At 42.6% G+C, this 57671-nt stretch carries 38 protein-coding genes and 1 riboswitch (2 of these 39 running past the window's edge); of the genes, 30 read left to right on the top strand and 8 right to left on the bottom strand.

The window, feature by feature from the left end; translation table 11 throughout:
* The 4 genes in view from AC1ECB_RS12935 to AC1ECB_RS12920 are tightly spaced (at most 19 nt apart) and all read right to left on the bottom strand, a layout consistent with a single transcriptional unit that may run on beyond the window.
* Positions 1–194, bottom strand: partial view of an ABC transporter ATP-binding protein gene (locus tag AC1ECB_RS12935; protein WP_485669073.1) — the 5' end (the start) only. It extends 586 nt beyond the left edge of the window; the window shows 194 of its 780 coding nt (coding positions 1–194); its start codon is at positions 192–194; the stop codon falls past the left edge of the window.
* The gene (locus tag AC1ECB_RS12930; protein ID WP_485669072.1) at positions 187–1128 is read right to left on the bottom strand and encodes an ABC transporter ATP-binding protein; all 942 of its coding nucleotides are present in this window, start codon (positions 1126–1128) and stop codon (positions 187–189) included. Before AC1ECB_RS12930 ends, AC1ECB_RS12935 begins: the two co-directional genes overlap by 8 nt.
* On the bottom strand, positions 1118–1969 hold the full coding sequence (locus AC1ECB_RS12925; RefSeq protein WP_485669071.1) for an ABC transporter permease: 852 nt from the start codon (positions 1967–1969) through the stop codon (positions 1118–1120). Before AC1ECB_RS12925 ends, AC1ECB_RS12930 begins: the two co-directional genes overlap by 11 nt.
* A 19-nt stretch (positions 1970–1988) precedes the next feature.
* The gene (locus AC1ECB_RS12920; protein ID WP_485669070.1) at positions 1989–2963 is read right to left on the bottom strand and encodes an ABC transporter permease; all 975 of its coding nucleotides are present in this window, start codon (positions 2961–2963) and stop codon (positions 1989–1991) included.
* A gap of 235 nt (positions 2964–3198) precedes the next feature.
* Here AC1ECB_RS12920 and AC1ECB_RS12915 point away from each other — a divergent pair, with 235 nt between their 5' ends.
* From AC1ECB_RS12915 to AC1ECB_RS12880, 8 genes are all read left to right on the top strand, one after another.
* Positions 3199–4011, top strand: coding sequence for a TrmB family transcriptional regulator (locus AC1ECB_RS12915; RefSeq protein WP_485669069.1), 813 nt, complete (start codon positions 3199–3201; stop codon positions 4009–4011).
* A gap of 140 nt (positions 4012–4151) precedes the next feature.
* On the top strand, positions 4152–5297 hold the full coding sequence (locus tag AC1ECB_RS12910; protein WP_485669068.1) for an FmdE family protein: 1146 nt from the start codon (positions 4152–4154) through the stop codon (positions 5295–5297).
* A 16-nt stretch (positions 5298–5313) separates the two neighbouring features.
* Positions 5314–5931, top strand: a complete 618-nt coding sequence (locus AC1ECB_RS12905; RefSeq protein ID WP_485669067.1) for a flavin reductase family protein — start codon at positions 5314–5316, stop codon at positions 5929–5931.
* Between the two features lie 85 nt (positions 5932–6016).
* A complete protein-coding gene (locus AC1ECB_RS12900) occupies positions 6017–8122 on the top strand; it encodes a TonB-dependent receptor (protein ID WP_485669066.1) in 2106 nt (701 codons plus the stop codon).
* Between the two features lie 407 nt (positions 8123–8529).
* Positions 8530–9474: a nickel ABC transporter permease gene (gene nikB, locus AC1ECB_RS12895; RefSeq protein ID WP_485669065.1), complete on the top strand. Its 945-nt coding sequence runs from the start codon at positions 8530–8532 to the stop codon at positions 9472–9474.
* Positions 9471–10322 (top strand): nickel transporter permease, encoded by an 852-nt coding sequence (nikC, locus tag AC1ECB_RS12890; protein WP_485669064.1) that lies wholly within the window; start codon positions 9471–9473, stop codon positions 10320–10322. Before nikB ends, nikC begins: the two co-directional genes overlap by 4 nt.
* A 155-nt stretch (positions 10323–10477) precedes the next feature.
* A complete protein-coding gene (locus AC1ECB_RS12885; protein ID WP_485669063.1) occupies positions 10478–11410 on the top strand; it encodes an ABC transporter ATP-binding protein in 933 nt (310 codons plus the stop codon).
* Positions 11331–12188: an ABC transporter ATP-binding protein gene (locus tag AC1ECB_RS12880; RefSeq protein ID WP_485669330.1), complete on the top strand. Its 858-nt coding sequence runs from the start codon at positions 11331–11333 to the stop codon at positions 12186–12188. Before AC1ECB_RS12885 ends, AC1ECB_RS12880 begins: the two co-directional genes overlap by 80 nt.
* A gap of 120 nt (positions 12189–12308) precedes the next feature.
* Here the strand turns inward: AC1ECB_RS12880 and AC1ECB_RS12875 are convergent, their stop codons facing one another.
* From AC1ECB_RS12875 to AC1ECB_RS12865, 3 genes are all read right to left on the bottom strand, one after another.
* Positions 12309–13049, bottom strand: coding sequence for an ATP-binding protein (locus tag AC1ECB_RS12875; protein WP_485666229.1), 741 nt, complete (start codon positions 13047–13049; stop codon positions 12309–12311).
* Positions 13036–14613 (bottom strand): IS21 family transposase, encoded by a 1578-nt coding sequence (gene istA, locus AC1ECB_RS12870; protein WP_485666406.1) that lies wholly within the window; start codon positions 14611–14613, stop codon positions 13036–13038. Before istA ends, AC1ECB_RS12875 begins: the two co-directional genes overlap by 14 nt.
* Before the next feature lie 185 nt (positions 14614–14798).
* Positions 14799–15887 (bottom strand): helix-turn-helix transcriptional regulator, encoded by a 1089-nt coding sequence (locus tag AC1ECB_RS12865; protein WP_485669062.1) that lies wholly within the window; start codon positions 15885–15887, stop codon positions 14799–14801.
* Between the two features lie 729 nt (positions 15888–16616).
* Between AC1ECB_RS12865 and AC1ECB_RS12860 the strand changes: the two genes are divergently transcribed.
* From AC1ECB_RS12860 to AC1ECB_RS12780, 17 genes are all read left to right on the top strand, one after another.
* Positions 16617–17240: a 4'-phosphopantetheinyl transferase superfamily protein gene (locus AC1ECB_RS12860; protein ID WP_485669061.1), complete on the top strand. Its 624-nt coding sequence runs from the start codon at positions 16617–16619 to the stop codon at positions 17238–17240.
* Between the two features lie 61 nt (positions 17241–17301).
* On the top strand, positions 17302–17910 hold the full coding sequence (epsC, locus tag AC1ECB_RS12855; protein ID WP_485669060.1) for a serine O-acetyltransferase EpsC: 609 nt from the start codon (positions 17302–17304) through the stop codon (positions 17908–17910).
* Positions 17911–17962: 52 nt separating this feature from the next.
* Positions 17963–27751 carry an amino acid adenylation domain-containing protein gene (locus tag AC1ECB_RS12850; protein ID WP_485669059.1) on the top strand — a complete coding sequence of 3263 codons (9789 nt, stop codon included), beginning with the start codon at positions 17963–17965 and terminating at the stop codon, positions 27749–27751.
* On the top strand, positions 27717–28457 hold the full coding sequence (locus AC1ECB_RS12845; protein ID WP_485669058.1) for a thioesterase II family protein: 741 nt from the start codon (positions 27717–27719) through the stop codon (positions 28455–28457). Before AC1ECB_RS12850 ends, AC1ECB_RS12845 begins: the two co-directional genes overlap by 35 nt.
* The gene (locus AC1ECB_RS12840; protein WP_485669057.1) at positions 28457–32659 is read left to right on the top strand and encodes an acyl-CoA dehydratase activase; all 4203 of its coding nucleotides are present in this window, start codon (positions 28457–28459) and stop codon (positions 32657–32659) included. Before AC1ECB_RS12845 ends, AC1ECB_RS12840 begins: the two co-directional genes overlap by 1 nt.
* Positions 32656–34386 carry an ABC transporter ATP-binding protein gene (locus AC1ECB_RS12835; protein WP_485669056.1) on the top strand — a complete coding sequence of 577 codons (1731 nt, stop codon included), beginning with the start codon at positions 32656–32658 and terminating at the stop codon, positions 34384–34386. The genes AC1ECB_RS12840 and AC1ECB_RS12835 overlap by 4 nt, the downstream gene beginning before the upstream one ends.
* On the top strand, positions 34383–36152 hold the full coding sequence (locus AC1ECB_RS12830) for an ABC transporter ATP-binding protein (protein ID WP_485669055.1): 1770 nt from the start codon (positions 34383–34385) through the stop codon (positions 36150–36152). The genes AC1ECB_RS12835 and AC1ECB_RS12830 overlap by 4 nt, the downstream gene beginning before the upstream one ends.
* 57 nt (positions 36153–36209) lie before the next feature.
* Positions 36210–36959: a class I SAM-dependent methyltransferase gene (locus tag AC1ECB_RS12825; RefSeq protein ID WP_485669054.1), complete on the top strand. Its 750-nt coding sequence runs from the start codon at positions 36210–36212 to the stop codon at positions 36957–36959.
* Positions 36960–37024: 65 nt separating this feature from the next.
* The gene (locus AC1ECB_RS12820; protein WP_485669053.1) at positions 37025–38956 is read left to right on the top strand and encodes a TonB-dependent receptor plug domain-containing protein; all 1932 of its coding nucleotides are present in this window, start codon (positions 37025–37027) and stop codon (positions 38954–38956) included.
* Positions 38957–39007: 51 nt separating this feature from the next.
* Complete coding sequence (locus AC1ECB_RS12815) at positions 39008–40945, top strand: TonB-dependent receptor plug domain-containing protein (protein ID WP_485669052.1); 1938 nt, start codon at positions 39008–39010, stop codon at positions 40943–40945.
* 219 nt (positions 40946–41164) lie between these two features.
* Positions 41165–42955: an ABC transporter ATP-binding protein gene (locus tag AC1ECB_RS12810; RefSeq protein ID WP_485669051.1), complete on the top strand. Its 1791-nt coding sequence runs from the start codon at positions 41165–41167 to the stop codon at positions 42953–42955.
* Positions 42948–44684: an ABC transporter ATP-binding protein gene (locus AC1ECB_RS12805; RefSeq protein WP_485669050.1), complete on the top strand. Its 1737-nt coding sequence runs from the start codon at positions 42948–42950 to the stop codon at positions 44682–44684. The genes AC1ECB_RS12810 and AC1ECB_RS12805 overlap by 8 nt, the downstream gene beginning before the upstream one ends.
* A gap of 245 nt (positions 44685–44929) precedes the next feature.
* Positions 44930–45064: a hypothetical protein gene (locus AC1ECB_RS12800; RefSeq protein ID WP_485669049.1), complete on the top strand. Its 135-nt coding sequence runs from the start codon at positions 44930–44932 to the stop codon at positions 45062–45064.
* A gap of 355 nt (positions 45065–45419) precedes the next feature.
* Positions 45420–45974 (top strand): methyltransferase family protein, encoded by a 555-nt coding sequence (locus tag AC1ECB_RS12795; protein WP_485669048.1) that lies wholly within the window; start codon positions 45420–45422, stop codon positions 45972–45974.
* 52 nt (positions 45975–46026) lie between these two features.
* Positions 46027–47955 (top strand): TonB-dependent receptor plug domain-containing protein, encoded by a 1929-nt coding sequence (locus AC1ECB_RS12790; protein WP_485669047.1) that lies wholly within the window; start codon positions 46027–46029, stop codon positions 47953–47955.
* 592 nt (positions 47956–48547) lie between these two features.
* Entirely contained in the window at positions 48548–50092 is a 1545-nt protein-coding gene (locus tag AC1ECB_RS12785; RefSeq protein WP_485669046.1) for an ABC transporter substrate-binding protein, read from the top strand.
* Positions 50050–50355, top strand: a complete 306-nt coding sequence (locus AC1ECB_RS12780) for a TonB-dependent receptor (RefSeq protein ID WP_485669045.1) — start codon at positions 50050–50052, stop codon at positions 50353–50355. The genes AC1ECB_RS12785 and AC1ECB_RS12780 overlap by 43 nt, the downstream gene beginning before the upstream one ends.
* A gap of 245 nt (positions 50356–50600) precedes the next feature.
* Here the strand turns inward: AC1ECB_RS12780 and AC1ECB_RS12775 are convergent, their stop codons facing one another.
* Positions 50601–51632 (bottom strand): helix-turn-helix transcriptional regulator, encoded by a 1032-nt coding sequence (locus AC1ECB_RS12775; RefSeq protein WP_485669044.1) that lies wholly within the window; start codon positions 51630–51632, stop codon positions 50601–50603.
* A 274-nt stretch (positions 51633–51906) separates the two neighbouring features.
* Positions 51907–52087, top strand: a riboswitch (cobalamin riboswitch).
* A 247-nt stretch (positions 52088–52334) separates the two neighbouring features.
* Here AC1ECB_RS12775 and AC1ECB_RS12770 point away from each other — a divergent pair.
* The 5 genes in view from AC1ECB_RS12770 to AC1ECB_RS12750 are tightly spaced (at most 53 nt apart) and all read left to right on the top strand, a layout consistent with a single transcriptional unit that may run on beyond the window.
* Complete coding sequence (locus AC1ECB_RS12770) at positions 52335–54281, top strand: TonB-dependent receptor plug domain-containing protein (protein ID WP_485669043.1); 1947 nt, start codon at positions 52335–52337, stop codon at positions 54279–54281.
* Between the two features lie 6 nt (positions 54282–54287).
* Entirely contained in the window at positions 54288–55229 is a 942-nt protein-coding gene (locus tag AC1ECB_RS12765) for an ABC transporter permease (RefSeq protein ID WP_485669042.1), read from the top strand.
* Positions 55229–56050 carry an ABC transporter permease gene (locus AC1ECB_RS12760; RefSeq protein ID WP_485669041.1) on the top strand — a complete coding sequence of 274 codons (822 nt, stop codon included), beginning with the start codon at positions 55229–55231 and terminating at the stop codon, positions 56048–56050. The genes AC1ECB_RS12765 and AC1ECB_RS12760 overlap by 1 nt, the downstream gene beginning before the upstream one ends.
* A gap of 16 nt (positions 56051–56066) precedes the next feature.
* Positions 56067–56867 (top strand): ABC transporter ATP-binding protein, encoded by an 801-nt coding sequence (locus tag AC1ECB_RS12755; RefSeq protein WP_485669040.1) that lies wholly within the window; start codon positions 56067–56069, stop codon positions 56865–56867.
* A gap of 53 nt (positions 56868–56920) precedes the next feature.
* On the top strand, positions 56921–57671 hold the 5' portion of the coding sequence (locus tag AC1ECB_RS12750) for an ABC transporter ATP-binding protein (RefSeq protein WP_485669039.1). Its footprint extends 35 nt past the window's final position; the window shows 751 of its 786 coding nt (coding positions 1–751); it begins with the start codon at positions 56921–56923; its stop codon lies beyond the right edge, outside the window.

Genomic DNA, 57671 nt, shown 5'->3' with positions numbered 1-57671 from the left:
ATCTGACCAGCCGTAGGCCGGATGAGGCCGGCAATTAGTCTAGCCACTATTGACTTACCGCTGCCGCTTGTTCCCATAATCCCCAGGGTTTTTCCCGGCTGCACCTGGAAGGAGACAGCTTGTACGGCATAAGTAGTTTTCTTTTTTAGTAAGCCTTGGGTAAAATGTTTGCTTAGCTGGATAACCTCAAGCATGCCAGCACCTCACAGCAGAGGTTACTCCGCATTTTTTAAGGGCGGGGTGTTTGGCTAGGCAAAGCAGACTTTGAGAGGCGTTTAACTTGCCATGAAGAACGCAGCGGTTAGCAAAACGGCAGCCAGCAGCCAGGTTGGTCATATTGGCTGGGAAACCGGGAATGGGAATAAGACCTTGTGATGGGTGGGCGGCTAATAACTGGCAGGTATAGGGATGCAAAGGTTTAGTTAATACATCTTCGGCCTGGCCTGTTTCCACGATCTCACCGGCATACATGACGATGAGATGCTGGCAAGTGGCTGCCACCTCAATGTCGTGGGTAATGATGAGCAGCGCACTGTTCTCAAATACTTGGTGCAGGAGCAGGACATTTTGATTGCGGGTGTCAAGGTCAAGGCCTTTTGTGGGTTCGTCAGCAATAACCAGCTTGGGTGTGCCAGCCATGGCGGCAGCCAGCAGCACTCGTTGCGCCATACCGCCAGATAACTGATGAGGATAGGAATGGTAGACTGTTTCAGGTTGGTCAAGTCCGGCAGCATGAAACAGTTCAAGAGTAGTATTGTAAATAATGCGTTTCCCTAAAGTAGAACTGACTCTTACCAGGGCTTCGCCCACCTGGAAGCCGGCTGTTAGTACCGGATTGAGACTGCCTAACGGATTTTGTGGAATGAGAGATAACTCTTTACCACGAATAGATTTTAATAGTTGTTCAGATAGCGGTGTGTTCTCCCAAGTGAGAATTCCACGTGATTGGGCATTATTTGGTAAGATACCGGCGATAGCCGTCGCCAATACTGACTTCCCACAGCCTGTTTCACCGATAATGGCTGTTTTCGTTTTTCCTTCAAGAGCAAGACTGACTTCATTTACCGCTTGCAGGACTGATGTGCCAACCGTAAAAGAGATGCGCATATGGTCAATACTAAGCAACATGGGCTGAATCCTCCGTTAATGTCTGCAACTTGTTGTCTCTGGATAGTTGCTCCAGATAAAAGCCCAGTAGTGTAAAGCCCAGTGTGGCAGCTGCAATACACAGGCCGGGCGGCAGATACCAGTGCCAAAGGTCATTGACAAAGCCGCCGCGATGAAAGGCATAATAAAGGATAGTACCCCAGCTTATCGTCAAAGGGTCGCCAAGCCCGAGAAAACTAAGTGCCGCCTCACTCAGCATAGCGTATGCCACAGCGAGAATGAACTTGGCGGCAATGACCTCAACCACGTTGGGTACAATATGCTTTAGGATTATTTGATATTCCGGAATGCCCAGCCCCTGCAAGGCTTCCACAAACGGCAGCTCTCTAAGCTGCAGCACCCGGGACTTAACTACTCGGGCTGTTGAACACCAGCCTAACAGGCCAATAATTGCGATGATATTGCCGAGGCTTGGCCCCAGATAAGCAGCTAAGGCAATCATGAGCGGCAGCATCGGAATAAGCAGGACAATATCAATGATACTGTTTAGCAAGTAAGCCAGACAACCCCGGCAGTAACCTGCCAGAATACCGATAGCTGCGCCTAAGCCGGCAGAAGCTATTGCAGCTGTGAGCCCAACAAGCAGGGAGACACGGCTGGCAAGGATTAGTTGAGTTAAAATATCATGACCGATATCATCACAGCCCAAAATATGGGCCGCTGAGGGTAGCGCAAAAGGCGTAAACCGCTCAGACTGTGAATAAGGTGCCAAGATGGGGGCCAGTAGCGCGACCAGTATCAGTGTCAATAACAGAAACAAGCCACAGTACGCCGGAGTCGACAAGTGGCGGTATGATGACATAGAAAAATCCTCCGTGATGTTAGTGTGAACGGGAAATGCGCGGGTCAGCAATACCGTAAGCTAAGTCAGCCAAGGTATTGGACAAAATCACGAATATAGTTAGGATCAGGAAACAGCCTTGCAGCAGTGGATAATCACGATAAATGGCAGCCTCGTAAATAACTGTGCCCATACCGCTGATGGAAAAAACAATCTCAACTACTAAGGCCCCTGATACTATAAAACCGATGTTCAAGGCAATGAGACTCAGCAATGGCAGACAAGCGTTGCGCAGTAGATGTACAGCAAGTATGCGGCAGGTGGATAGTCCTTTGGCTGTGGCGTAAGTAATATAGTCTTCATGCCGCTCTTTGGCGATACTATTGCGCATGATCAGCAGCTTGGAGGCGGTAGCGGACACTGTTAAGGCCAGTACCGGCAGTACTAAATGCCAGGCCGTATCCAGTAGGCAGGTGAAGGCTGAAATGCTGCTGCCTGAAGCCAGACCGCCAAGCGGAAAGAGCCGTAGTTCAAAGGCGAACACCTTGAGCAGCAGCATGGCAATGAGAAATTGTGGTAGTGAATACATGAAAAGCGAACTGCAGGTTATGGCACTATCAACTTTGGAGCCGGCTTTCCAACCGGCGATTGTACCGAAAATAATTGCCAATAACGACGAAAGCACTACCACGGGAATGAGCAAGGCCAGTGTCCACCCTAAGTGCTGTTTAATTGTTTGTGTGACAGGCTGGCGGTAATGATAAGAGTAGCCAAGTTCCCCCTGGGCTAACGCTTGCCAGTATGCCAAATATTGCTCAGAGAGAGGTTTGTCCAGACCATATTTGCTTCTTAGTTCAGCCAAATCGGACCCGGTTATAACCGCCGCATCCTGCCCCAGCAGCGTGACAACTGAATCGCCAGGCATTAGCCGGGGCAGAGCAAAATTGATAGTTAGAATAATAAATAACGTAATCAGCAGCCGGACAACTTTACCCCAAAATAAGTTACTATGCATGTTACACCACCATCAGAAATAAAAAAGGTATGAAACCAGCGGGAATCCCCCAGGTTTCATACCTTACTTTTAGAATCTTCATGATTCTTATATTCATATTAATGATACACTTTTTTGTAAAACTGTGTCAATGTTATAAGTGAAAAATATCAGAAACTCTTATCTTGCATAAATGAAAAAAGTAATATATTATATAAATATGGACTTACTACTTTGGTAGTAATGGATAGTGAGGGTGGTTACAATAAAAAAACAAAGTCCTTTTTCTGACGATGAAGTAATACATTGTTTTAATGAACTAGGATTGCCAAAATATGAGGGCAAAATTTATCTGGCAGTACTGCGCAATAACCTTAGTTATGGCAATGAGATCCAGAAAATATCGGGTGTTCCTGGCCCTAAAGTATATGAAACACTAAGCGCATTAATTGATAAAGGACTGATATATCCTTCCGGGGATAATCCTGTTCGGTATCAACCATTACCGCTGGAAGATTTCGTAAGTAATAATGTGAAAAAGTATAAAAAAATCAGTAATTATCTACTTGAACATAAAGACTCCATAAGTCAAAATAAATATCCTAATTGGCTTTGGCAGATTCAAGGTTATGAAAACCTTATGGACAAGGCCGGAGAATTAATAGATAAAGCGGAAAAAAGTATTATGATTAGTTTCTGGTACGATGATGGTGTTCATGTCCAGAAACAATTGGAAGCTGCAATCAAACGTGACGTAAAAATAATAAGTAATCAAATGAGTGAAAGAATAATATCGGTAGGACAAGTATTTACGCATGACCCGTCACAAATAGTGGAAAATCTGCACTCTTCCGAGTTTATCATGGTAGTTGACGATTTATATGGAATGTTTGCTTTTAAGAATCAGGACCAAAAAATTGAGGGTTATAATACTTCTAACCAAGGCATTATTAGAATACTAGATACTTATATACGACATGATATATACATTAATAGATTGATTTCAGATTTTAAAGAACCGGTATTAAGAAAATACGGCAGAGATTTAGAAGGACTGTTAAATTTATAAGATATTTGAAAATCGGCAAATCCGGATTTGTTGCTGAAGCAACAAAAGGTCATTATTCTTTTGGTTTATTGTTGAAACAATAAGCCAAAAGAAAGTGACCTTTTTTCTTTAGAATTAGGCAAGGAAAGGAGGTGAAGAAAATGATAATTAGAGCTATTTTGGTGACCATTTTTAGTATATCATTGCTAGTTGGTGTACCGCTGGTTACTATGGCCAGCCAGGTAAAGACAGAAAGTGACATGGCCCAAAAGCTAGCTATATTGGTGGATAAATCTGAGTTTAACTCGTTTCATGCTGTTGCTTTGCAGGCTGGTTATCAGGCATTGAACCAGCTTGGGCATCCTGATGCAAAAAATTTACTTGTAGTTACCAATGCCGGTTATGCGAAGGTTGATGACCAAATTTCGGCTCCCTGTCTGGATGCGCTTACGGCAGTTACCGGTTGCACTGTAGGAAAAGGCAATTTGTTGACTGTTCATTCTGCTAGCTTTACACCTCTCTATTTTTTTGTTTATGACAGTCTGAGTGGCCGGGCCGCCTACCTGGAAGTTGATAAAAATACTAAGATTGGCGGCACAAGTTTTACCCAGATGTTTGCTAAGAAAAATTTGTTTGCTCATCAAGCTGTGGAAACTGTTATGGCTTCAAAGCTTATCGCCAACCCGGAAATATGGGACGAGAAGCTAAAAAACAGAATTTTTAATGGCAGAGAGTTTTCCCTGGTTTCAATCGCTAATCTGTGGGCAGATAAAGCCCCGTCTGATTTGATGCAGGCAGCACTTTTCCATGACCACTTTTGTCCTGGGGTAACAGCCGGGTATTATCTTGCTAAGTTCTTACTGAATAAATATCCATTGGCAGATAACCAGTCGTATCATATTATTGCCAGTCCTGCCTGGTGCAAAGACGATGCTTTTCAGGTTATGCTGAATTGTACCGTTGGCAAGCATAGTATGGAAGTATATCCGCTGTCTGACAGCGATAAACAGTGTCTCGTACCTGAGGCAAAGGATGCTACCGGCCTATACTTTGTGTACAACAAAAAGACAAAAACCGGCAAAGGTGTGGTCTTAGGTTTTGACTGGGATAAGTTGTGCAAGGAAAGCGGCATTAATGCATGGCGGGATTATATGCAGTGTGACTTGTGGATGAATCGTCATCTAAGTGATTACGCCCGGTATGTGACAGTAATTAAAGAATTCGATTTGGATCAGGGGAGTGCGCCTGGCGATTACATTGGGGCATCGATAAATCCGTGGAAGAAGTTGGATTTGTGGCAAAATTAATAAGAGGAGAGAAAAAATGACGAGTAGCAACGTTAGGTGCATGTCACCACATAAACGGGAGCAGGTTTTCCCTTTGCCGGTTGTTTTGATTTCCACCCGGGGGAAAGACGGTGTGCTTAACTTGGCACCCTGGTCCAATATCACGCCAATTCTGCGTCCGCTGGATGAAATTATTCTGGCCTCCTGGATTAAGCGGGATACACTTACCAATATCAGAGACACTGGTGAATTCGTTGTTAATATTCCACCAGCCAGCATGAGTGAGCAGGTTATGATTTGTTCACGGGATTATCCGCCAGAGGTAGATGAATTTGTTAAAGCCAACCTACAGCCGCACTTGTCGCAACAAGTTCAGGTTCCGGGTGTAGAGGGCTGCCTGGCCTGGCTGGAGTGCACTTTGGTAGAGGAGATTACCAGAAAAAATTATTCTTTGGTAATTGGGAAAGTAGTTAATTTGGCAGTTGACCAACAGAGTTTCAATGAAGCCGGTGAAATGGATTACGAGAAGGCTCAGCCCTTATCTACCATGCTGGGAGATAAGGGTATGTGGTTTACTCGCCCTGTTTTTGGCGGAAGGTATGCAGAATACCGTGAAATGTTTACAGATAAGGATATAGCAGCAACTGAAAAATAAGATATAAAATAAAGCCTACTGGACGAACTGGTATGACTTCATCCGGTAGGCTTTATAAAAAGATGCGAAAAAGTGGTGATGCAGAATGCATACAAAGAAAAAGGTTTTAATCTGTACGATGGTGTTGGGATTTGGAATTTGCGGAGTATTTTCCCTTGCACAGGCGGAAGAAATAGCTAACTTTGATTTGGAACAGATTATTGTTATCGCCGATGCTGAGAAGCAGGTGGAACAAAGCGAAGGCAGCATAGTCAGTACAAAAATCGTCAAACCCGGTAAAGCCACTAATGTTTCCGATTTATTGACCGATTTAGTAGGAGTGGACATAGTGAGGCGAGCCGTAGTCGGCGACAACCAAGATACAGTAAAACTAAGGGGCTTTGACGGTTCGCGATTTTTGGTTTTGATTGATGGCAGACCGGTAAACTCTGCTGGAGTTGTAGGTGGCTGTTATGTGGATTGGGGAACTTTCCCTTTGGACAATGTAGATAAGATAGAGGTAATTCGGGGACCGAAGTCTGCCGTTTATGGCAATACGCTGGGTGGAGTTATCAATATTATTACCAAAAAAGGCGGACTGGAACCATATACTAGTTTACAAACCATGTGGGGCAGCAAAAATCTGGAGAGATATCAATTCGAACATAGTGGCAAACAAGGTAATTTAAGCTACGTGATTACTGCCGGTAAAGATAAACGGGATGCTTATTTGCGTAATAATTATTTTGACAGTGAAAACTATTCTCTTAAGACTACCTATTCTTTTCCAACTAAAGAAGAATTGACTGTTGGTATTCAATCGACAAGAACTAAACGCGGGTATATTATGAATAACCGTCAGTCGCAAGATCCTGACAGTCCTTTGTATTATGAACCAATAGACCCGGCTTACCCGCTGGCCGATGGTGAAAGCATCCCGCTGGGGGGGCCGCCGGTTTGCAGCCCTAATTCCCGCGCCTACGCGGATAAAACAAAAACATATTATGATATCTCTTACCGTCAGCCTACCCGCGATGGTTTTTGGAAATTGCAATGGTTTAAGAACAACGAAGACCGTAAAGATTATAATTATTCCGCCGTAGAGGTCAATAAACTGATTTTTAACCGGAAGACTGGAACTGACCGGTCTCAGGGGTGGTCTTTACAACAGGTAAAAAACATAGGAACTCATAAATTGACATATGGCTGGGAACACCGGGATATTGGTTATGGTGACATCATCAATAATTATATTGACCCGGCCTTAGTGGCCTATGCCTATCCTAATGAATTTTCTTCGGAAAAGATGGATGTCGAAGGAGCGTATTTGCAGGATGAATATCGAGCAAATCCCAAGCTAACCTACTTGTTTGGCTTGCGCTACGATAAATATGAGGGCCGTTCAGACAGAGATCCTAACGTCAAAATGAGACCTATTGACGGCAGTGCCTTCAGTCCGAAGTTTGAGGCTAGTTATCAGTTCGATCCCAAAACAGTGGGCTATCTATCTGTAAACAGAGGCTACCGGGTGCCGACTTTGCCCGAATTTTATTGGTGGTCGGAGGGATATATGAAAAATTATCCTGATATCAAATTAAAAGCTGAAGACGGCAGATTTTACGAAATTGGTCTTAAGAAAAAAGTCAGCAATAAGACCAATTATCGAATTTCCGGCTATTATAGTGAAATTGGCGATTATATTTACAACAATTTTAAAAGTGCCGGCAGTACCAATCAATATATGATATATAATATTGACAAAGCTAAAATCTGGGGGTTTGAAGCGGCTGGGGAGCATAAACTGCGGGATAATTTAAGTGTTTTTGCTAATTATACCTATCAAAAGACTAAAAAACAGGGTGACCGCTATGATACTCTTCATTTAAGCGATGAATTGGATTATCATCCCCGCGATAAGGTAAATGTCGGTTTCCGCTATACAACGGCAAATAATACACAAATTGCAATGAGTGCCCGCTATGTGGGAGAACAACAGACTATTTACCGGTACACGAAAAATGGCAGTGTCGCCAACAAATTGGTATCATTACCTGAATATACAACAGTTAACGTTAGTGCCAGCCGGATGCTAAATAAAAATACGGAGGTTAGCCTGTTTATTGATAACATTTTTAATAAGGGATATAGTGAAACGTTCGGCTATCCGATGGAAGGAAGAACATATGGAATTTCCTGTAAGTATCAATTTTAATCAAGACCAGGTGCTTATGTAATAAGTAAATAATTTTCTTGAAAGCCGTGGTGGTCTAGGAGGGATTAATGGTATTTTTTTGTTAATATAGGAGTATTTTTTGTTCAGCAGGTAGTATTGACAGCATATGGATTGCAAAGTGTTTATCATATTACTATAATTAAAGAGAACCCGGCAATATTGTCGGATAAATAGATATTTTGAATTCTATTGGTCTGAAGACCAATAAAAGTATGTGTGATTTGAAGGTCACTAGTTTTCAGTTTCTGTTGAAGAAACAAAAGGAAACAGGTGACCTTTTTTAATTCTGAAGGGAAGGTGTTTTATTAACTGAATTTTCTATTATATTTTTGAAACGGTTGGTGATTTTCATTGCTTGATTATTTTATGCAGTGTGTAAAAGCAGTATGAGACGGTATATTTTCGCGCGGTTGGCCGGACTTATACCAACGGCTGTTTTTGTTACTTTTGCCTGTTTTGCTATTATGCAGTTAACGCCCGGCGACCCGGCGGTATTGCTTCTGCAGCAGCGGGGTATTGACCCTACGCAGGCAGCGGTGGCAGCTATCCGGGAGGAGCTTTATCTGGACAAACCCTTTGTGGAAAGATATTTTTTGTGGCTGTGGCAGGTCTGTCAGGGTGACCTGGGGGTCTCTTTCTATACCCGGCAGCCGGTAGCAACAGAGATTTTGCAACATATGCCGGCAACTCTGGAGTTAACGGCTGCGGCGATGTTTTTTTCTTTGGCGGTTGCCTTTGGCTTGGGCATTTTATCGGCTAAATATGAAAACAAATTACCGGATTATGTTAGCAGAATTTATGCCTTGTTGGCTGTCTCGGTACCTTCCTATTGGCTGGGATTGGTATTTATCTATTTTTTTGCGGTACAGCTTCAGGTATTGCCTGCTGTTGGCCGGGGAGATTTTCTGAATCTTATTATGCCGACGGTAACGCTGGGATTTTCAACGGCAGCTGTTCATGCCCGCCTGCTGCGCAACAGTCTGCTGGACGTACTGTCGCAGGACTTTATTGTTTATGCCAAAGCCAAAGGCTTAACAACATGGCAGACGCTGCTGTACCATGCTGTGCTGCCCAGCCTGGTGCCGGTAGTGACTTCATTGGGAACAACGTTTGGGTATATGCTGGGCGGTACGGTTATTATCGAAAGTATTTTTGCCTGGCCCGGACTTGGCAAAATGATTATGGATGCTATTTTCTACCGGGATTATCCCATCATTCAAGGGTATATCCTGGTGATGGCGGTGGCCTATACCTTTGTGAATATAGGCATTGATTTGCTTTGCGTGTACCTTGATCCCCGGATGCGTTTGGAAAGTGAGTTACGGACATGAACTGTCAGACAAACAAAGTGTTAGTAGTTATAGAAAATGCAGGAAGCTGGAAACAGCTTATGCTGTCACTTAATGTGGGGTTGTTGGCTTTATATCTGTTTGTTGTCCTATTTGCTCCTTACATTGCTCCGCACGACCCGCTGCATGCGGATATCAGCTTACGATTGCAGCCGCCTTCAAGTGAATATCTGTTAGGAACCGACCAGTTAGGACGCTGCCTGCTGTCGCGTCTGTTATGGGGAACAGGAAATACGCTTGCTGCGGCCGGCGCAGTTTTGGCCTGTACGGTTGCCACCGGTACTTTCATTGGGCTATTGGCCGGCTTTGCCGGCGGCTGGTATGACCGCATTGTCCAGCGGATACTGGATGGAGTTATGGCGTTCCCAGGCTTGATATTGGCATTGACGATAACGGGCTTGCTTGGCCCTGGTTTGAAAAATGCTGCAATCGCCTTAGCGTTGGTGCACTGGGTCGGTTATGCCCGTATCGTACGGAATATGACCTTTAGTCTGCGTGAACGTACCTATATTGCAGCGGCACATACGGCGGGAGCAAAGCAGGGGACTATTTTGCGGCGGCATATTTTGCCGGCGGTTATGCCAACGCTTGCGGTTTTAGCACTATTGGATTTTGGCCGGATCATCCTCAGCATAGCCGGACTGTCTTTTCTGGGTCTGGGCGCTCAACCGCCTGTACCGGAATGGGGGGCCATGCTTAGCGACGGCAAAGCTTATCTGCAGGCTGCCCCATGGTTAATGCTATGGCCGGGATTCGCCATAATGGGCGTTGTACTAAATCTGCAGGTATTTGGGGAAATGCTGCAGCAGCAAGTAAAGAAAGCCGGGTAATGCAACAGAAAGGGGTAAAGACGATGAACAAATGGATATGCTTTTTTTTAGTTGCGGGTAAGAAAGGAACAGTATCGCGGCTATGAAGAAAAATATCATCGGCTATGAGAATGCAGTAGGTGCATGGCAAGTATATCGGGGGTTGGAGAAAGCTTATGTTCAGTAGCAGTGTCTTGCTTAATATTAATGATCTGAGTGTCTGCTATCATACGGCTGCGAGATATGTAATTGCCGTAAATCGCGTAAATCTTACGGTTAGTGCCGGTGAGTTTGTGGGTGTAATCGGTGAAAGCGGCAGTGGTAAGAGCAGTTTTGCCAGGGCAATTTTGCGGTTGCTGCCGGCCAATGGCACGCAGACAAGCGGCAGTATTTGGTTTCAGGGTCAGAGGCTGGACGAGTTAGCTGATGCTGCTATGACAAATGTGTACGGAAAACATATCGGTTTTATGCCCCAGCAGCCTGTTGCGGCGCTAAACCCTGTCCGGTCTATCCTATCCCAGTTGGGGGAGGTCTTCCGGTTGCGTTTGGGAGTCGATTTCCGGCAGGCATGCAATATGAGTGCTGCAATTCTCCACAAAGTGGGACTTAAGGATACCGAACGTGTTTTATGCGCTTATCCGCATGAGTTAAGCGGCGGTATGTGTCAGCGGGTTTTGCTGGGGATGGCGGTTGCGCTGAAGCCGTCCTTGCTGGTAGCCGACGAGCCGACTACCGCGGTGGATGCCGGGATGCGTGTGGCATTACTGGATGAAATCAAACGTCAGCAAAAGGACAGAGGCATGGCAGTGCTGTTGATTGCGCATGACTTGCCGCTGGTGGGACGCTATGCAGATCGGCTGACTGTTATGTATGGGGGAAGTATTGTCGAAACCGGAGCAGTTCGTAACGTGCTTTCCCAGCCGCGGCATCCGTATACCCGGCTGCTATTAGGATTTGACAAACATGGTAGCTTTTTTGATGAAGAACGAAAAACTCAAACGGGCTGCGTATTTCAACCGCGTTGTAGATATGCTCAGCCAGGCTGCCGGTATGAAAAACCGGCTTGGCAGGGTGATGGGCGGTCCGGCTGGGCTTGTATCCGAAGATGAGGTGAAACTTTTGATTTGGCAAGCGGAAAATGTAAATAAATCATACAGCTCTCGGGCAGGAATGTTTAAAAGCCGGCGTCATGCGGTCTTATCCGATGTATCGTTGCAGGTAGGGGAAAAAGAGTTTGTTGGCTTGGTAGGAGAAAGCGGCTGCGGCAAATCGACATTAGCCCGTCTGGCGCTTAGGCTGGAACGAGCGGAAAGCGGCAACATGTATTTGGCAGGCCGCAGCTACGCGGATTATCAGGATAAACGGGAATTTTACCACAGCATACAAATCATGTTTCAACATGCCACAGCAGCATTGAATCCACGCTGGCAGATTGAGCAGATATTAGAAGAACCGCTCCGTTATCTGACAGATATGCCGCCGGCAAAACGGCAGGAACAAATCCGGGAAATCATGGCCGCTGTTTCACTGCCGGCCAACCTCCTTAACGCAAAACCGGAAACACTTAGCGGCGGCCAGGCTCAACGAATATGTCTGGCCAGGACAATCATTCTGAAGCCGAAATTTATTATTCTTGATGAACCCACGTCCAGCCTTGATGTGGTGATCCAGGAGCAAATTTTGGAACTGCTGCGAAAGTTGCACCAGGAGAGCGGGCTGGCTTTTTTGATGATATCACATGATTTAGATGCGATTAAGCAAGTTGCCGGGCGCATTGTTTTCATGCATGAAGGGCGGGTTGTTGAGAATGTGAAAACAAGCCGGCTAAACCAAGTTAAAAATCATGTAGCTAAAAGGCTTGTAAATGTTGGAATAGTAAACCAGTGATTATTCCGCACGATTCGTACCGCGAATCGCAATTATAGATACTGTCTGTCCATGCTAAGCGTACTGGTAGTCCGCTGGTCAGTACCGCTCCGAAGAGCGGTACCCAACACAGCTTTTTTGTTACTCGTTAACCTTTACCTTGCGCATATTCAGATCGCCGGAATAAATCCGAATGGAATTATTCACAATGCGGTCAATGATCGCATCCGCATGGATTCCACCACCAAGGCGTGTGTGCCAATCCTCAATTCGATACTGCGTACAGAATACGGTGCTTCTGTCAGTATAACGACGCTCAATCAGTTCGAACAGGAAATGTTCCTGCTGGCGTGACAGATCATCGATAAGCCATTCATCCAGAATCAGGAGTGTGTAACTCTCAAACTTCTTGAGGAGTTTTGATACGCCAGTGACAGTGGTAGCGGCTTCATCATGCAGCTGTAACAGATCCGGCATCCGGATGTATCTAGTTCTGTATCCCAACCTGCAGGCAGCTTTGCCAAATGCGCAGGCTAAATAGCTCTTGCCTGATCCCGTGAAACCGTCAATAATGATATTCGTATTGGAATTCAGGAACTGACAGCTAGCAACGCCAAGTACCTTGTCCCGGTCAAGATGACGGTCTGTGTAGTAGATATCATCGACATTGGCCTGTGGGAAGCGGAACTTTGCAAGTTTCGTCAGACGTTTCACTTTGTTTGTATATTTTTCCTGGTATATATAATCAACCAGGAGCTGCATGCGTTCCTCAAAAGTGAGGGTCTGGCAGCTCTGTTGACCGGATTGGAGCTCCAGTCCACGCATCATTTCGCTCAGATTGAGTTCTTCCAGTTTGCGGCGGGTTTCCTCATTTATCATCATCGTATCCTCCATAATAAGCGGCACCGCGGACATATCCGCGCACCTCACTATTCTTTTGACGGATTTCGCTTTCTTCTTTCTGGGCAAGATAGATTTTATCTTGATTGCCGGAAAGAACGGCTTTAAGATGATGGTAACGGGGCACCCGTATACTGGACAGGCCGATTTCACATGCGGTTTCCAGACGCTCTTCGGAATACGTCTTTGCCAGATGTAACACCGACAGGGCCGAATTATAGCCCTGCTCTTTTATAGTTACGCTACGGAAAATACGGTCAATGACTTCCGCCGTACTTTCTCCTATGGACGCAGCCCAGCGTTTGATGCGGTTTTCATCCATTTCAGGCTGATTGTATGCATCCGGCATATCCTCCTTGTGCGTGCTCCATCCGTTGCTCCGGTAATCGGGGAACTTTGGATGGGTGGCAATGCGCTCGTGATTGTAATAGATTTCGAGAAGCGTATCCGTGATCCGTACACTTACTTCCTTGCCGCGATAATGAAACGGGCAGGAATAATGATTTTTCCAGAACACGATATGGCAGTCAGGATAAACCTTTACCCCATGCTTCCACTCGCAGATCTCATAAGGAACTGCCGGCAGTTCATGCAGATAGGGTTTTTCCTCCACATACACGAGGTAGCGGCTGCCTTCCCGCTTCTGAAACGGCGCTTCATTCAATTCAGCCAATGCTTTGCTCACTGCAATCCTGAGTTCACCGAAGGAATGGAATTCTTCATTCCTGAGCTTTGCGATGACCGCAGTGGCAATTTTACCGACCGTCCCTTCTACAGAGGCTTTCTGCTTGGGTTTGCGGACGCCGGTAGGCATGATAGCGGTGCAGTAGTGATTGCCAAGTTCCTCATATGCGCTGTTAAGGAGGATGTCTCCTTCTTTTGGGTGTTTGATAACGCCCGTCTTGAGGTTATCGCATACAGTTCTCACAGGCACACCGCCAAAGAATTTATACATGTTGATATGGCATCTGAGCCAGGTATTCAGTTTCATATCAAGGCAGGGCTCAACATAAGAATACTGGCTGTAAGGAAGAGTCGCTACAAACAGGTAAACCTTTATGAGCTCACCAGTGTCCGGATCCATAAATTTCATGGTAGGTCCGCTCCAGTCCACTTCGCACCGGATTCCCGGCTTATGGATAAGATGATTGGTAAGCGCCTTCTCTGCAACGTATTGGCCGTAATCTTCGCAATACTTGGAGTATCCGACTGGTATTCTTCCGTTTGCTTCGCACTCGGCTTTGTATTCTTTCCAGAGAAGTTTTAAGGTAACACCTACCTTTTTGAGTTCGTCATGAACCTGATCATACGACGGTAATTCATAGAGCTGGCTTAGATCCGAGTATTTGTTGGGGAAGAACATCTGATAGACTTCATCTTCAGCCAATTCTTTAACATCGTCATAGCGGATCTGTTTCTCATCAGCGATGTGGCATACTTCGCTGACGGAGGATTTTGACATGTTTCGAGTGGCAGCAATGCTGTTCTGAGACATGTGTGCATCCCGCAGTTCCAAAATCAGTTTGACTTTGATTTTGTTTGCCATAGTGATGGTCTCCTTTATCTTAGATTTGAACCAAATGGTTCTTACTAGTAAGATAAAGGAAACCGGTATCATTGTCATGGACTGATGGTACGATTGCGGTAGATTAGGGAATCGAAGTGGTGGTATCATTGCCATGGAGTGCCGGTATCATTGTGCGGATTAGCGGTACGCCACGCACGGAATATTCAAACCAGGGAGGAAAGAAGTAATGAGCACAAAACTGTTTTTGGAGAAGGATATCCAGTTTCTTTGGCTGTTGAAGAAGTGCCAGTGTTACCAATAGCTATTTTAAATTCTTTACGGTATTGTTTCGGCGTAACCCCGTATTTTTTCTTAAAAATTGTGACAAAACTGCTGATATTATACCCAATTTGGGATGCCACATTGCCGATGCTGCAATCAGTATTTTTCAGCAATACTCTTGCTTTTTCCAGTCGTATATCTCGCAAATATCCATAAGGTGTGTTTGCAAACAGAACTTTAAATCCTAATTTGAGCTTATGGGTATTTAAACACAGATTTTTGGCAAGCAGTTTAATTGAAGGGGGATGAGACATTTGTTCAAAAAGTTCTTGCTTGGCTTGATAGAGTAATCTAATATCATCACTTGTTAAAATAAGGTTTGATAATTCTTGAGCAGATTGAATAAAATGCACATGTGTCATCCATTCGGATATGAGCTCAAGCGTAGTGGCTTGGAAAAATAACTTACGGGCAAGTTCATTAGTGTAATAGCACTTAATAGTTCTTTCCATAATGGCTTTAATGTCTGCGTGTGTTTCTATTGGACAGATATAAGTACGATAAAATGTACCTAAGCTGTTTATTTCAGGAATTAGATTTTTTTTGTCTTGTGAACAAAAAAAGTCTTCGGAAATAATAATGTTGATATAACTTATATTTACATTAGTGGGATATATTGACCGGCTTTTGCGGTCTTGTGCTAAATGAATATAATATTCTCCCTCTTTAATTTGGTATGACTTATTTTTGTAAGAATCGTATACTTCTATATAGCCAGATGTGATATAAGTTATTTCAAACATAAGTTTTTTTTCTATTTGAACGGCAAAAGAAAAATCTTTTTTTAGACATAGTGTTGCCCAGGAAACATCTAGGCCACTTTCATAACTGTAGCGTGTGATTTGACCGGTACCATATTCTTCTGGAATTTCAAATCCATAAGGATTATGGGAATTTTGCCTTAAAAAACCGATTTTTTTCATTTTTGCATAGTAATCATTTGGACAAGAAATATGTGGCATATTGTTCATTTCCATACCTCACGTTTGAATCAAGTACATGGGACCTTAATAGCAGTATGATACAAAAGATATTTTTTACAAACAAAAACAAAAGTATGAAACGAAGGAAAGACATTCTTTCCAAACTGTTTCATACCAGTATTTTCATTATATTTAGTTTTTGAAAAAGAAATAATATTCAATAAATCTTCATGATTTATTATATTATCTATTTATTATAATGTTATTAATAAATTTTGTCCAGTATTATACAATAATAGAAAAAAATGATGAAACACATTTAGGTAAAAACAATTAATATTTTGACATTTTTTTTTGCTAAAGGAATTTTTTTTGTTTAGCAGGTAGTATTGAAAGCATACGGATTGCATAGTGTTTAGTATGCAACTATAATCAAAAAGAAATCGAAATCTTGTCGGATAAACATATATCGTATTATGGATATTGTGAATTGGATTGGTCTGAAGATCAATTAAAGTACATACATTGCCCGATATAAGGAACTTAGCCGGACTTGTGTGACTTGAAGGTCACTAGTTTTCAGTTTGTTGTTGAAGCGACAAATTGGAAACTGGTGACTCTTTTTGTTAGCTGAGATTTTTATTACTGGAAGGAGGTGTAAAAATAGTTACCTATATTGATGATCTAACCCTAATTAGACCGGAAAATACGTTTAAAGCCACTTTATGCTATTGTTATCTTGCGTGTACCACTAATTATGATGAGCCAATTCAACATTTGCATCATCAAGAATGTAGGGAATACAAGACGTTAAAAGTTACCAAGCGGATTAGAAGCTTTCTTGTGGGGCGCCTTGCTGCTAAGCAAGCGGTTGCCGCTTTAACCGGTGAACAAGAGTTAAATGGTATTCTTGTGCAATCTGGAGTTTTTTCTCAACCGGTTGTTATATGCGAAAAACAGAATACGCAAGTAAGTATTACTCACTGTGAGGATTATGGAATGGCAATTGCTTTTCCGGAAGTACATCCCATGGGAATTGACCTGGAAAAGATTGACCCCTTAAAAAGAGCTGTTTTGGCTGGACAAATCACCGCATTTGAAAACACATTAATTGTTCCGGCAGTAATTCAATATGATGTCGGGTTAGCTCTTTTGTGGACAGCCAAAGAAGCACTGTCAAAGGTGCTGAAAACCGGCTTGATGACTCCATTTGAACTTTTTGAGGTAGCAAAGATCAACTTTTGTGAAAATTTTATCACATGTTACTACAAGAATTTTTCTCAATATAAAGCTATTTCATTTAGTATTGGCAAGTATATGTGCTCAATTGTTTATCCTTTTAAAACAGATCTACGTATAGATATTCAGTCATTTAAAAATCACCATAAAAAATATAGTTGAGGCAACAAAAGGATGTTCCTGTAAAAAAATTGTGTTAGAAAGGAGTTGACAAATAACACCAATGATAGCACTGATCAAAGATATTCAGGCTATTTACAGACAAGATCCTGCCTGCAGAAATATTGAGATTCTTCTCTATCCTTCCCTGCATGTTATCACAGTACACCGCTATGTTATTCATCCGCTTTATCATTTAGGGGTGCCATTTCTTCCCCGGTTATTTTCTCAATTAATGCGGTTTCTTACCGGCATTGAGATTCATCCGGGAGCCAAAATCGGACCAGGATTTTTTTGCGATCACGGCTGTGGAGTGGTAATTGGCGAGACGGCAGTGATTGGCCGGAACTGTACTATGTATCATGCTGTTACACTGGGGGGCACCGGAAAACAACAAAAAAAACGGCATCCCACTATTGGCGACGATGTATTTATCGGGCATGGTGCAACAATCATTGGACCTGTGACTGTCGGCAGCAATAGTAAAATTGGCGCTCAAACTGTGATTGTTAACCGGGACATTCCGGAAAACTGCACAGTAGTCGGCTCACCGGCAAGAATTATTAAACTTGATGGTCGGAAAGTAAATTTATTGTTACCTGTATCTCATTATAGGCAATTAGATAAAGAACGGGAGGATAATATAAAATTTCATGAAGAAGTCTTGGGATAAAAAATGGGTGATTACCATAACTAAATTAGCGCACAGTGGGAGGGAATAGAGTATGAATGAGCAGTTCCAGGGTTGTTTGTCAGATATTGAAACTAATATTAAGAAAATAGTTACTGACTTGCTTAAAGCCACTGATAAATCTCTTGATCTAAATGCAAGTTTTTCGGAACTCGGTATAGATTCAGTATTTGCTGTAGATTTTGTGCGAGAGGTTAATCGAAAATTAGGAATTGCATTGGGAATTGAAGTACCCTTTGTTTATAGAGGAATTAAGGAGTTAGCCGAATATATATTGGAGCAGCATGGGGCAGAACGGCCATTACTAAATACACATGATTTTGGCCAAGAAAAACAAATTACTTGTAATAATGAGGGAAGTAATAATTGCCATCAGGCTGTGATGACAGGAAAAGACTCAGATATAGCAATAATAGGTATTTCAGGTAAATTTGCCGGATCAGATACAATTCAAGAGTTTTGGGAACATCTACAAATGGGAGATTGTTGTATTGAGGAGATCAACCGTAAAGGCTGGGAAGAAAGAAAATATTATGATCCCGATCCTAATGTGGCAAACAAATCTATCAGTAAGTGGGGAGGATTATTAAGAAATAATGCTAGATTTGATGCTTTATTTTTTAATATTTCGCCCCGTGAAGCGGAAAGAATGGACCCTCAACAAAGGTTGTTTCTAGAAGAAGCATTTAAAGCTTTTGAAGATGGGGGATATTCTGTTGAGCAATTGTCAGGAAAAAAAGTAGGAGTTTTTGTGGGGGGACGGACAAGCGAATATAAGGAAAAAACTTTATTAGCAGACGATATTAATTCACAAACGTTTCTCGGTAATGATATGGCCATATTAGCTGCTAGAATTGCCTATTATTTAGATTTAAAGGGACCAAGTCTTACGGTCAATACTGCTTGTTCATCTTCTTTAGTGGCAATCCATTTAGCTTGTGATAGTATTCGGCGGGGAGAATCAAATATTGCTTTGGCAGGTTCTGTTTTTGTGCTTAGTTCACCGGAATATTATGTTATGGCATCAAAAACAAATATGTTAGCACCTGATGGCAGATGTAAAACTTTTGATAATTCAGCAAACGGGATTGCGATTGGCGAAGGTGTCGGGGCTGTGGTGTTAAAACCATTGACAGCAGCAATAGAGGATGGCAACCATATTTATGGTGTAATTAAAGGTTCTGTAATGAATCAGGACGGTAGAACAAAAGGCATTACCGCTCCTAATATGCTTTCACAGAAAGAGTTAATTTATGAGGCTTATAAAAATACGGCTGTTCATCCGGAAACAGTCAGCTATGTGGAAGCGCACGGCACTGGAACTAAATTAGGTGATCCAATTGAAGTTAAGGCTTTAACAGAAGCATTTCGTATGTTTACTGATAAAAAGCAATTTTGCGCTATCGGGTCACAAAAACCCAATTTTGGACATACCATTATGGCGGCTGGAATAGCGGGTGTTTTTAAAATTTTAATGGCGTTAAAATACAGGATGATTCCGCCAACAATCAGCTTAAAAGAAGTAAATGAGCATATAAATTTTATTGATACTCCATTTTATGTAAATACAACACTTCAAGAATGGAAAAGCAATGATGGAGGACCTTTAAGGGCCGGAGTCAGCGCATTCGGATTTAGTGGTACAAATTGTCATTTAATTATTGAAGAACCGCCGGTTCAAAAGAGTAAGGCCAATAATCAGATTAATCCGTATTATTTCTTTCCATTTTCCGCAAAGACAGAAATGGCATTAACCCAAAAAATTGCTGATATGGGTAAATGGCTAGAAAAAGAAGCAGAAAACTATTCGATTGAGAATATGTCCTATACATTATTGACCGGGCGAAGTCATTTTTCGGTTCGGTGTGTTTTAATTGCTAAAAACATGGATGATCTTAAAGCCAAAATAGCAGAAATCAGTGAGAAGGGAATAACGGAAGATTATTTCAGAAGTGAAGAACATGATCCTTTTGAAAAAGAAATCCCATTACAAGAATCGGTGGGACAGGGTGAGGGACTCATTGAAGAATTACAGAAAGTTCGGGATTTGACTGGAGAGATATATAAAGAAAAGTTGTTGCAGTTAGCAGCTTTATATGTTAAAGGCTACAACCTGAATTGGAAAAGCTTATTTAAAAAAGGTAAATACTACCATATTCCAATGCCGGTATATCCATTTGGCGGCGAAGATTACTGGTTGCCGCAAAGAGAAACGGATGGTAGGCAGGGGACTGTTTGTGTTGAGATGAAGGGTATGGAAACACATGTCGTTATAGAACCGGTTAAAGAAATCCAGGAAGAAATGGATAATAGATTACAACCTGTTTCATTTATTAGCGGTAGTGAGTTATTACAATTTTTTAAAAAACAAATTGCCGGTTTGTTAAAAGTTGATGAATCAGCTATAAATGATAACAGTCTTATTGCAGAACTTGGTTTTGATTCAATATTAATGCTGGAATTGAGAAATAAAATTAACGCGGAATTAAAAACGGATTTTTCAATACAAACGTTTGCTGAAAATAGTGATTTAAAGTCAATTGCTGCAGTATTACAATCCCAGTTAACGCAGTCGGTATTCCAGGCATTGCCTGAGATTGTAAATAATCCTGATAACCGTTTTCTGCCTTTTCCGTTAAATGATGTGCAACAAGCGTACTGGGTTGGAAGAACGAATGCTTTTGAACTGGGAAGTATCGCTACCCATGTTTATGAGGAATTTGAAAGTAAAAATATTGACCTTGTACGTTTGCAAAATGCGATCAATAAATTAATTCAGAGGCATGAAATGCTTAGGGCAATTATCCTCGAATCCGGCGAACAAATAATACTGCCAGAGGTTCCGATTTATGAACTGCACATAATCGATTTGAGAGGAAAGACGGAAGAAATAACCAGACAAAAATTGCAGGAAATCCGGGATGAAATGTCCCATCAGGTGTTGCCTGCTCATAAGTGGCCATTGTTTGAGGTGCGAGCCACGATCTTTAATGATGATGTAGTCAGACTTCACATCAGTCTGGATATGCTTATTGTTGATCTGTTTAGTATGAGTGTATTAATACGAGAATTAATCCTTTATTATAGTAAGCCGGAGTTGCAACTGCCGCTGTTGGAGCTTTCTTTCCGGGATTATGTAATGGCCGAAAAGCAGCTTGTAGAAACGGAAGCTTACAAAAGAGCCAAAGACTTTTGGCTGGAACAAATTGACACGCTGCCGGCCGGGCCTGAAATACCTTATGTAAAACCATTAAGTTCTATTCAAAAAGCTTTTTTCCGCAGGAAACAGGCAACATTAGCGAACACGCAATGGGAAACCGTTAAATCAACTGCGCAAAAAAATGGCCTTACACCTTCCGTGGTTTTGTTAACAGCATATGCCTTAGTAATTGCATCCTGGGTAAAAAATCCCCGGTTCACAATTGATATGACTCTTTTCCGCAGACTGCCACTGCATCAACAGGTGAATGAAATAGTCGGTGACTTTACATCCGTGGTATTAATGGAGATGGATTTTAGCAGTCGCTGTACGTTTATGGATTATGCCAAACAAGTACAGAGAAAAATGTACCAGAATTTAGATAATACCTATTTTAGCGGCATTGAATTTTTGCGAGAATTGGCGGCGAGACAGAAGGGGAAACATCGTACCTTAATGCCGGTGGTTTTCACCAGTGGTTTGGGGCTTGATTTGTGCGGCGGATTGAATGCTGCTGAGCTACCACAGGATGTCGCCAATATCCTGGATTCTTTTTCACAAAACAGCTATGGAGTCAGTCAGACCTCGCAGGTCTGGCTCGACCAGCAGGTATTTGAAATTAAAGGTGAGCTTGTCTTCAATTGGGATGTTGTGGATGAATTGTTTCCGGACGGTATGATTGATGATATGTTCCAGTGCTACTGTGAACTGCTTGCGAACCTGGCAGAGCCTGAATTTGACTGGAATCGGGAAATTTATCCGGTTCCTCAGGCACAATTGGCACAACGCCGGCAGGTGAATGCAACCGCCGGGCCTGTAAGTGGAAAGCTGCTTCAGGATTTTCTGGCGGAACAGGTAAAAATTGTTCCTGACAAAGATGCCGTCATTACGGGTAACGATAAACTTAGTTATGCCCAACTCTTTAAACGCAGCAACCAGCTTGCCAGACACCTAAGAAACCTGGAAGCCAGCCCCAACACCCTAATCGCGGTTGTCATGGAAAAAGGCTGGGAGCAGATTGTCGCAGTCTACGGTATTCTTTTTGCCGGAGCAGCTTATCTGCCGATTGATGCTGATGTTCCGCCCGAAAGATTGCATTATCTTTTAGCCACAAGTGAGTGCAAGATAGCGGTAACGCAGGACAAATATAAGGCTACACTGGACTGGCTTGCAGAAATTCAAACGGTTAGCGTAACCGACAATCAGCTGGACTTGCTGGATGATTCCTCGCTAGATAACCTGCAGACACCGTCAGATATTGCCTATGTTATTTTTACTTCTGGCTCTACCGGCAATCCCAAGGGCGTCGTTATCGACCACCGCGGCGCAGTCAATACCATACTGGACATCAATCAGCGCTTTGGCGTTACCGGTAACGACTGTGCTTTGGCGATTTCCAATCTTAACTTTGACTTGTCGGTCTATGATATCTTCGGCTTGCACGGAGCCGGTGGCAGTATTGTCTTGCCGGCGGCAGCAGACGCCAAAGACCCGGCTCGCTGGCTGGAACTGCTGGCAGCAAACCGGATTACTGTGTGGAACTCAGTCCCGGCTATTGTCCAGATGCTGGTGGAATATGCTGCAGGCAGCGGCAAGCAAATACCGGCAGCATTGCGGCTGATTATGATGAGCGGGGATTGGATACCGTTGAACCTACCGGAACAAATATGGCAGCAGCTGCCGGAGGCTTCACTGTACAGCCTGGGTGGAGCCACAGAAGCTTCGATCTGGTCTATTCACTATCCGATTAAGCAGGTCAATGCTGAATGGACAAGTATTCCTTACGGCACACCGCTAAAGAACCAGCGCTTTCAGATTTACAATGAAAAACTGGAACCGGTACCGGTATGGGTACCCGGACAGTTGTATATCGGCGGGATAGGCTTAGCCAAAGGTTACTGGAAGGATGAAGAAAAGACCAAGGCAAGCTTTATTACCCATCCGGTGACCAGGGAACGGTTATACCGGACCGGCGACCTTGGCCGCTATTTGGCCGATGGTACGATTGAGTTTCTTGGCCGTGAAGACTTCCAGGTAAAAATCAACGGGTACCGGATTGAGTTGGAGGAAATTGAAGCAGCACTGGAAAAGCATGAAACAGTAAAAGCGGTAGTTGTGGCAGCATTAGGTGACAAAACGCAAAAACGGCTGGTCGGGTATATTGTGCCGTGTGAGTATGATCAGGCAGTGAATGACAAAGAAGCCTATTATGCCGGCATCAATGCGTACTTGCGCACAAAACTGCCTGACTATATGATTCCGGGAGCTTATGTGCTATTGCCGGAACTGCCGCTGACCACCAACGGCAAAGTGGACAGACAGCGCCTGCCGGAACCGGATTTATTGGCAGATAATGAGGTTGACAGGCAAAAAGATCCTCGTACAGAACTGGAAAAGAAAATTGCTGACATTTGGAAAGCAGAATTGAAATTGCCAGGTATAGGAATTCATGACAATTTCTTCGGTATTGGCGGTGACTCCCTGACAGGTGTTCGCATTAATAACCGTATTTGTCAAGAATTTTCTGTTGACCTATCTCTGGCAACGCTTTTTGAAACACAGACAATAGCAGCGTTTGCACTTGTAATAGAGACAATTCTGCAGCAAGGCAGCAGCAACTCGATGATGGCAGAACTGCCGGCGATTATAGCCGATCCTGATAACCGGTATCAGGTATTTCCGCTGACCGACCTGCAGCAGGCTTATCTGTTAGGGCGCAATGCATTTTTTGAGCTTGGCAATGTAGCGACACATATTTATCAGGAATTCGAAATGAAAAATGTCAATATTCAAAAGCTCAATGCGGCATTACATACCCTTATTGCCAGGCATGATATGTTGCGGGCTGTTATCTTTAACAGCAGCGAACAAAAGATTTTAGAAGCGGTTGAACCTTATGTTATTGAAGTATATGACTTCCGAAAATTGGACAAGAAAACCAGAGAAATCAGGCTGCAGGAAATACATGAGTGTATGGCGCATGAAATGCTGCCTGCAGGCAAATGGCCGCTCTTTGATATCAGAGCAAGCGTGCTGACGGAAGATATAACCAGGCTGCATGTCCATTTGGATATGCTGATTATGGATTTTACCAGTGTTATGAACTTCTTCAATGAATGGATGATGCTTTATCAAACCCCGGATGTACCTTTGGCTGATATCGCTGTACATTACCGTGATTATGTTTTAACGGAAAGAAAAATAAAGGACACCACTCTGTACCAGAAGTCAAGAAACTACTGGCTGTCAAAAGTAGATAGTCTGGCTCCGGCACCGGAATTGCCGTTAAAAACTAACCCTCAAACTATAGCCAACCCTCGGTTTAGACGTAAATCCTCCACTCTTTCACCAGGCCAATGGAATACATTAAAAGAACGGGCCAAACAGCAGGGAATTACTCCCTCAGGCATCTTATTTGCAGCCTATGCGGCGATTATTGGCGCCTGGAGTAAAAAAAGCCGGTTTACACTCAATCTTACTTTGGCAAACCGTCTGCCTTTACATCCCCAAATCGACCAGATTATAGGCGATTTTACATCGGTAGCCCTTGTGGAGCTGGACTATTCCCAGCCGGAAAAATTTCTTTCTTGGGCACAGCACAGCCAGAAAGCGATGCTGGAGACGCTTGACTATCCCTACTTTAGTGGCGTTGAAGTAATCCGCGAACTTGTATCGCGGCGGGGTGGCATGAGAGAAGCTATTATGCCGGTAGTTTTTACGAGTGGCTTAGGACTAAACAATGAATTTCCTGATTTGTTCGCAAAACAAAAGGGAGAGTTTAGCAGTTTATCGGAAACTTCGCAGGTCTGGCTCGACCAGCAGGTATTTGAAATTACAGGTGAGCTTGTCTTCAATTGGGATGTTGTGGATGAATTGTTTCCAGAAAGTATGATTGATGACATGTTCCACTGTTACTGTGGGCTGCTTGCAAACCTGGCAAAACCTGAATTTGACTGGAATCAGGAAATTCACCCGGTTCCTCCGGCACAACATGCACAGCGCCGGCAGGTGAATGCAACCGCCGGGCCTGTAAGTGGAAAGCTGCTTCAAGATTTTCTGGCGGAACAGGTAAAAATTGTTCCTGACAAAGATGCTGTCATTACACCTAACGATAAACTCAGTTATGCCCAACTTTTTAAACGCAGCAACCAGCTTGCCAGACACCTAAGAAACCTGGGAGCAAGCCCCAATACCCTGGTCGCAGTTGTTATGGAGAAAGGCTGGGAGCAGATTGTTGCAGTCTATGGCATTCTTTTTTCCGGGGCCGCCTATTTGCCTGTTGATGCTGATATTCCACCCGAAAGATTGCAGTATCTTTTAACTACAGGTGAGTGCAAGATGGCGGTAACGCAGGAAAAATATAAGGCTGCACTGGACTGGCCTGCAGAAATTCAAACGGTCAGCGTAACCGACAATCAGTTGGATTTGCTGGATGATTCCCCGCTAGATAACCTGCAGACACCGTCAGATATTGCCTATGTTATTTTTACTTCAGGTTCTACCGGCAATCCTAAGGGCGTCGTTATTGACCACCGCGGCGCAGTTAATACCATACTGGACATCAATCAGCGCTTTGCCGTTACCATCGATGACTGTGCTTTAGCGATTTCCAATCTTAACTTTGACTTGTCGGTTTACGATATCTTCGGCTTGCACGGAGCCGGTGGCAGTATTGTCCTGCCGGCGGCAGCAGACGCCAAAGACCCGGCTCGCTGGCTGGAACTGCTGGCAGCAAACCGTATTACTATGTGGAACTCAGTCCCGGCTATTGTCCAGATGCTGGTGGAATATGCTGCAGGCAGCGGCAAGCAAATACCGGCGGCATTGCGGCTGATTATGATGAGTGGGGACTGGATACCGTTGCATCTACCGGAACAAATATGGCAGCAGCTGCCGGAGGCAGCGCTATACAGCCTGGGCGGAGCCACAGAAGCTTCAATCTGGTCGATTCACTATCCGATTAAGCAGATCAATGCTGAATGGACAAGCATTCCTTACGGAACGCCGCTTAAAAACCAGAGTTTTCATATTTACAATGAGAAACTGGAACCGGTACCGGTATGGGTACCCGGACAGTTGTATATCGGCGGAATAGGACTGGCCAAAGGCTACTGGAAGGATGAAGAAAAGACCAAGGCAAGCTTTATTATCCACCCGGTGACCGGGGAGCGATTATACCGGACCGGCGACCTTGGCCGCTATCTGCCTGACGGTATGATTGAGTTTCTTGGCCGTGAAGACTTCCAGGTAAAAATAAACGGGTACCGGATTGAACTAGGGGAAATTGAAGCAGCACTGGAAAAACAGGAAACGGTAAAAACGGCAGTTGTGGCGGCGCTAGGAGACAAAACGCAAAAACGGCTGATTGGGTATATCGTGCCGTATGATTATGACCAGGCAGTATCACAGAAAAATGAGTATAATTCGAAAATTAATGAGTTTTTACGCAGTAAAATACCTGACTATATGATTCCAGGAACCTATGTGCTGCTGGCAGAGCTGCCGCTGACCGCCAACGGCAAAGTGGATCGGCAGCGTTTGCCAGAGCCAGATTTGTCCCAGCAGGAGCATAATGACTATAAAGAATCCACCAATGAAATGGAAGAACGGATGGTACAAATATGGAAGAGAGTATTAAAGTTAGCTAATATCGGTATAAACGATAATTTCTTTAACATCGGCGGGAACTCTCTGCGAGCGATGCAATTGTTGACAGAAATTCATAAGGAATTTTTTGACCTTCAACTACCTATGAATATTTTGTTAAAAGAGCCCACAATAAAAAAAATAAGCCATTTTTTACAGCCGTTGGTTAATGAACGAAAGAACACGTATTCCTGTTTAACACCGAATAACATCGCATTTTTGAAAACTCCCAGTAATCCGGAGTTGTATCTGTTTTGTTTTCCTAATTCCTCGTATTATGCTACTGGTGAAATGTTTGCGCCATTTGCGGCCTGCTTGCCGGATTCAGTTGAAGTTATGGCAGCTAATATTCCGGGGCATGGCAATACTAAGACGCTTTTGCCAACGATTCAGGAAATGGTTGTACCTTTTGTTGATTTTATCGCCAAGAAAAAAGATAAACCCCTGTACATTATGGGATATTGCTTTGGTTGTACGCTTGCTTTTGAACTTGTTAGGGAACTTGAAGCCCGTAATTGTACTATTGACGGATTGATCATGATCTCATCCATGGCTCCTGATGCATCAGGAAAACACTATTGGCCTGACACATCAGAGACTGAGATGGTAGAAACCTTAAAGCAGGCTGGCTCAGCGATGGTTCAAATGCTAGACGATATGTCTGCGGAGGAAATTGCAGATAATTGTGCAATCGTGCGCAATGATCTTCGAGCGATGATGAATTATCAGTATCCTGATTATAAAATACGCAGTCCGCTTTATTCGTTTCAAGGTGAAATGGATAAGTATATTGTATCGACAGACTATCTGCCGCATTGGGAGAAATATGCCCAACAAGTCATTTATACGGTTATTCCTGGTGGAGAACACGTATTTTTGGAATCACATACGCAGATTGTTGCTGAAAATCTATGTAGGATATTTTTTGGAAAGGAGAATCAAAATGTTAGATCAGAGGCTGATCTCCTTAAATTCTAATGACGGTTGTTTGGGAACACTTGTCTGTTTTCCTTATGCCTGCGGCAATGCTTCGATGTATTATCGATTTTCACAGATGATTAGTCCCACTATTGAGGTGCTGGCTGCTGTTATGCCCGGACATGGCGGTGGTGATGAACTGCCGGCTTCAATCGAAGAATTTGCAGCACCATTTATCCCGCTAATAGAGACGATGCAGAAACCAGTGTTTGTTATGGGTTACTCATTTGGCGGTTTTATTGCCTATGAGCTGGTACGCAAACTTCTTGACGATGGTTGTAAATATGTTGTTGGGCTTCTCCTGGTCAGTTGTCCACCGCCTGGAGCTAGGCGGGAGATGGATTATATATTAGCAGTTAGCGATGATGAACTAAATTCGTATACACTTAAGTGCTATGGATTTGATCTCAGTCTGCTTCCGACTACCGACAAACATAATTATTTCCGGATACTTAGAAACGTTGCATGTGCTATGCACAAATATGTGTTTGCTGATACTAAGCTTACTGTACATAGTTTGGTGGCACTAGGTAAGCAAGAAGAAGAAATGGAACTGGTTCGGAATATTCAGCGGTGGAGTGAGTATCTTACATCAGTAAGATACTCCATGCTTCCTGGAGGGCATATGTCAATTAAGTCTTATCCGGATGCACTAGCCCGGATAGTTAACGGGTTTGTAAATCAACAGGTTGGGGGAGTGCGCTGATGCGTGTATATGTTGGTGTGGATATTGGTTCTGTAAGTATTGATGTAGCAATTGTATCTGAAGATAATATACTATTGTCGGATCAATATATCAGACATAATGGCCGAATTGATGCCATCCTTTTCGATGTGGTTAAAGGCATAGAACAAAGGTATGAAATTATCGCTATGGCTGCTACAGGTGTTGGTGCGTCTAGGGCTGTAGCCAATTTTGGTGCAACAGCGGTAAATGAGGTTATTGCACTTGTTCAGGGAGTCACCAGTCAAAACCATGATATTAGAACGATTATTGATATTGGTGGCCAGGATTCAAAACTGATTATTATGGAAGAAAACATTAGCAGGAAGAGTGACAAGATGGTGCTAAAGGATTTTTCCATGAACAGTTTTTGTGCAGCAGGAACAGGTAGCTTTCTTGACCAGCAATCAGCCCGTTTACATTTGACAATAGAAGAGTTTGCACAACAGGCTCTGTTAGCTAAAAATCCGGCACGGGTTGCCGGACGCTGTTCGGTGTTTGCTAAATCGGACATGATCCATTTGCAGCAGAAAGGGACTCTTACTGAGGATATTGTTGCTGGTTTATGTAATGCGGTTGCCGGTAATTTTAAAGCCAATATTGCTAAAGGTAAAGAATTAATACCACCAGTCATATTTACAGGAGGTGTTTCTCAGAATCCAGGAGTTCTGTGGGCTTTCCGCACGGCATTCTCATTGTCGGAGTCCGAACTGTATGTACCGGGGAATGCAGTGACCATGTGTGCTTATGGAGCTGTACAGTGGCTACTGCATAATCCTGAAAAGATAATTTCATGTAAAAGTGTGGAAACTAGAAAAGCAAAACAAGAAAATTCTGTAGCCGAGAAAAAGCAATTGAGTCCACTTAAGGCAATGAAGTCATGTTTTCCCCAACATAAGTTTACCGATAAACCTCAATTGCCTAATGGTCCACTGTTTCTGGGAATTGATATCGGTTCAATTTCTACGAATATCGTGCTTCTCAGTCAAACAGGTGAGGTCATATTTAAACGCTATCTTATGACTGCCGGACAGCCTATAGAAGCTGTCCGCTATGGGCTGAGCCAGTTATACGAGCTTTATGGGACTGCAGTATTTATTGCCGGGGTTGCTACCACCGGTTCGGGGAGACTGCTAATCGGTGATCTCTTAGGTGCGGATATTATTAAAAATGAAATTACAACCCATGCTAAGGCAGCTACTTTTTTAAACCCGCAGGTAGATACAATTTTTGAGATAGGTGGTCAGGATTCTAAATATATTCATCTTGCTGATGGAATTGTGGATAATTTTAGCATGAACAAAGCCTGTGCTGCCGGTACTGGAAGTTTTTTGGAAGAGCAGGCGCAAAAACTTAATGTGCAAATTAAAAATGAATTTGCCAGATTAGCCTTATCTTCGGCCGCACCCCTAGATTGTGGCGAAAAGTGTACAGTATTTATGGAATCGGAAATTGTAAAATATTTTGAAAATGATGGAGAAATCGCCGATATTACGGCCGGGTTGGCCTATTCTATTGTACATAATTATTTATTGAAGGTAGTAGAGAACCGACCGATAGGTTCTTGTATTTTCTTTCAAGGCGGGGTTGCGGCAAATGAAGCTGTGGTTGCGGCATTTGAGGAGGTAACCGGAAAAACGATTTATGTTCCAGAGCATTATGAGGTTATGGGTGCTCTTGGCTGCTGTTTGCTGGCACGGGAGCACTACATGGCAAACCCAGGAATAAAGTCCCGGTTCAAAGGTCTTGACTACCTGGAACGCCCGTTTAAAACCTATACATTTGAATGTCGCGGCTGTGATAACCTGTGTGATATTAATAGAATCATGATTGAGGGTAATCAATCATTGTATTATGGCGGACGTTGTGAAAAATATGAGGTTGCGTCTCATAAAGAAGTGAGTTCTATTCCTGATTACTTTGCTGCTAGAGAAGCGCTACTTTGCGGACAAGTGGAAACGGACGAAAGTAAGCAAGTAATTGGCATTCCCCGTATTCAAATGTTTTATGAATATTTTCCTTTTTTTAAGACATTTTTTGAAAATTTAGGTTTTGCGGTAAAAATAACACCAGAATCGAATCGCGATATCATAAATCGTGGTATTGACAGTGTGCGCACGACTACTTGCTTTCCTGCTAAATTGGCGCATGGGCATGTTAGCTTGATTGTTGACCAGGCTAAGCTTGGTAAAATTGATGCTGTCTTTATCCCCTCGCTGCGGGAAACACAATCCTGCGCCTTGCGTCATCATCCAATGGCCAATCATTGTGATTTTGTCGTTTTTATTGCTGAGATGACAAATGAATCTTTGCATATTGAAAAAAAAGGGATACCTATATTAAAACCAGAGCTTCATTTTCGCATGGGCCCGGAAGCAGTTAAAAAGGAATTATACAAAATGATGCAGTCTATGGGGCATTATGCGGTAAAAAGTGTGTATGATGCCTGCGATGATGCCTTTAATCAATACAATACATTCCGCAAGAAAATGTTGGCCAAAGGGCAGGCGGCTTTGTCACGTATTGCTCCTGACGATAAGGCGGTTGTTTTGATAGGAAAACTTCATAATACCTGTGACAAGGTATTAACATTGAATCTTCCCAAGATATGGCGGGGACTAGGCGTACATTGTCTGCCAATGGATTTTTTCGATTTTTACAGTTCGGATGATGTACATGCTGCCTGGTATAATACTACCCTGGCTATGGGACAACGTATGTTGACGCTTAGCGATATAGTTCGGGATATGCCCAATGTATATCCTGTATATGTGACTAATTTCAGTTGTGTAAATGATTCAATGATGTCCCATTTTATAAAAAGTGAGCTTGGTGGTAAACCGGCATTATATCTGGAAATTGATGAACATTCGGGAGAAGCTGGTATTATAACACGGTGTGAAGCATTTCTTGATGCGATTTGTTCGAAGCCAAATGCAACTGCTTATCGACCGGACCGGATTCAACACAAATCTTTTGATAGGGAATCAGTCAAGACGCTCTATATCCCTTATGTGGCCAGAGGCTCTAGAATCTGGACAGCAGCATTTAGGCGCTGCGGTATTAATGCTGTATCGTTACCCGAACCTGATCAAGAAAGTGTTGCTTATGGTCAGCAATTTACTACTGGTGAAGAGTGCTACCCTTGTATTCTTATTACAGGTGATATTTTTAAAAAGATATTATCCTCTCCCAATGAAAAAGGCATGGCTTTTTTTTCTCCCGGCTCATGCGGCAGTTGCCGGTATGACTCGTTTAACCCTCTTCATAATATTGCCTTAAAAAAACTTGTAAAAACTACATGCGGAGTCGGAGATACAGTTATTGTTGATGATTATGGTCAAGCAAACCCACAATTTAAAGAGATTGTTTCAAGCTCCAACTATAGAGAGGCAATAGTGAAAGCATTTATTGCTCTTGACATATTAAACCGCCTGCTTCTAAACATCCGGCCGTACGAGTGCGAAAAAGGCATGGCGGAAAAGGTCTTTGAAACCTGTATCGATTCTATCAGCTATACATTAGAAAAGGGCAAAAGGTTTTCTGAAGCTATAGATAAAGCTGTGGCGGCAATGCTGGCAGTATCTGTTGACCGTACAATACGGCGACCCCGTATTGGGGTTATGGGGGAGGCTTATATACGCAATGTTGATTTTTCTAGCAATAATCTCATTCAGACCCTTGAATTGCTTGGAGCAGAGGTTGTTACACCTCCGGTGCATGAATTAATGAAATATACAAGGTATAAAAATATCTATTATGCGGAGAAAGCGGGAAACTCTGTTCAGGCTGCAAAGGCGAGATTAATAAATCAGCAAATTGATAAACAGGAAGAAAAATATATCAAACCAATTATTAAACATTTGGGTTACAACTTCGAACCTTGTATGTTGAATCACATCCAAAAATCAGGTATGACGCTTAAAGCCGGCAGCCATATTGGGGCAGCGATCGAGATGATCAACTATAAAGCAGATGGCATCATTAATGCCATTCCATTTAACTGTGTTCCCGGTATGGTTATAGAATCGCTTATGGAACGATTTAGAAGTGAATATTCCAATATTCCCTTTTTAACATTAACTTTTCAGGGGCAAAATCAGGCCAACAACCTGACGCGTCTCGAAACGCTTGTGCATCAATGCCAAGAGAAAATAAAAGAGGAGCAAAATGTCGCATTATGATTACAAACACGGTTGAGCTGCTATCAGCAAGGGATATGAGGAGAAGTATTCTGGCCGGGTTTATTAATGCCGCAAGTGTAGTTTGCGGCATTATACCCTTTTTCTACATTGTGTCCATGTTGGATTTACTGGCGCAAAAACAGCCTTTTACAGCAATTTTTCCGCAATGCGGCATGGTTGCTTTGCTGCTTGTGGTAAAAGCGGTGTTGTATGGGCTTGGCACGGCAATAACCCACCGGGTTGCTTTTTCTACGCTGGCCAATATCAGGAGCAGGATTATTGCTCATATCGAGCACTTGTCATTGTCAGATATGGAAAAGCACAAATCTGGAGAATTTGCACAGATTGTCAATCATGAAGTAGAGCAGATTGAACTGTTTTTAGCGCACGCATTGCCTGAATTGCTTATTGTGTCAATCATTCCGGTAGCAATTATTGCGTTTATGTGTAGCGTTTTCTGGCAATTTGCCCTTATATATGCCATACAAATTCCATTGTTGGCGTTATATACGAAGTGGTATATGAAAGGTTATGCCCCAAAATTTGATGAGTACTATAAACGTACAAGCCTGATGAGTGCAGACTTGCTGGAATATATTGCCGGAATTCGCGTTATTAAAGTGTTTAACACCGGCAAGGGAAAAACGCGGCAGGTACTTGAACGGATGCATGATTATATTTTTTGGGTAAAGCGGGTAACTCGCTTAATTATCCTGCCGCGATTCATCCAGAACCTGATTATCGCCTGCGGGGTGTTAGTGATTGCTATTGTTGGCGCAAAGGAGCTCTTTGCTGGAACAATCAATTTCAAAACTTTTGTTGTCGGGATTATATTTGCCGGTTTTTTTGGCGAATCGCTTGGCAAACTTTTAATTTACACATTCAGAGTCATGAAGTTTAATGCGTCATGCAAAGCAATTCTGTCCATTTTATCCATACCACCCCAAAAAAGAGCTGAGACGCCCGGGACTCCCGGTGACATAGTTTTTTCCGCTGTTTCATTTGCTTATGCCGCGGCTCCGGTACTTGAAAATGTATCATTTACCATCCATTACAATACAACTACAGCCTTGGTCGGCTTATCCGGGTCTGGTAAAACAACAATCGGCAAGCTGATTAATGGTTTTTTGCTTCCGGATGCGGGGATGGTTACAATAAACGGTGTTTCAACAAAGGATCTGCCGGAACAGGAAATTGCCCGGTTGGTGTCTTATGTACAGCAGGAAGCGTTTATGTTTAACACTACGATTTATGAGAATATTTTAATCGGCAACCCTGATGCAACGGAACAGGAAGTATATTTAGCAGCAAAAAAGGCGCAAATTCACGATTTTATTAAGTCGTTGCCTGATGGGTATAACACAATGGCTGGTGAAGGAGGCTCCCGCTTGTCGGGCGGAGAAAAGCAGCGTATTTCATTGGCTAGGATGATTCTCAAAGATGCGCCAATCATTGTACTGGATGAGGCTACATCTTCACTTGACCCTCAAAATGAGCAGGCTATTGAGCATGCAATTGAAGCTGTTTGTGCCGGTAAAACCCGGATTATTATCACTCATCGGTTGGATACTGTCAGCAGTGCGGATAACGTTATTGTTGTGGACAATGGGCGAATCATTGACCATGGCTTCCATACAGAACTCATCGCGCGGTGTGGAAAATACAAACAGATGATAGCTGCTCGGTGTACTGCGGAAAATTGGACGATAAAGGAGGAGTTGTTGTGATTGAGTTATTGAGGAGTTTGGGAACAAAAGAGAGCAGGTTTATGATCGGTGCAATCTTCTCCTTTATAATTATGGAAATAGCCGGAGTGGCAGCGATAATTACGATCCTGTATATGGTATTTGGTATTGTCGATGGAAAGATAACGTCAGGTACGGTTATACCTTATTGGTCATGGATGGCAATATTGCTGCTAATCCAAGCTGGTGCCGTAACTATGGGAGATTTGATTAATCATGAAGCAGGTTATTCACTTGTTGAGCGTATCCGTGAAACGATAACCTTAAGGTTGCAGAAGTTTTCACTTGCTTTTTATACAAAAGAACAGCTCAGTGAAGTCAGTACGGTAATACAAAAGGATGTTGATACGCTGGAAATGGGTATTGCTCATTTATGGACGCGAATGGTTGCCAGTATTAGCGTTTCCATTATTTTCGGCAGCTACCTTTTTTTTAGCCACTGGCAACTGGCACTTGTTATGACAGCAGGTCTTACTCTGGCACTGGTTGCGCTACTATTTGGTACAAAAAAAAGGCAGCGAGATCATGCTGTAAATCTGGCCGATAATGTTACAATGCTGGGTTATTTCCTGGAGTTTGTAAAGGGAATGTCCATACTGAAATCCTATAAAAAAAATGATTTGTTGCAAAAACGGCTCAATACCGCTGTTGAACAGTTTGGTGCAAGCAGCATACAGGTGGCCAATTCAGCCGCTTTTGTATTAGGACACTATTTTGGGTGGTTGGAAATTTCTTTCGCATTAGTAGTGACCTATGGTGCTTACAGCGTCTTTGGCCAGGAAATTACAGTAATGGAATATATTATTTTTGTGGTTATGTGTAAAGAATTTTTTAAGCCGTTTTTTGCCGCAGAATCATACTATTTGAATTATATTATGGTAAAAAATAGTTATGATCGTATTCAAAGAATAATGTGTTCGCCGGTACTGTCTGATAATGGCACACAAGACTTCCCCAGACATTCGGATATTACCTTTAAAAATGTTTCTTTTTCCTATGAAGAGGGTCAAAAGCAAGGGGGGGCGCTTTCAAATATTAGTATTACTGTACCAGAAGGGACAATAACCGCATTAGTAGGACCTTCTGGTTCAGGAAAAACTACGCTTACCAACCTATTGCTGAGGTTTTATGATTCTGATTCCGGAAGTATTCAAATCGGCGGAATTGATATTAGGGATATGTCGTATGAGACGCTGCTCACCCATGTAACAGTTGTGATGCAGGATGTATTTCTTTTTTCCGGCACGATTTATGAAAACTTGCTACTTGGCAACCAGCAGGCTACAGCGGAAGAAGTGGTGACAGCTGCCCAACAGGCTATGATCCATGATGAAATCATGGCCATGTCTGAAGGCTATAATACAGTTGTCGGCGAGCAGGGATCAGGTTTATCAGGCGGACAGCGCCAGCGACTGTCTATTGCCAGAGCCTTTCTCAAAGGCGCTGATATAATTATTCTTGATGAAGCTACCAGCAATGTTGATCCAATTAACGAACAACGGATTCAGCAGGCGATTTCCAATCTTGCGCGCAATCGAACAGTAATTGTCATTGCGCATCATTTGCGAACCGTTAAAAATGTTGATCAAATTGTTGTACTGAAAAACGGGTTAGTTGTTGAGAAAGGAAAACACGCTGATTTAATAGGAAATAACAAACTTTATGCAGCAATGTGGCAAGCGCAAAATAAAAGGATAGGTAAAAATGATAAATTACTAGTTCAGAGGTGGCAAAGAAAAATCGGGTAATTTAAAGGGAGAATTAATACTCAAGGTTCAAATTCATGAGAATCGGGAGAAAATACAATGAAAAAATACATTTCTCAGTATTGGACAGACATCTCAGACGTTTATGAGAAGTGTGTAGATGCCCAATTTAGAGACAGCCGAAATGTACGTTTGTGGGAAAGACTACTAGGTAACGGCATCGGTGACAAGCCGCAACAAAAAATATTAGACGCAGGTACAGGTCCGGGTTTTTGCGCAACTTTATTGGCAAAAAAAGGTCATTTCCTTACTGCCGTTGATGTCGCTCCCGGTATGGTCGACATAGCGGGAAAAAATTTTCTGAGGAATAATTTACTGATTGATCTATATCATGCTGATGTGGCTAATTTAGACCGGGAAGCACCTGAAACATTTGATGCGGTGGTATCCCGGGATGTGGTATGGACCCTGCCTGATCCGCAGGCAGCTTATGCCGAGTGGTGGCGTATTCTTAAGCCGGGGGGCCGATTAGTTGTTTTTGATGGTGATTTTATAGATTACAAATATAAATTTTTGCGACAGCTTTGGAAGAATCTTTCCTGGGTGCTGGTGTTACTTTCTGAAAGACGTAATCCTGATGTCAATGCTATGTCTGAAGAGGTAATTTGCAAGTTGCCGCTTATTAAGGTTTTCCGTCCTCAGGAAGATAAAAGGTTATTACAATCTATAGGATTTCGCATTATCGAAACCAAAGAAAAAATATTTGCCCATGATTGGTTTTACATGGAGTATCTGAAGTATGGTCATATGAGCACTAAATTTATGATTGTTGCCGAAAAACCTCGATAGACATATTTTAAAAATGATTCTTTATTATTCAAATTTATCTTACAAGAGAATGGAGAGATTAGTAAGTGAATAAGCACAGAAAAAAGATACTACATTCTGTTATAAGTTGTGCATTAATGCTAGGTACGACGACGGTGGCAGCAGCAGAGCAGGAGTTTAGTTTTGATGACTATATTGTAACTGCCGACCGTATTCCAATGAAACAATCGGAAACTGCGGCTAGTGTCACTGTAATTACACGTGAACAAATTGAAAAAAGCGGCAATAACCGCATCCTGGATATTTTGAAAATGGCTAACCTTAGTGTATTTGACTCCGGTTCAGCTGGCTATAGTCAAAGTGCAGTATTTATCAATGGCGATGATCGTGTGTTAGTACTGGTTGATGGACGGAAAATCAACAAAGAGAATGACCTGGGCGGTGGACATGCGAAACTGAATTTAAATTTCTTGCCAAGTGTTAAAAGTATCGAGCGTATTGAAATTGTGCGTGGACCGAACTCAACCTTGTATGGAAGTGATGCTGCCGGTGGAGTCATTAATATAATTACCCGCAAAGCAACTAAAAACGAGACAAGCTTTCAGGCCGAGAGTGGCAGTTGGGGTATGCGTAATTATACAGTGACTGCAGAAGGCCGGGAAAATAAGTTAGGGTATTTCATTACTGCTGAAAAGAAAAAACAGGACTACTTTGAGTACAAAGATGCGAAGACCGGTGAAGTGAAGCGCATGCCCAATAGTGCTGTCGATCAGGATGCAATTAGTATGAGGCTGGATAAGGACCTAAATGACGGGCGTTCGCTGGATTTGTATTGGAAGCATGTCGATAGCAAAACAGGTTGGTTTACATCGGCACCGGGCTTCAAGGCGCCCAACGGGTTATCATATTTTTTCCCTACTGCTTATGAAGATAATCGTGAAGACAGCGTTGACCTGACTTACCATTGGAAAAATGGGACCGGAGCGGATGGATCTTTAAAAGCTTACTATAGTAATGACCGGCGTGAAGTTCATCACTACATGGAAGGTTGGCCCAGTGTATTAGATATGTGGCCCGCAGAAAGCCATACTACTGGCGTTGACTGGCAAGAAAACTGGAAAATAGCGAAAAATTATAACTTAGTTGGTGGCGTTAGCTGGAGGAAAGTGAATGTTGATATTCCTAAGAGTGGTATTCGTGACTATGATATAGAAAATAAAGCAATATATTTGGAAAACCGTTGGCAGTTACCTGCTGATTGGACTCTATCAGCAGGGATACGCCATGACAATTATAATAAATATAGCGACCAGAACACAGGAAGCGCTACTATTAACCGTAAAATCAGCAATAATACCAATGTTTTTGCTTCCTGGGGACAAGTTTTCCGGACTCCCACTGTTGATCAACTTTACAGTGCTGCTATAAATGGTAATCACAATTTGCGCCCGGAAAAAGGGGATACGGTAACAGTTGGTATAAATACCATATTAGCAAAAAATACAAAATTGCAGGCCAGCATTTTCAGCAGTCATCTTGATGATGCGATTATAAGAGACACACATACCAGTCCATATACGTTTAAGAATGTCAGTAATCAGAAGATAAAAGGGTTAAACATTGATTTGGCTCGTCAACTGTCTTCTGCATGGAATGTTTCTGCCGGTTACAGCTATGCTCAGATCCGATTAAAAGATCAAATAACTGATTATAGTGATGATGCTACCAATAATCAGCCTAATGGTTACCACTTAAATGTTGCTTACAGTCAAGACAAGTGGGATGCCGGACTTATGCTGCGGGGCGTTACCGGTCGTAGTCTGAAGGCATTTACATCGAATTCTGCTTGGATAGTTGATTTATCGGCAGACTATAAAATCAATGCTAATCTTACTGCTTATTTAAAGGGGTATAATCTCACTGATAAGGCATATGAGGACAGAGGCGTGCTGGGAGCGCAAGGAGAATTTCCCATGGCAGCCCGTCATTTCTACATTGGTTTAGAGCAGCGTATGTAATGGTGTAAATCATACGTGTTATGGGCGGGTTAACTGTAAGGAGTGATATAAATGAAGAATCGACAAAAAAGAATACTGGGTGTGCTTATTGGATGCTCGTTAATTTTTGGCTCGTCAGAGTCAATGGCAGCAGAACAGGAGTTTAATCTTGATGACTATGTGGTGACTGCCAACCGTATTCCGGTAAAACAGGCAGACACTGCGGCTAGTGTAAGTGTAATTAATCGCGAGGAAATTGACAAAGGTGGTTATACCCGTGTTGTGGAGATATTAGAAAAGGCCAACATTGGTATTTTTGATTCCGGTTCGTCTAGTCATAGCATTAGTACCGTGTTTATTAATGGCGACGATCGTGTATTGATCATGGTGGATGGCCGCAGGATTAACGGGGAAGCGGCCATGGTAGGCGGTGGTAAAACAAATGTGAATTTGAATACTTTGCCAAGCGTAAAAAATATCGAACGGATTGAAATTGTCCGCGGGCCGGGTTCGTCGTTATATGGCAGTGATGCTGCCGGCGGTGTTATTAATATCATTACCCGCAAGGGGAGCAGTGCAGAGACAACCTTGTCCGCGCGGATCGGTAGTTGGGGAATGAGAAATTATACATTAACAGCAGAAGGAAGAGAAAATGGTTTTGGTTATTTTATTACTGCTGAGCGCACGAAACAGGATTATTTTGAATACAAAGACCCGGTAACAGACTCAGTCAAGCGTATGCCCAATAGTGCTGTCGACCAGGATACGGTTAGTATGAAGCTGGATAAGGAATTAGGCGAGGGGCGGTCACTGGAGCTGGGGTGGAGATATGCCAACAGTAATAACGGCTATTTTCTGACTGCACCTAGTGATCAATATCACAATTTTCCCTACCATTTTCCTACTGCCTGGGAAATTAATCGCGATAACGATGTTGACCTGACATACCGGTGGAAGAACAAAGCGGGAACAGATAGTTACTTAAAAGCTTACCATAGCTATAACCTTGTAGAATACCACCATTATATGGAAGGGACAGCCTGGGCAGTAGATAAATATGTAATTAATAGCCGGACTACGGGTGTTGAGTGGCAGGATAACTGGAAGCTAACAAATAATGATGATCTGGTTGGCGGCGTCAGTTATCGAAAAATAAACGTGGATATTCCCGCTGGCAGTGTTTATAACAAAGAAACGACAAATAAGGCCATATTCTTGGAAAATCATTGGCGGTTGCCTAGTGATTGGACCTTGACTACAGGTATGCGTCATGATGATTATAATGTATTTGGTGGAAAAAATACTGTTCGTTTAGCCGTAAATCGAAAAATTAATAATAATACTAATATTTATGCATCTTGGGGACAATTTTTTAGAGCACCAATTGTTGAGGAATTATATAGTCTCGGTTTACCACTGGGTAATCCGGATTTACGCCCGGAAAAAGGGGACACAGTTACTTTGGGCATGAATACTAAACTGAATGAACGTACGAATTTACAAGCCAGTGTTTTTAGCAGTCATCTTGATGATGCAATAGTATGGTATGCTGACGGTTTGTTACTTGCATATAAAAATGTTAATAAACAAAAACGACAGGGTCTGGATATTAGTTTAACACACCAATTGTCGCCAATGTGGAATATTTCCGCTGGTTATGCGTATGTTCAGGTCAAGGAGAAAGAGGAGGATGTTACCGGTTATCGCAATGATCCTACCAACACCCAGCCTAACGGTTATCGCCTGGGCGTTGGATATGCTTATGACAAATGGGATGGACAGCTTATGTTGCGGGGTGCGACTGGACGTGATTTGGCCGCATATACATCAAGTGCCTACTGGGTGGTTGATTTAGCGGCTAACTATAAAATCAATGCTAATCTCAAGGCTTACCTTAAAGCCTACAATCTCAATAACAGAGCATATGAGATGAAAGGGGTTGAAGGTTATGCCGGAGAATTTCCCATGGCGGTGCGTCATTTCGTCTTCGGCTTGGAGCAACGCATGTAGACATAGCGGCAAAACTAAAAAGAAAATTCATAATGCGGGTTTTTCGCTAACAATAATTAAACGGCGAGGAGAAAGCATGCATGAATAAACGACAAAAAAAGCTGTAAGTGTTTTTATTGACTTTGCATTAACGTTAGGCGCAACGGAGGCGATAGCAAAAGAACCTAAATTTCATTGATTCAGCAATTATTAGTTATTTTACTTTTAGGAGGAATGAATGTGAGTGTTCAAAAAAACTCACTGGTTGCGAAATTGTTTGAATTTGCAGGGAGTTATCGAATACTTCTTGTATTATCCTGGATTTTGTCAGGGCTTAGTTCTGTACTGTCGATAGTTCCCTTTATCTGCATTTGGTTCGTGATTCGAGATGCATTAAGAGTGCTGCCGGATTTTGCGCAGGCTGTGGAAACAGCTAGGTTTGGCTGGCTGGCGGTAGGCTTTGCCGCTCTCAGTATTGCTTTATATTTTGCAGGCTTGCTATGCTCCCATTTTGCTGCCTTTCGCGTTGAGAAAAATATGCGTAAAGAGGCTATGCATAAAATTGTAAATTTACCGCTAGGTTTTTTTAACACAAATACAAGCGGAAAGCTGAGAAAAATAATTGATGATAATGCCGGTCTGACACATGCCTTTTTAGCTCACCAATTGCCTGATGTGTCTGGCGCTGTCGTTATGCCTTTAGCAATTTTGGCAGTTTTCTTTATCTTTGACTGGAGGCTGGGCTTGGTTTGCTTAGTTCCGCTTTTGCTTAGCCTGTTCTTCTTAAAAAAGATGATGGGTGGCAAGAAAGCCGAATTTATGAATCAGTATATGAATGCCCTTGAGGAAATGAATACAGCTGCTGTTGAATATGTCAGGGGAATTCCGGTTGTAAAGGTATTTCAGCAAACAGTTCATTCTTTTAAAAATTTCCACGAATCTATTATAAAGTATTGGAAGTTTGTATCAAATTTTGCTTTATCATGCCGTGTACCCCTTGTTGGATTTATCATTACGATCAATGCCCCCTCTCTGTTTTTGATACCTGCAGGTATATTGCTAATCTTAACGGCAGCAGATTATAAAGGATTCCTTTTGGATCTTATTTTCTACATGCTATTTGTCCCTTTATGCGTTGCCATGATGAGTAAAATCATGCGTATGGGCGAAAGTATCATGGCGGCAGAAGAGGCCGTTGGCCGTGTATATGAAATTATACAGGCTAAAACGCTTGCCGCAGGGAACCTTGATGGATCAATGAAAGATACCGGCATTTGCTTTGAAAATGTGACCTTTACGTATCCTGGCAATCAGCAGCCGGCTGTTTATCAGGTGAGCTTTACTGTGCCTCAGGGGAAAACCTATGCTTTAGTAGGTTCTTCCGGAGGCGGCAAAACAACGTTGGCCAGCCTTGTCCCGCGCTTTTGGGATGTAAATGAGGGCTGCGTTAGAATCGGCGGAATCGATGTAAGGGAGATTCGGGAAAAAGATTTGATGCAAAAAATCGCTTTTGTATTTCAAAATACAAAGTTATTCAAAGCCAGTCTGTTGGATAATATTTGTGCGGCCAAACCCGAGGCAAGCCGGAAAGAAGCTCTTTATGCAGCACATCTGGCGCAGTGCGATGATATTTTGGCAAAGATGCCGCAGGGAATTGATACGGTTGTGGGAACTGACGGCGTTTACCTTTCCGGCGGGGAACAACAGCGGATTGCGTTAGCAAGAGCCATTTTAAAAGATGCTCCGATTATTATTTTAGATGAGGCGACTGCTTTTGCCGATCCGGAAAATGAGTATCAGATTCAGAAAGCCTTCAAACATCTGACGAAAGGAAAAACGGTATTAATGATTGCCCATCGCCTTTCTTCCATTAAAAATGTTGATTGTATCTTAGTCCTGCAACAGGGCGAGATTGTGGAACGAGGTTCTCATGAGCATTTAGTAAAGCAAAAGGGTGTGTATGCCGACATGTGGCAGGAATATCAGACCTCCGTTTCCTGGAAGGTCGGAAAGGCGGTAGGACATGCTTAAATTATTGCAAAAGAAATTTGCCCTCAGTGAAAGAGGGGTAAAGGATTTAATCAAGGGCAGTTTATACAGTGCCTTAGCCGATCTTAGTATGATGCTTCCTGTGGGGCTTTTTATCATGCTGCTGGCTGAACTGTTACAGCCGCTGTTAGGGACAAGCGCTTCAACACCTGACCTGATGAAATATGTGCTGCTTGTTTTCGTGGTGTTTATTGTTTTATATTTTTGCCAGTATTTACAGTATTCCAGTGTATTTATTTCTACCTATACGGAAAGCGCCACAAGAAGGATTAATTTGGCGGAAAAGCTTCGTCAGTTGCCTTTGTCCTTTTTCGGTAAAAGAGATTTATCGGACTTAACAAATACGATTATGGGAGATTGCGTGACATTGGAACATGCTTTTTCCCATGCTGTTCCACAATTATTTGGGGCAATACTTTCAACACTTGTCATTGCCATTGGCTTGCTTTATACGGATTGGCGGATGGGACTTGCCGTATTATGGGTCATTCCGGCAGCGTTTCTTATGATTATTGGTTCAAAATATATGCAGAACAGAGCCGAACTTAAGCATTATCAAGCCAAAAGGATTTGTGCCGACGGTATTCAGGAATGCCTTGAAACCATCCAGGATATAAAGGCCTGCAGTATGAAAGAACGTTATATAGAAGGATTGGACAAAAAACTGGATGCAGCAGAGCAGGCACATATTCATTCTGAATTGACACTGGGTGCTTGTGTGACCAGTGCACAAGCGGTGCTAAGGCTTGGTTTGGCCTCAGTAATATTGGCAGGCAGTGAATTATTAATTGCAGGGAAAACCGATTTGCTGACTTACCTGCTCTTTTTGATTACGGCGTCAAGATTGTACGATCCTTTGTCCGGAACACTGTCAAATATTGCTGAAATTTTTATGGCTGAAATTCCTATAACAAGAATGCAGGAAATGGAAGCACAGCCTGTTCAACATGGTGAAAAAAATTATAGGCTTAATAGATATAATATTGAATTTGACCATGTCGAATTTTCTTACAACACCGAATCTGTTTTAAAAGATGTTTCTTTCGTGGCAAAACAAGGAGAAGTGACAGCTCTTGTAGGGCCCTCCGGCGGTGGAAAGAGTACGGCTGCAAAGCTGGCGGCACGTTTCTGGGATGCAGATTCCGGTAAGATTACGCTGGGAGGCCAGGATATAACGGCAATAGATCCGGAAGCGCTGCTGAAAAATTATGCGATTGTTTTTCAGGATGTCACCTTATTTAATGACACTGTCATGGAAAATATTCGTTTGGGAAAACGTGATGCAACATATGAAGAAGTAAGAGAAGCGGCAAGGCTGGCTATGTGTGATGACTTCGTATCGCGTATGCCTATGGGTTACGATACAATTATTGGCGAAAATGGTTCTGTATTATCAGGCGGAGAGCGCCAGCGTATTTCTATCGCCAGGGCCATTCTTAAAGATGCGCCCATCATCTTATTGGATGAAGCCACTGTTTCCTTGGATGTGGAAAATGAAACAAAAATTCAGGCGGCCTTGGCAGAACTCATTAAAAATAAAACGGTTTTAATTATCGCCCATCGTATGAGAACCGTCGCCAATGCCGATAAGATCGTTGTTTTGTCTGATGGATATGTCTCCCAGCAAGGCAAACCCGATGATTTGCTAAAACAAGACGGCTTATATCGTCACATGGTGAAAACTCAAACACAAAATATGCTGGACAGTTAAAAGTTTTATCTGGCATATCCCTGCTGATTAGACTTTATCAGCAGGGATATGCTAATACACACTCTTATAGAAAAAAATATCGTAATGTTTTGCGGGAGTATTCCATTTTATTTGACAGCCAAAACCGATATCATTTGCACTACAACAAATTTCAGGAGGAGCGATTAGGTACTTTACTGTATTTGCTTGATGTGGAGGAGCGCTTACTGTTTGAGCCTTAGCAAGTATTGTAGTTTCCAGTATTCTTGGCAGTTGACCAAATCGTGGTACTAAAAGATGGTCAGGTAGCTGAAGCCGGCACACATAAATCATTGCTTGGCAAAGATAGTCTTTATGCATCTTTATGGAATGCACAGGAAGCACGTAAAATTGCCGGATAATACGTTTTTTGTAACAAAGTAGAGTTTTTTTCTCAGCAAGTAGTTTTGACTATATATGAATTGCATTGTTTTTTTGTCACTATTATAATGATTCAAAGCAAGGTTCGTGAATTTTGCCACAAAACAGTGTATTTTGAGGTTTTAAGATATATTGGTCTGAAGACCAATGAAATGTATGGCTTGAAGGTCATTAATTTTTGGGGTGTTATTTAACAGCACTCCAGAATTTAATGACCTTTTATTATAGAAAAGATTAAAGCAGTGTTTGTAGAGAGGGGTGAGAAAAGATGATATGATTAGTTCTTGTTTATGGATAAAATCTTTAGCACGGTAAAATAATGTGGGAGGAATTTTTATGGAACTTATGCCGGAATTTTCAATTAGTTTTTGGGGTGGATGGTGGTTTACATTAATTTATCTTATCGTTAATCAGGGAATCCCGCTTTTAAAAAAAGGTGCACTTAAACGTTTATTTACACCTGCTACGCCGCAAAGGAATTTTTGGGCTGCCGTAAATTATTATATTTCCTGGATCTCCTGGATTGTAGCAGTTATTTATCCTGTTTTTGTAAACATTGCAAAAAATCCAGTATTTTTTTATACCGGAGCATTTATATTTTTGGTAGGTATGGCGTTAAACAGTATCGCTTTGTTAAATTATATAACAACTCCTTTTGACCAGCCGATTGTAAAGGGCTTGTACAAGTTTAGCCGCAATCCAATTTATGCCGCGTACAACATAACCTGGTATGGTGTAGGACTGGCACTAGGTTCGTGGTTGCTAATAATCATACATACAATTGAAGTAATTACTTGTCATATAATAACGCTGCAAGAGGAACAATTCTGCTTAAAAAAATATGGAAACGCTTATCAAGACTACTTGACAAGAGTACCTCGCTATTTTTGAGACTTATCTTTGCTTTAATAAGTTGGGGGAAAACTAGGAGGAGTGAATACAAATGAATAAGCGGCAAAGAAGAATATTGAGTATGCTTATCGGCTGTTCTTTAATGCTTGGGGCGTCGGCAGCAATGGCGGCGGAACAGGAGTTTAACCTTGAAAACTATGTGGTGACGGCCAACCGTATTCCGGTAAAACAAGCGGATACTGCGGCCAGTGTAACGGTAATTAACCGCGAAGAAATTGAAAAAGGCGGTTATACCCGTGTTGTGGAGATACTAGAGAAGGCTAATATTGGTGTGTTTGATTCCGGTTCGTCCAGTCATAGTATTAGTACTGTGTTTATTAATGGCGACGACCGTGTCTTAATCATGGTGGATGGCCGCAGGATTAACGGGGAAGCGGCCATGGTAGGTGGCGGCAAAACAAATGTGAATTTGAATACTTTGCCAAGTGTAAAAAATATTGAACGCATTGAAATTGTTCGTGGGCCTGGTTCTTCGCTGTATGGCAGTGATGCTGCCGGCGGCGTTATTAATATTATTACTCGCAAGGGGAATCGTGCCGAGACAACCTTGTCCGAGCGGATCGGTAGTTGGGGAATGAGAAATTATACATTAACGACAGAAGGCAGAGAAAATGGTTTTGGTTATTTGATTACTGCTGAGCGCCAGAGACAGGATTATTTTGAGTACAAAAATGCGAAAACAGGCGAAGTGAAGCGTATGCCCAATAGCGCTGTTGACCGGGATACAGTTAGTATGAAATTAGACAAGGACTTGGGTCAGGGGCGGTCACTGGAACTGGGATGGCGATATGCCAATAGTAATGACGGTTACTTTCTGACTGCACCTAAGTATCCCTACCACATGCCTACCGCCTATGAAATTAACCGTGATAACGATGTTGACTTGACATACCGATGGAAAAATAAAGCGGGGACAGATAGTTACCTAAAAGCTTATCATAGCTATGACCTTATAGAATACCATCATTATATGGAAGGAACAGCCTATCCTGCGGTAGATAATTATATAGAAAAGAGCCGGACTACAGGCGTTGAATGGCAGGATAACTGGAAACTAACCAATAATGACGATTTGGTTGGTGGCGTCAGTTGGCGGAAAATAAACGTGGATATTCCCGCTGGCAGTGTTTATAACAAAGAAATCACAAATAAGGCCATATTTCTGGAAAATCACTGGCAGCTGCCTGGTGATTGGACCTTGACTGCAGGGATGCGCCATGATGATCATAATGTATTTGGCGGTAAAAATACGGTTCGGTTAGCCGTGAATCGAAAAATTAATAATGATACTAATATTTATGCATCCTGGGGCCAATTTTTCAGAGCACCAATTGTTGAAGAACTGTATAGTCTTGGTTTGCCAATGGGTAATCCGGATTTACGCCCGGAAAAGGGGGACACGTTTACTTTGGGTATGAATACAAAACTGAGTGCTGGTACGAATTTGCAGGCCAGTGTTTTTAGCAGTCGCCTTAATGATGCAATAGTATGGCGCCCGAAAGATGGGTTATTTGTTTATGAAAATGTTGCTAAACAAAAACGGCAGGGGCTTGATATTAGTTTAACGCACCAACTGTCACCAATGTGGAATATTTCCACCGGCTATGCGTATGTTCAGGTCAGGGAAAAAGGACAGGGGGCTGACGATTACCGCAATGAGCCTACCAATACGCAGCCTAATGGTTATCGGCTAAGTATTGGCTATGATGATCATAATAAATGGGATGGACAACTTATGCTGCGCGGTGCGACTGGACGTGATTTAACAGCCTATACATCAAGCGCCTACTGGGTGATTGATTTAGCAGCTAACTATAAAATCAATGCCAATCTCAAGGCTTACCTTAAAGCCTACAATCTCAATGACAGAGCCTACGAGATGAAAGGCGTAGAAGGCTTAGCCGGAGAATTCCCCATGGCAGCTCGTCATTTCTATTTTGGCTTGGAACAACGTATATAGTGTATAAAAATTCAAAGCTATGCAGATATATTTTTATGATAATAGTCTTTTTGTTTATCAGGTAGTAATTTGTAAGCAAACAAATTGCCTAGTAATTATCATGCTACTATAATCAAGTAAAAGCCAATAATTTTGTCGGATAACATATTTTTTATAGATGTTGTGAGTTTTATTGATCTGAAGATCAATTCAAGGTAAGTTGTCCAATATGAGGAACTTAGCCGGACTTGTGTGACTTGAAGGTCACTAGTTTTCCATTTAGCGTTGAAACGCTAAATGGAAAACTAGTGATTTTTTTGTTAACTGAAATTTTTATTATCAGTTAACTTTTGATAATAAAATCTGCACAGCGCTTGATATTTTGAACTGGTGGTAATTGAGTCAATACGCTAATCAGCATTTCGTAGATGATTTTTAATGCGAGGAGAAGTTTTAATAACCGGGCGTATGAGATGAAAGGAGATAAGGGATATGCAGGAGAATTCCCCACGGCGGCGCGTCATTTCGTTTTTGGTTTGGAACAACGCATCTAAAATAAAGTGCCGCGCTATTTTTAAAGCTTTTGTAATTTTCATGTAAGGAGTCAAAGACAATGAAAAAATGGATCTGCTTTTTTTTTAGTATAGCTTTGTTGCTTGTGAGTATAGTTTTTACGGGATGTGGCAGTGCCAAACCTCAAGTGGTTCAGCAGATTGTAATTGGAGAAAGTACCGATTTGGGCGGCTGTGATCCCGAAACAAACATGTCATATTATATTCGCGCATTAATTTTTAATACGTTAGTCGAATTGGATGCTGATTTTAAATTGCAGCCGGCCTTAGCTGAGCGATGGGAAATGACACCTGACGGAAAGACATGGACATTTTATTTGCGTGAAGGAGTTGCTTTTCATGACGGCACGCCTCTTACTGCACAAATTGTAAAACAGAATATGGACAGGCTGCGAAACGGGATGTGGAAATCATTTCTGCCGGACATTGCCGATGTACAGGCTACAGATGACTTAACCGTCGTTTTTCATTTAAAAAGTCCGTCCTTTATTTTCGCGTCAGACTTAACGGTGCCGAGTTATGCAATTGTCAGCCCCACTGCGTTGGATGTAAACGGAAAAGTTGTAAAGGCAATTGGGACAGGCCCTTATGGATTGGAATCCTGGCAAAAAGACCAGGATTTTGTGCTGAAACGAAATGATAACTATTGGGGTCAGGCACCCAAAAATGAAAAACTGGTATTTAAAGTCATTTCCGACCCGGATGCCAGAGCAATGGCTCTGGAAGCGGGTATGGTCGATTTTATCAGTTTACGGCAGTCTTTGACGGCGGCAGGCCGTTTAGCTCAAAATAACAAGTTGAAGCTTGAAAAACGTCTGGGGCAAACGTCTGAAATGTTATATTTTAACGTAAATAATCCAGTCTTGAAGGATTTGCGGGTAAGAAAAGCGGTGGCGCACAGTCTGAATATAAAAGAAATGATACCGGGGTTGCTGGGGGATAGCGCAGAGCCTGGACATGCTTTCTTTTCTCCTGTCTTTGGCGAATATGTCATGCCCAAGGATGTGGTACTTCCTTATGATTTAAAGCAAGCCCAAGAATATCTGACGGCAGCAGGGTGGCAGGTTGGCCCGGACGGAGTTCGTATGAAGGACAGGGTTCCTCTCCGGGTGCGCATCGCCTTTGGCGCGAAAAATGCTGAGGATAGTCTCTTGGCCGGGGTGATACAGAATAGTCTCAAAGAGGTGGGGATTATTGCCGAGCTTGTACCGCTGGAAGATGCCGCTTTGATGGATGCACTGAAGAATAAAAGATATGATCTGCTAATGTTTGGACAATTCTATATTCCGCATAACGAGCCGTCGCCTCATTATCTGAGTGGTCATTATCATCCGAAGGCTATGTATGGTCTATTGACAACGCCGGAAATAACGGAAGCGATTGATCAGTTGGTTATTACTGCCAATAACATGAAACGAGTGGCTCTCCATCACAAAATACAAGGCTTGATTAGCGAACAAGTGCCTGTGATTGTATTGTTTCACCGGAACAATATCGCGGCCATGAAGAAAAACATCATGGACTATGAGAATTCAGTAGGTGTATGGCAAGTGTATCGGGGGCTAGAGAAAGCTTATGTCCAGTAGTGGTGACTTGCTTACAGGATAAATGGAATGGACAAATTGCATTGCGTGGTGCGACCGGGCGCAGCCTGGCAGCCTTTACGTCCAGTTCCTACTGGGTAGTTGACGTGGCGGTCGACTATAAAATCAGTGCTGATCTCCATGCTTATTTTAAAGGATATAATCTCACGAACAGAGCCTATGAATTAAATGGATCGGAGGGGTATCAAGGATCATTTCCCATGGCGGCGCGTCGTTTTACCCTTGGTTTGGAGCAGCGGATATAGATCGATAAGGCACTAGTGCCTATTGAAATGTCTGGTGCCAAAGCACAAGGAGTGAAAGGACATATGGTATTTCCTGCAAGTATCAATTTAAATTAGGTTCAGATGTAAAGGAAACGGTAACAGTATAACTATGGTAAAAAAGCTATGATGGCAACGCGAATTTAAATATTAGCATTGTCATCATGACTTTTTTACAGCTGCATAGTTTAATCCTGAACAAATGTGTTTAATCATTGTCGACCATATTATTCAGTTAAAGTTATGGTTGGTGACAATAACACTGTTTTTGACTGTTTGCGGTATTGCGTAGGCGTAATTCCATGTTTTTTCTTAAACACCGTTACAAAACTGCTATTATTATACCCAATTTGGGATGCCACATTGCCGATGCTGCAATCAGTATTTTTCAGTAATACTCTTGCTTTTTCCAGTCGTATATCTCGTAAATATCCATAAGGTGTGTTTGCAAATAGAGCTTTAAACCCTAATTTTAGCTTATGGGTATTTAAACACAGATTTTTTGAGAGCATTTCAATAGAAGGGGGTTGAGACATATTTTCAAAAAGTTCTTGTCTTGCCTGGTATAGTAACCCAATATCATCACTGCTTAAATTAATTGTCGATAATTTTTGAGCAGATTGAATAAAATGTACATGTGTCATCCATTCGGATATAATCTCAAGTGCAATTGCCTGGAAAAATAATCTGCGGGCAAATCCAGCAGTGTAATAGCAATTAATAGTTTTTTTCATAATAGCCTTAATGTCTGTGTTTGCTTCTACTGGATGAATACAAGCACGATAAAATGTGCGTAAACTGTTTATTTCAGAAATAAACAAGTGAGTTTTTTCTTCTTGTGAACAAAGAAATGCTTCGGAAATATTAAAAGAAATGTAACCTATTTTTATATTTTTGGGATAGGTTGCCTGGCCTCTACATTTTTCCGCTACATTAACGTAATACTCTCCATCGTTAATTTGGTATGATTTATTTGTATAGGAATCGAAAATTTCAATATAACCTGATGTAATGTAGGTTATTTCAAAAAAAAACTTTTTTTCCATTTGAACCGCATAAGTAAATTCTTTTTTTAGGTATAAAGTTGCCCAGGAAACATCAAGTCCGCTTCGATAAGAGCAGCGTGTGATTTCGCCGATACCATGTTCTTTTAGAATTTCAAATTTGTAAAGGTCATTGGATGTTTGACTTATAAAACCGATTTCCTTCATCTGTGCATAATAATCATCCGGACAAGAAATGTGTAGCTTATTATTCATTTATGTGTCTCCGTTCCAATTAAAATAACTTAATAACTGGTTAATAATTTAGTTTATTATAACAAATATTGGTATCTATTATCAATAGCTGATAAATAGCTGATAAAAAATGCATGATAAATGTACATTTTTGTATGGAAGTAGCTTTTTTTGCTTAACAGGTAGTATTGACAATATATGTATTGAATGTTTTTTTTTTCGCTATTATAATCGACATTAACATAGCAGTTATTTAATGTTCAACATATTTTTGGATTTGGTAAAATGATTACAACTACATATTACAAGGTTAGGTGCCTTTAAGGGCTTAATAGGGAAGACCGGTGTAATACCGGCGCGGTCCCGCCACTGTAATGGGGAGTAACCCAAGTTATACCACTGAGATGAGAATCTTGGGAAGGTTTGGGTGAACAATGAACCAGAGCCAGGAGAACTGCCTAACTGATAATCACCGTTTGTTGACCCACGAGCGATGGGGAGGAGATTAAAGTGCATGATGGTGTACTGTATTTTCCCCGGCGTACTTTGTGCCGGGATTTTTATTGTACTATTCTGTTTATGTAAAACTCCCGTTTATGAGCGGGAGTTTTATTTTATTTACAACTTAATAATATGCTGCGGCTACTAAAAATGGAGATTTGGTTTATAACCAACACGGAATGAAAGATGTTACTTTATACAAAAGAAAGGGAGATTTACAACATGAAACATCGACAGTCAGCCAAAAAAATATTGGGTACGCTTATCGGATGTTCACTGATGTTGGGGATGCCGGAGATAGCTGTGGCAGAGCAGGAGTTTGACTTTGATGAATATGTCGTGACTGCCAACCGTATTCCGGTGAAACAGGTGGAAACGGCGGCAAGTGTAACTGTGATTACCCGCGAGGAAATTGAAAGAGGCGGGTATACCCGCGTTCAGGAATTATTAGAAAAGTCCAATGTGGGTATTTATGATTCCGGTTCAGCAGATTACTGTATTAGTTCAGTTTATATTAATGGTGATTCCCGGGTACTGATCATGGTTGACGGACGTAGGGTTAATGCCGATTCACACAGCATAGGCGGCGGAGGACTTGGGGTTGATCTAGGGCTGCTACCGAGTGTAAAAAGTATTGAACGGGTCGAAATTGTCCGTGGCCCGGCCTCATCCTTGTACGGCAGTGATGCCGCCGGTGGTGTTATCAATATTATTACCCGCAAAGCTGATAAGACAGACACCCGTTTTTTGACGCAAAGTGGCAGCTGGGGCATGAGAAATTACACACTGACGACAGAAGGTAGTGAAAATGGTTTTGGATATTTTATTTCAGCAGAGCGTAAACGACAGGACTATTTTGAATATAAAGATTCGAGAACAGGCACAGTCCAGCGGATGGGCAACAGCGCCCTCAAGAAAGATGCTGTCAGTGTGAGGCTGGACAAAGAACTCGGTGAAGGGCAGGGGTTAACGTTAGCCTATCGTTACATTGACGGTGACCGTGGATATTTTTTAATGGCACCAGACTATGGGAATGGTTTTTATCATCCTACCGCTTACGAAGAGCACCGTAATGAGGACACCGATTTGACCTACCATTGGAAAAACAAAGCCGGGACAGATGGGTCGCTTAAAGCGTACTATAGTTCTGACAAGTCGGACGTCCATCGTTACATGGAAGGAACGAAGTGGGAAGTAAAAGACTATTATGTAAATAGTAAGTCTTCAGGCATTGAATGGCAGGATAACTGGAAAATATCCGATCATTATGATATTGTCGGCGGAGCCAGTTGGCGACAAGTAAAAGTAGACATTCCGCATTTACAAGTCTATGACAAAGAAATAACAAATAAAGCCATATTCATGGAAAACCGCTGGCAACTGCCCAAAGCCTGGACATTGACTGCTGGAATGCGTTATGACGAGCATAGTGCGTTTGGCGGGAAAAACACAGTCCGTCTTGCTGTGAACCGGAAATTAAATGAGGACACTAATGCTTTTGTGTCCTGGGGGCAATTCTTCAAAGCGCCGAATATCGAATCCCTGTATAAGGTGGGTTTACCTTCAGGCAATCCGGATTTGCGTCCGGAAAAAGGGGATACCTTCACAATCGGGATGAATACTAAACTGGCTAATGATATCAGGCTGCAGGCCAGCGTGTTTAGCAGTAATGTTGAAGATGCTATTACATCAACAATATACTCCCCGGCTGCGCCTAACGACTATAAGCTTATCAATGCCAGCAAACAAAAACGGCGGGGATTGGATTTTACATTAACTCAGCAATTGTCGCCGGCATGGAAACTTTCGACCGGTTATTCCTATGTTAAGATTCAGTCGAAAAGTTCAGCAACTGCGGCTTATGTGAGTGATGCTGGCAATACGCAGCCTAATGGCTATCGCTTAAACCTTGAATATAGTCAGGACAAATGGGATGCCGGTTTGATGCTGCGTGGTGCAACTGGTCGTGATCTGAGTACGTTTACTTCCTCTTCCTACTGGGTTGTTGACTTAGCGGCTAATTATAAAATTAGTGACGATCTCAAGGTATATTGCAAAGGCTATAATCTTACTAACCAGGCCTATGAATTAAAAGGAGTGGTGAATGCATCAGGCCAGTTTCCCATGGCCGCGCGCCATTTCTACCTCGGTTTGGAACAGCGCCTGTAGAATCGTATGTTAAGAAGCTATATTTTTAAGAGACTGGTAAATTTATTATTTGTCCTAATTGGGATTACGCTGCTGTCATTTGTTATCACCAATCTTTCACCAGTTGATCCGGCGGAGGCCTATGCCAGACGAATCTGGCAAAATGCCGGTCAGGAGCAAATCGAACAATTGCGGCAAGAAATGGGTTTTTATGAACCAATTTATGTACAGTATTACCGGTGGGTTACCGGTGCCATTCAGGGGAACTTTGGACAATCGCTGGTTTCAGGCCGGCCTGTACGCGAGGACATCATGACCGCTTTACCGGTGACCTTGTTGTTGGTGGCAGTGGCCGCGCTGCTGATTTTGCTTGTTTCTATTCCGCTGGGAATTTTGTCGGCGGTGTACCGGAATAAGTGGTTTGACCATCTCATCAGGATGGGTACCTTGGCGGGTATTTCGCTGCCAGGGTTCTGGCTGGGATTTATTCTTATCTACTATTTTGCCGTGGAATGGAAGCTGGCAGTGGTTGTGGGCTTTGGAAAAATCGAACATGTCCTGTTGCCTGCTATAACGCTTGCATTGCCGGTTATCTCGATGAATATCAGACTGTTAAGAACGAATATGCTGGAGATCATGAATAAGGATTTTGTTTTGTATGCCAAAGCCCGAGGCCTCAATGAACGCCGCATTGTCTGGAAGCATGTTTTTAAGAATGCAGTTTCGCCACTGGTCACTTTATTAGGACAGACCATCGGCCATATGGTTGCCGGAGCCGTCATTGTTGAAAGTGTTTTTTCCTGGCCAGGGATGGGTCTCTATGCGGTTGCCGCAAGTATGGACAGGGATTTTCCGGCGATCAATGCGTATGTATTAATTATGGCGGTGATCGTTGTTACTAGCAATCTTTTAGCCGATATCATCAATATTTGGCTTAATCCTGCTTTTTTGCAAGAAGGTGAAAAATAATGACCAGTTTTTGGAATGTGCTGAGCAATAAACAAGCGGTTTTTGGTATGACAATGGTTGCAGCAATTATCATTTGTGCTGTGTTTGCACCGTTGCTTGCACCAAATGATCCAATGAAAGTGGACATTGCCAAGCGCTTTATCAAGGCATCGGCAGAGTTCCCGTTGGGCACAGACCAACTTGGACGCTGCATCTTGTCGCGCCTGCTATTTGGCGCCAGATATTCACTCGGAATTGCCGGTACGATATTGATGCTTACCAGTCTGATCAGCATCATTACCGGGATGATAGCTGCTTATTATGGGGGAATACCAGACCGGATATTTTTGGGAATATGTGACTTGTTGATGGCGTTTCCAACGTTGGTTTTTGTGTTAGTCCTGGTGAGTGTATTGGGATTGGGTTTGGTTAATCTAATGTTTTCCATGGTGTTTGCGAATTGGGTATGGTATGCGCGGATTGTAAGAAGTCATGTATTGATGGAAAGAAACAAGAATTATGTGTTGGCGGCTAAAGCAGCCGGTTCATCAGACAGCGTAATTATGATAAAACACATACTGCCTAATGTTGCACCGGCATTGATCGTCTTTTTCAGTCTGGGGATTGCGCATAATGTGCTTATGGTTTCCGGATTTTCTTTTTTAGGCTTGGGCGTGGAGGCTGAGCTGCCGGAGTGGGGTTCTATGCTCAGTAATGCGAAAAACATGATCTACACCCAGCCACATTTAATGTTTTATCCGGGCATGTGCATTTTTTTTACCGTATGCAGTTTTAATATATTGGGAGAAGCCTTGCGTGATATTGTCTCGCCTGACGCCTGACCAGAACGGAGGTAGTATGGAAAAAACGGTATTGAGCGTGGAAAATCTACGGATTAGTATCAGGAAGGGCAAACCTGTTGTACAGGATATTTCTTTTGCTATCTGTCAAGGAAAGGTTTTAGGAATTGTTGGTGAAAGTGGCAGCGGCAAAACCATGCTCTGTAAAGCGATCCTGGGCCTATTACAGCATCAAAGCAGTGTTGCTGTCACAGGACGGGTTTTGGTAAACGGTAAAGATATTCTTAAAATTTCTGCCAGAGAACTGCAAAGTATGCGAGGAAATGAACTCGGTGTCATTATGCAGAATCCGATGACAGCCTTTAATCCGCTGATCAAAATCGGCGGTCATATCATTGAGACGCTGATGGCTCACCGGATAATCTCTAAACAGGAGGCTTATGCAACAGGTATAGCTATGCTAAAAAAAATGAATTTACCGCGGCCGGAAGAAATTATGAACAGTTATTCCTTTAGTTTAAGCGGCGGGATGCTGCAACGGATCATGGCCGCGATAGCAATGGCTTCAAGTCCTGCCGTATTAATCGCGGATGAGCCAACAACCGCCTTGGATGTAAAAAACCAGGCGCTGCTGCTTGATGAAATAGAAAAGATCAAAAACGAAGAAAAACCGGGAATCGTGCTGGTTTCTCACGATTTGGCCGTAATCGCCCGGATCGCGGACGAGGTTGCGGTAATGAAAGCAGGTAAAATTGTTGAGCAGGGGCAGATCTATCAAGTGTTTGAGGAGCCGGTGCATTCCTATACCAAGGAACTGCTGAGCGCCAGGCTGATGGACGGGAGGCGAGTGCACTGCTGATTGTTAGTAACATATCGAAAACCTATTATGGAAAAAACTGCAAGGGGCAGCCAATGAATGTGGCGGCAGTAAACCAGGTATCCTTATCTTTGGCAGCGGGTGAAACCTATGGGTTAGTTGGAGAAAGCGGCTGCGGCAAGAGCACCTTGTCAAGACTGATACTTGGTTTTGAAAAACCGGACGACGGTGAAGTACAATTCCTGGGGCGCAATCTATTTAGGATCAAGAAAAAAGAAATGAAAGCAATCCGCAGAAATATGCAAATCGTGTTTCAGGATAGTGTTAGTTCTCTTAATCCCCGGTGGCGGATCAAGGATAGCATTGCCGAGCCGCTGCGGAATTTTGCGGGATTATCTTACAGAGAAGAACAAAAGCGGGTGGCTTATCTCCTTGACCGGGTAGGGCTGCTGCCGGCAGATGGACAAAAATATCCGCACCAATTCAGTGGCGGTCAGCAAAAAAGAATATGTATCGCCAGAGCGATCGCGATCAATCCGCAGTTTATTGTCTTTGATGAAGCAGTTAGTGGACTAGACATGACAATTAGAAAGAAAATCCTGGATTTGTTGAGCGAAATCAGGCAGGAAATGGGCAGCGCCTATCTTTTTATTACACATGACATGGATGTTGCACTTTATATGTCGCAAAAGATCTCGGTTATGAAAGACGGTGAACTTGTCGAAACGGTAGAGGGGATTAAATCGCTGCATGAATTTAACCATCCCTATGCCAAACTATTGGTTGATTCCCTGCCACCCCTTCATCCCAGGGACAGAAAACTATATGCACAGGCAGCAAATACTG

It is taken from the genome of Sporomusa sp. 246TCP1 (genome assembly GCF_057319775.1).
This window is presented reverse-complemented; position numbering and strand designations above follow the sequence as displayed.

What these genes read in the sequence shown, in the direction of transcription:
- AC1ECB_RS12930 (WP_485669072.1), bottom strand. Translation starts at nt 1,128, where the DNA reads ATGTTGCTTAGTATTGACCATATGCGCATCTCTTTTACGGTTGGCACA.
- AC1ECB_RS12925 (WP_485669071.1), bottom strand. Translation starts at nt 1,969, where the DNA reads ATGTCATCATACCGCCACTTGTCGACTCCGGCGTACTGTGGCTTGTTT.
- AC1ECB_RS12920 (WP_485669070.1), bottom strand. Translation starts at nt 2,963, where the DNA reads ATGCATAGTAACTTATTTTGGGGTAAAGTTGTCCGGCTGCTGATTACG.
- AC1ECB_RS12910 (WP_485669068.1), top strand. Translation starts at nt 4,152, where the DNA reads ATGATAATTAGAGCTATTTTGGTGACCATTTTTAGTATATCATTGCTA.
- AC1ECB_RS12905 (WP_485669067.1), top strand. Translation starts at nt 5,314, where the DNA reads ATGACGAGTAGCAACGTTAGGTGCATGTCACCACATAAACGGGAGCAG.
- AC1ECB_RS12900 (WP_485669066.1), top strand. Translation starts at nt 6,017, where the DNA reads ATGCATACAAAGAAAAAGGTTTTAATCTGTACGATGGTGTTGGGATTT.
- nikB (WP_485669065.1), top strand. Translation starts at nt 8,530, where the DNA reads ATGAGACGGTATATTTTCGCGCGGTTGGCCGGACTTATACCAACGGCT.
- nikC (WP_485669064.1), top strand. Translation starts at nt 9,471, where the DNA reads ATGAACTGTCAGACAAACAAAGTGTTAGTAGTTATAGAAAATGCAGGA.
- AC1ECB_RS12885 (WP_485669063.1), top strand. Translation starts at nt 10,478, where the DNA reads ATGTTCAGTAGCAGTGTCTTGCTTAATATTAATGATCTGAGTGTCTGC.
- AC1ECB_RS12880 (WP_485669330.1), top strand. Translation starts at nt 11,331, where the DNA reads ATGCTCAGCCAGGCTGCCGGTATGAAAAACCGGCTTGGCAGGGTGATG.
- AC1ECB_RS12875 (WP_485666229.1), bottom strand. Translation starts at nt 13,049, where the DNA reads ATGATGATAAATGAGGAAACCCGCCGCAAACTGGAAGAACTCAATCTG.
- istA (WP_485666406.1), bottom strand. Translation starts at nt 14,613, where the DNA reads ATGGCAAACAAAATCAAAGTCAAACTGATTTTGGAACTGCGGGATGCA.
- AC1ECB_RS12865 (WP_485669062.1), bottom strand. Translation starts at nt 15,887, where the DNA reads ATGAACAATATGCCACATATTTCTTGTCCAAATGATTACTATGCAAAA.
- epsC (WP_485669060.1), top strand. Translation starts at nt 17,302, where the DNA reads ATGATAGCACTGATCAAAGATATTCAGGCTATTTACAGACAAGATCCT.
- AC1ECB_RS12850 (WP_485669059.1), top strand. Translation starts at nt 17,963, where the DNA reads ATGAATGAGCAGTTCCAGGGTTGTTTGTCAGATATTGAAACTAATATT.
- AC1ECB_RS12845 (WP_485669058.1), top strand. Translation starts at nt 27,717, where the DNA reads ATGTTAGATCAGAGGCTGATCTCCTTAAATTCTAATGACGGTTGTTTG.
- AC1ECB_RS12840 (WP_485669057.1), top strand. Translation starts at nt 28,457, where the DNA reads ATGCGTGTATATGTTGGTGTGGATATTGGTTCTGTAAGTATTGATGTA.
- AC1ECB_RS12835 (WP_485669056.1), top strand. Translation starts at nt 32,656, where the DNA reads ATGATTACAAACACGGTTGAGCTGCTATCAGCAAGGGATATGAGGAGA.
- AC1ECB_RS12825 (WP_485669054.1), top strand. Translation starts at nt 36,210, where the DNA reads ATGAAAAAATACATTTCTCAGTATTGGACAGACATCTCAGACGTTTAT.
- AC1ECB_RS12815 (WP_485669052.1), top strand. Translation starts at nt 39,008, where the DNA reads ATGAAGAATCGACAAAAAAGAATACTGGGTGTGCTTATTGGATGCTCG.
- AC1ECB_RS12805 (WP_485669050.1), top strand. Translation starts at nt 42,948, where the DNA reads ATGCTTAAATTATTGCAAAAGAAATTTGCCCTCAGTGAAAGAGGGGTA.
- AC1ECB_RS12795 (WP_485669048.1), top strand. Translation starts at nt 45,420, where the DNA reads ATGGAACTTATGCCGGAATTTTCAATTAGTTTTTGGGGTGGATGGTGG.
- AC1ECB_RS12790 (WP_485669047.1), top strand. Translation starts at nt 46,027, where the DNA reads ATGAATAAGCGGCAAAGAAGAATATTGAGTATGCTTATCGGCTGTTCT.
- AC1ECB_RS12785 (WP_485669046.1), top strand. Translation starts at nt 48,548, where the DNA reads ATGAAAAAATGGATCTGCTTTTTTTTTAGTATAGCTTTGTTGCTTGTG.
- AC1ECB_RS12780 (WP_485669045.1), top strand. Translation starts at nt 50,050, where the DNA reads ATGGCAAGTGTATCGGGGGCTAGAGAAAGCTTATGTCCAGTAGTGGTG.
- AC1ECB_RS12775 (WP_485669044.1), bottom strand. Translation starts at nt 51,632, where the DNA reads ATGAATAATAAGCTACACATTTCTTGTCCGGATGATTATTATGCACAG.
- AC1ECB_RS12770 (WP_485669043.1), top strand. Translation starts at nt 52,335, where the DNA reads ATGAAACATCGACAGTCAGCCAAAAAAATATTGGGTACGCTTATCGGA.
- AC1ECB_RS12765 (WP_485669042.1), top strand. Translation starts at nt 54,288, where the DNA reads ATGTTAAGAAGCTATATTTTTAAGAGACTGGTAAATTTATTATTTGTC.
- AC1ECB_RS12760 (WP_485669041.1), top strand. Translation starts at nt 55,229, where the DNA reads ATGACCAGTTTTTGGAATGTGCTGAGCAATAAACAAGCGGTTTTTGGT.
- AC1ECB_RS12755 (WP_485669040.1), top strand. Translation starts at nt 56,067, where the DNA reads ATGGAAAAAACGGTATTGAGCGTGGAAAATCTACGGATTAGTATCAGG.